The organism is Xanthomonas sp. LF02-5 (assembly GCF_034105325.1).
In the GTDB taxonomy this organism is placed as follows: Bacteria; Pseudomonadota; Gammaproteobacteria; order Xanthomonadales; family Xanthomonadaceae; genus Xanthomonas_A; species Xanthomonas_A sontii.
The window spans coordinates 1-57,671 of the sequence record NZ_JAXGGF010000004.1 but is presented as its reverse complement, the minus strand read 5'-3'; the positions used below and the strand labels follow the sequence as shown (position 1 = coordinate 57,671).

The 57,671-nt window shown below is 64.7% G+C and carries 49 protein-coding genes and 2 tRNA genes (1 of these 51 running past the window's edge); 11 read left to right on the top strand and 40 right to left on the bottom strand.

Translation table 11 applies throughout. From position 1 onward, the window contains the following. The 4 genes from rplT to thrS form a co-directional block, all read right to left on the bottom strand. Positions 1-347, bottom strand: the 5' portion of a protein-coding gene (gene rplT / locus SLW52_RS11690) for a 50S ribosomal protein L20 (protein WP_010342859.1). The gene continues 13 nt to the left of window position 1, outside the view; 347 of the gene's 360 nt are visible here — the first part of the coding sequence; its start codon is at positions 345-347; its stop codon lies off the left edge, out of view. A gap of 10 nt (positions 348-357) precedes the next feature. Beyond that, complete coding sequence (rpmI, locus tag SLW52_RS11685) at positions 358-555, bottom strand: 50S ribosomal protein L35 (RefSeq protein WP_010342861.1); 198 nt, start codon at positions 553-555, stop codon at positions 358-360. A 380-nt stretch (positions 556-935) separates the two neighbouring features. Then, entirely contained in the window at positions 936-1,460 is a 525-nt protein-coding gene (infC, locus tag SLW52_RS11680; RefSeq protein WP_304412340.1) for a translation initiation factor IF-3, read from the bottom strand. Positions 1,461-1,523: 63 nt separating this feature from the next. Then, entirely contained in the window at positions 1,524-3,428 is a 1,905-nt protein-coding gene (gene thrS, locus SLW52_RS11675; RefSeq protein WP_017911219.1) for a threonine--tRNA ligase, read from the bottom strand. A gap of 325 nt (positions 3,429-3,753) precedes the next feature. On the opposite strand from thrS, the gene SLW52_RS11670 reads away from it, so the two are divergent. Then, positions 3,754-4,827 carry a LacI family DNA-binding transcriptional regulator gene (locus tag SLW52_RS11670; RefSeq protein WP_052250749.1) on the top strand — a complete coding sequence of 358 codons (1,074 nt, stop codon included), beginning with the start codon at positions 3,754-3,756 and terminating at the stop codon, positions 4,825-4,827. Positions 4,828-4,887: 60 nt separating this feature from the next. Here SLW52_RS11670 and SLW52_RS11665 read toward each other — a convergent pair whose 3' ends face one another. Genes SLW52_RS11665 through SLW52_RS11655 form a run of 3 tightly spaced genes read right to left on the bottom strand, consistent with a single transcriptional unit; the run spans position 4,888 to position 10,240 of the window. Beyond that, positions 4,888-6,561 carry an alpha-amylase family glycosyl hydrolase gene (locus SLW52_RS11665; RefSeq protein WP_295972903.1) on the bottom strand — a complete coding sequence of 558 codons (1,674 nt, stop codon included), beginning with the start codon at positions 6,559-6,561 and terminating at the stop codon, positions 4,888-4,890. An 8-nt stretch (positions 6,562-6,569) separates the two neighbouring features. Further along, positions 6,570-8,051, bottom strand: a complete 1,482-nt coding sequence (locus SLW52_RS11660; RefSeq protein ID WP_320740504.1) for an MFS transporter — start codon at positions 8,049-8,051, stop codon at positions 6,570-6,572. Further along, positions 8,048-10,240 (bottom strand): Six-hairpin glycosidase-like protein, encoded by a 2,193-nt coding sequence (locus SLW52_RS11655; RefSeq protein WP_320740505.1) that lies wholly within the window; start codon positions 10,238-10,240, stop codon positions 8,048-8,050. The genes SLW52_RS11660 and SLW52_RS11655 overlap by 4 nt, the downstream gene beginning before the upstream one ends. Before the next feature lie 249 nt (positions 10,241-10,489). Here SLW52_RS11655 and SLW52_RS11650 point away from each other — a divergent pair, with 249 nt between their 5' ends. After that, positions 10,490-12,583 carry a glycoside hydrolase family 97 protein gene (locus SLW52_RS11650; RefSeq protein WP_320740506.1) on the top strand — a complete coding sequence of 698 codons (2,094 nt, stop codon included), beginning with the start codon at positions 10,490-10,492 and terminating at the stop codon, positions 12,581-12,583. A 492-nt stretch (positions 12,584-13,075) separates the two neighbouring features. Beyond that, positions 13,076-15,826 carry a TonB-dependent receptor gene (locus tag SLW52_RS11645; RefSeq protein ID WP_267098373.1) on the top strand — a complete coding sequence of 917 codons (2,751 nt, stop codon included), beginning with the start codon at positions 13,076-13,078 and terminating at the stop codon, positions 15,824-15,826. A 995-nt stretch (positions 15,827-16,821) separates the two neighbouring features. On the opposite strand, the gene SLW52_RS11640 is transcribed toward SLW52_RS11645, so the two are convergent. The 15 genes from SLW52_RS11640 to SLW52_RS11570 form a co-directional block, all read right to left on the bottom strand. Next, complete coding sequence (locus SLW52_RS11640) at positions 16,822-18,432, bottom strand: alpha-amylase family glycosyl hydrolase (RefSeq protein ID WP_320740507.1); 1,611 nt, start codon at positions 18,430-18,432, stop codon at positions 16,822-16,824. Between the two features lie 227 nt (positions 18,433-18,659). After that, on the bottom strand, positions 18,660-18,995 hold the full coding sequence (locus tag SLW52_RS11635; protein ID WP_267086525.1) for a hypothetical protein: 336 nt from the start codon (positions 18,993-18,995) through the stop codon (positions 18,660-18,662). A 120-nt stretch (positions 18,996-19,115) separates the two neighbouring features. Continuing rightward, positions 19,116-19,661, bottom strand: coding sequence for a DUF4189 domain-containing protein (locus SLW52_RS11630; RefSeq protein ID WP_267122886.1), 546 nt, complete (start codon positions 19,659-19,661; stop codon positions 19,116-19,118). A gap of 124 nt (positions 19,662-19,785) precedes the next feature. Further along, positions 19,786-20,274 (bottom strand): DUF4189 domain-containing protein, encoded by a 489-nt coding sequence (locus tag SLW52_RS11625; RefSeq protein ID WP_320740508.1) that lies wholly within the window; start codon positions 20,272-20,274, stop codon positions 19,786-19,788. 3 nt (positions 20,275-20,277) lie between these two features. Continuing rightward, complete coding sequence (locus SLW52_RS11620) at positions 20,278-21,372, bottom strand: type IV secretion system protein (RefSeq protein WP_320740509.1); 1,095 nt, start codon at positions 21,370-21,372, stop codon at positions 20,278-20,280. Positions 21,373-21,453: 81 nt separating this feature from the next. After that, entirely contained in the window at positions 21,454-22,230 is a 777-nt protein-coding gene (locus SLW52_RS11615; RefSeq protein ID WP_267108837.1) for a hypothetical protein, read from the bottom strand. A gap of 66 nt (positions 22,231-22,296) precedes the next feature. Next, on the bottom strand, positions 22,297-24,768 hold the full coding sequence (locus SLW52_RS11610) for a VirB4 family type IV secretion/conjugal transfer ATPase (protein WP_267116549.1): 2,472 nt from the start codon (positions 24,766-24,768) through the stop codon (positions 22,297-22,299). A 172-nt stretch (positions 24,769-24,940) separates the two neighbouring features. Further along, positions 24,941-25,252 carry a VirB3 family type IV secretion system protein gene (locus SLW52_RS11605; protein WP_148829280.1) on the bottom strand — a complete coding sequence of 104 codons (312 nt, stop codon included), beginning with the start codon at positions 25,250-25,252 and terminating at the stop codon, positions 24,941-24,943. Then, positions 25,245-25,643: a TrbC/VirB2 family protein gene (locus SLW52_RS11600; protein WP_148829281.1), complete on the bottom strand. Its 399-nt coding sequence runs from the start codon at positions 25,641-25,643 to the stop codon at positions 25,245-25,247. The genes SLW52_RS11605 and SLW52_RS11600 overlap by 8 nt, the downstream gene beginning before the upstream one ends. Before the next feature lie 69 nt (positions 25,644-25,712). Beyond that, positions 25,713-26,585, bottom strand: coding sequence for a lytic transglycosylase domain-containing protein (locus tag SLW52_RS11595; protein ID WP_319019665.1), 873 nt, complete (start codon positions 26,583-26,585; stop codon positions 25,713-25,715). 146 nt (positions 26,586-26,731) lie between these two features. After that, positions 26,732-27,775, bottom strand: a complete 1,044-nt coding sequence (virB11, locus tag SLW52_RS11590; RefSeq protein WP_148829282.1) for a P-type DNA transfer ATPase VirB11 — start codon at positions 27,773-27,775, stop codon at positions 26,732-26,734. A 19-nt stretch (positions 27,776-27,794) separates the two neighbouring features. Then, positions 27,795-28,973 (bottom strand): TrbI/VirB10 family protein, encoded by a 1,179-nt coding sequence (locus SLW52_RS11585; protein ID WP_320740510.1) that lies wholly within the window; start codon positions 28,971-28,973, stop codon positions 27,795-27,797. After that, positions 28,970-29,731, bottom strand: coding sequence for a TrbG/VirB9 family P-type conjugative transfer protein (locus tag SLW52_RS11580; protein ID WP_017911235.1), 762 nt, complete (start codon positions 29,729-29,731; stop codon positions 28,970-28,972). The genes SLW52_RS11585 and SLW52_RS11580 overlap by 4 nt, the downstream gene beginning before the upstream one ends. Further along, the gene (locus SLW52_RS11575) at positions 29,728-30,723 is read right to left on the bottom strand and encodes a VirB8/TrbF family protein (RefSeq protein WP_320740511.1); all 996 of its coding nucleotides are present in this window, start codon (positions 30,721-30,723) and stop codon (positions 29,728-29,730) included. Before SLW52_RS11575 ends, SLW52_RS11580 begins: the two co-directional genes overlap by 4 nt. A gap of 61 nt (positions 30,724-30,784) precedes the next feature. Further along, the gene (locus SLW52_RS11570; RefSeq protein WP_320740512.1) at positions 30,785-31,207 is read right to left on the bottom strand and encodes a hypothetical protein; all 423 of its coding nucleotides are present in this window, start codon (positions 31,205-31,207) and stop codon (positions 30,785-30,787) included. Between the two features lie 77 nt (positions 31,208-31,284). On the opposite strand from SLW52_RS11570, the gene SLW52_RS11565 reads away from it, so the two are divergent. Further along, positions 31,285-31,422, top strand: a complete 138-nt coding sequence (locus tag SLW52_RS11565) for a hypothetical protein (RefSeq protein WP_320740513.1) — start codon at positions 31,285-31,287, stop codon at positions 31,420-31,422. Positions 31,423-31,613: 191 nt separating this feature from the next. Here SLW52_RS11565 and SLW52_RS11560 read toward each other — a convergent pair whose 3' ends face one another. The 4 genes from SLW52_RS11560 to uvrB all read right to left on the bottom strand — a co-directional run bounded on the left by SLW52_RS11560 (position 31,614) and on the right by uvrB (position 36,155). Further along, complete coding sequence (locus SLW52_RS11560; protein ID WP_026143628.1) at positions 31,614-33,287, bottom strand: type IV secretory system conjugative DNA transfer family protein; 1,674 nt, start codon at positions 33,285-33,287, stop codon at positions 31,614-31,616. Positions 33,288-33,541: 254 nt separating this feature from the next. Beyond that, on the bottom strand, positions 33,542-33,799 hold the full coding sequence (locus tag SLW52_RS11555; protein ID WP_152235963.1) for a hypothetical protein: 258 nt from the start codon (positions 33,797-33,799) through the stop codon (positions 33,542-33,544). Between the two features lie 152 nt (positions 33,800-33,951). After that, positions 33,952-34,026: transfer RNA gene (locus SLW52_RS11550), tRNA-Val, on the bottom strand. Positions 34,027-34,124: 98 nt separating this feature from the next. Further along, positions 34,125-36,155, bottom strand: a complete 2,031-nt coding sequence (gene uvrB / locus SLW52_RS11545; protein ID WP_017916129.1) for an excinuclease ABC subunit UvrB — start codon at positions 36,153-36,155, stop codon at positions 34,125-34,127. Between the two features lie 33 nt (positions 36,156-36,188). Here uvrB and SLW52_RS11540 point away from each other — a divergent pair, with 33 nt between their 5' ends. After that, positions 36,189-36,839, top strand: a complete 651-nt coding sequence (locus SLW52_RS11540; RefSeq protein WP_320740514.1) for a Tfp pilus assembly protein FimT/FimU — start codon at positions 36,189-36,191, stop codon at positions 36,837-36,839. A gap of 44 nt (positions 36,840-36,883) precedes the next feature. Here SLW52_RS11540 and SLW52_RS11535 read toward each other — a convergent pair. The 7 genes from SLW52_RS11535 to SLW52_RS11505 form a co-directional block, all read right to left on the bottom strand. Beyond that, positions 36,884-36,960, bottom strand: a tRNA-Asn gene (locus tag SLW52_RS11535). An 89-nt stretch (positions 36,961-37,049) separates the two neighbouring features. After that, complete coding sequence (locus tag SLW52_RS11530) at positions 37,050-37,469, bottom strand: type IV pilin protein (RefSeq protein ID WP_150409467.1); 420 nt, start codon at positions 37,467-37,469, stop codon at positions 37,050-37,052. Beyond that, the gene (locus tag SLW52_RS11525; RefSeq protein ID WP_320740515.1) at positions 37,469-41,197 is read right to left on the bottom strand and encodes a pilus assembly protein; all 3,729 of its coding nucleotides are present in this window, start codon (positions 41,195-41,197) and stop codon (positions 37,469-37,471) included. Before SLW52_RS11525 ends, SLW52_RS11530 begins: the two co-directional genes overlap by 1 nt. A gap of 10 nt (positions 41,198-41,207) precedes the next feature. After that, positions 41,208-41,789 carry a PilX N-terminal domain-containing pilus assembly protein gene (locus tag SLW52_RS11520; RefSeq protein WP_017907234.1) on the bottom strand — a complete coding sequence of 194 codons (582 nt, stop codon included), beginning with the start codon at positions 41,787-41,789 and terminating at the stop codon, positions 41,208-41,210. Beyond that, positions 41,786-42,754: a PilW family protein gene (locus SLW52_RS11515; protein ID WP_152235959.1), complete on the bottom strand. Its 969-nt coding sequence runs from the start codon at positions 42,752-42,754 to the stop codon at positions 41,786-41,788. The genes SLW52_RS11520 and SLW52_RS11515 overlap by 4 nt, the downstream gene beginning before the upstream one ends. Further along, positions 42,751-43,227 (bottom strand): type IV pilus modification protein PilV, encoded by a 477-nt coding sequence (gene pilV / locus SLW52_RS11510; RefSeq protein WP_152235958.1) that lies wholly within the window; start codon positions 43,225-43,227, stop codon positions 42,751-42,753. Before pilV ends, SLW52_RS11515 begins: the two co-directional genes overlap by 4 nt. Before the next feature lie 25 nt (positions 43,228-43,252). Further along, on the bottom strand, positions 43,253-43,747 hold the full coding sequence (locus SLW52_RS11505; protein WP_017911245.1) for a GspH/FimT family pseudopilin: 495 nt from the start codon (positions 43,745-43,747) through the stop codon (positions 43,253-43,255). A gap of 227 nt (positions 43,748-43,974) precedes the next feature. Between SLW52_RS11505 and SLW52_RS11500 the strand changes: the two genes are divergently transcribed. Continuing rightward, complete coding sequence (locus tag SLW52_RS11500) at positions 43,975-45,012, top strand: histidine kinase (protein WP_320740516.1); 1,038 nt, start codon at positions 43,975-43,977, stop codon at positions 45,010-45,012. On the opposite strand, the gene ppnN is transcribed toward SLW52_RS11500, so the two are convergent. The 5 genes from ppnN to grxD form a co-directional block, all read right to left on the bottom strand. Beyond that, positions 45,002-46,390 carry a nucleotide 5'-monophosphate nucleosidase PpnN gene (gene ppnN, locus SLW52_RS11495; RefSeq protein ID WP_017907239.1) on the bottom strand — a complete coding sequence of 463 codons (1,389 nt, stop codon included), beginning with the start codon at positions 46,388-46,390 and terminating at the stop codon, positions 45,002-45,004. The genes SLW52_RS11500 and ppnN overlap by 11 nt on opposite strands. 113 nt (positions 46,391-46,503) lie before the next feature. Next, positions 46,504-49,725, bottom strand: a complete 3,222-nt coding sequence (locus SLW52_RS11490; RefSeq protein ID WP_320740517.1) for a TonB-dependent receptor — start codon at positions 49,723-49,725, stop codon at positions 46,504-46,506. 405 nt (positions 49,726-50,130) lie between these two features. Next, entirely contained in the window at positions 50,131-50,730 is a 600-nt protein-coding gene (locus SLW52_RS11485; protein WP_017907241.1) for a MarC family protein, read from the bottom strand. Next, positions 50,727-51,467: an SDR family NAD(P)-dependent oxidoreductase gene (locus tag SLW52_RS11480; protein WP_267084486.1), complete on the bottom strand. Its 741-nt coding sequence runs from the start codon at positions 51,465-51,467 to the stop codon at positions 50,727-50,729. Before SLW52_RS11480 ends, SLW52_RS11485 begins: the two co-directional genes overlap by 4 nt. Beyond that, positions 51,464-51,784 (bottom strand): Grx4 family monothiol glutaredoxin, encoded by a 321-nt coding sequence (gene grxD, locus SLW52_RS11475; protein ID WP_010342114.1) that lies wholly within the window; start codon positions 51,782-51,784, stop codon positions 51,464-51,466. The genes SLW52_RS11480 and grxD overlap by 4 nt, the downstream gene beginning before the upstream one ends. A 125-nt stretch (positions 51,785-51,909) precedes the next feature. Here grxD and SLW52_RS11470 point away from each other — a divergent pair, with 125 nt between their 5' ends. Then, positions 51,910-52,488, top strand: coding sequence for a Fe-Mn family superoxide dismutase (locus tag SLW52_RS11470; RefSeq protein WP_152182728.1), 579 nt, complete (start codon positions 51,910-51,912; stop codon positions 52,486-52,488). Between the two features lie 97 nt (positions 52,489-52,585). Here the strand turns inward: SLW52_RS11470 and SLW52_RS11465 are convergent, their stop codons facing one another. Together SLW52_RS11465 and purE are read right to left on the bottom strand one after the other, a co-directional pair. After that, entirely contained in the window at positions 52,586-53,734 is a 1,149-nt protein-coding gene (locus SLW52_RS11465) for a 5-(carboxyamino)imidazole ribonucleotide synthase (protein ID WP_320740518.1), read from the bottom strand. Then, positions 53,731-54,234, bottom strand: a complete 504-nt coding sequence (purE, locus tag SLW52_RS11460) for a 5-(carboxyamino)imidazole ribonucleotide mutase (protein WP_152182726.1) — start codon at positions 54,232-54,234, stop codon at positions 53,731-53,733. The genes SLW52_RS11465 and purE overlap by 4 nt, the downstream gene beginning before the upstream one ends. A 58-nt stretch (positions 54,235-54,292) precedes the next feature. Between purE and SLW52_RS11455 the strand changes: the two genes are divergently transcribed. From SLW52_RS11455 to SLW52_RS11440, 4 genes are all read left to right on the top strand, one after another. Further along, entirely contained in the window at positions 54,293-54,562 is a 270-nt protein-coding gene (locus SLW52_RS11455; protein ID WP_010342118.1) for a Trm112 family protein, read from the top strand. Further along, complete coding sequence (nadC, locus tag SLW52_RS11450; RefSeq protein ID WP_267092473.1) at positions 54,559-55,437, top strand: carboxylating nicotinate-nucleotide diphosphorylase; 879 nt, start codon at positions 54,559-54,561, stop codon at positions 55,435-55,437. The genes SLW52_RS11455 and nadC overlap by 4 nt, the downstream gene beginning before the upstream one ends. 296 nt (positions 55,438-55,733) lie before the next feature. Then, positions 55,734-56,882: a DUF2272 domain-containing protein gene (locus SLW52_RS11445; RefSeq protein WP_320740519.1), complete on the top strand. Its 1,149-nt coding sequence runs from the start codon at positions 55,734-55,736 to the stop codon at positions 56,880-56,882. 258 nt (positions 56,883-57,140) lie between these two features. Then, positions 57,141-57,485 (top strand): DUF3301 domain-containing protein, encoded by a 345-nt coding sequence (locus SLW52_RS11440; RefSeq protein ID WP_017908204.1) that lies wholly within the window; start codon positions 57,141-57,143, stop codon positions 57,483-57,485. Positions 57,486-57,671 lie beyond the last annotated feature (186 nt).

Genomic DNA, 57,671 nt, shown 5'->3' with positions numbered 1-57,671 from the left:
GCGCCCTTCGCCTTCTCCGCCAGGGCGGCAAAGCCCTGCGCGTCGTGCACGGCGATGTCCGCCAGCACCTTGCGGTCGAGGGTGATGCCGGCCTTGAGCAGGCCGTTCATGAAACGGCTGTAGCTCATGCCGTTGATGCGGGCCGCCGCATTGATGCGGGTGATCCACAGCGAACGGAAATTGCGCTTCTTCTGCTTGCGGCCGATGTAGGCGTACTGCTGCGCCTTGATCACCGCCTGCTTGGCGACGCGGAAGACCTTGCGACGGGCGTTGTAGTAGCCCTTGGCGAGGTTCAGAACTTTCTTGTGACGACGGCGCGCCTGGACGCCACGCTTGACTCGAGCCATGGTTCAGTCCTCAGAGGTAGGGAAGCATACGGTCCAGACGGCCTGCGTCCTCGGCACGGACGTGGTTCGTCTGCCGCAGGTTGCGCTTCCGCTTGGTCGCTTTCTTGGTGAGGATGTGGCTACGGTTGGCGTGGCCGGCCTTGTACTTGCCGGAGGCGGTCTTGCGGAAACGCTTGGCCGCCGCCCGGTTGGTCTTGATCTTGGGCATTGCAATGTCCTTGATGGTGTTTTGTCACTGGTCAGGGCGGTGGCTGCGCCACACTTTCCGTCCGTGCCCTTACCTGCTTGTAAGCCCTTGATCCACTGAGGATCCGGGCGGGTCCTATTGCCGCGCGAGCGGCAAACCCGATGAACTGGGCCGCGCATTATGCCAGGGCTTGGAATGCCTTGCAAATCATGCGGTTCGGGTGGGCGCGCACTGGCGCGCCGGGAATCGAGAATGGGGACTAGGGAATCGAAAACGGCGCGCACGGCACCACCACGCAGCCTGCGCCGGGGCAAAAAACGCGGGATGACCATGCCGGTGGGCGCCGTTGGCGCCCGTGCGGCCGCGCGCCCGCACGGGGCGGGGCGCGATCCTGGCCTGGGTCAGCGCTTCTTCGGCGCGATCATCATCACCATCTGCCGGCCTTCCAGGCGCGGACGCGATTCGATGACGATGTCTTCGCCCAGATCCGCCTCGATCCGCGCGGCCATTTCGCGACCGAGCTCCTGATGGCTCATCTCGCGGCCGCGGAAACGGATATTGACCTTGACCTTGTCGCCTTCCTCGATGAAACGGCGCATGTTGCGCAGCTTGATCTGGTAATCGCCTTCGTCGGTGACCGGACGGAACTTGATTTCCTTGATCTCGACCTGCTTGGTCTTCTTCTTGGCTTCGTTGGCCTTTTTCTGCTGCTCGAACTTGAACTTGCCGAAGTCCATGATCTTGCAGACCGGCGGATCGGCCTGCGGCTGGATCTCGACCAGATCGAGTCCATCCTCTTCGGCCAGCGCCAGCGCTTCGTCGCGGGTCAACACGCCGACCATCTCGCCGTCCGCGCCGATCACGCGCACGCGCGGCACGCGGATCTCTTGGTTCTTGCGGTTCTGTTTGTTGTCAGGGGTACTGATGTTGCAATCTCCCAGGGGAATCGGACTGGCGCGGACGGAAGCTCCGTCCGCACCAGGGTGGTGTCACGCCAACTGCTCGGCGCGCAGCCGTTCGGCGAAGGCGGCGACCGACATGGTGCCCAGATCCTCCCCCGATCGCGTACGGACCGCAATCGCGCCGTTTTCCGTCTCGCGGTCGCCCGCGACCAACAGGTACGGCACCCGCTGCAGCGTGTGTTCGCGAATCTTATAACCGATTTTTTCGTTCCGCAAATCGGCCTCGATGCGGAAGCCTTGATTTGCAAGGAGTTTCCGCACGTTGTCTACATAGTCTGCCTGTGCGTCCGTGATGTTCATGACCACGGCCTGCACCGGCGCCAGCCAGGCCGGGAACATGCCGGCGTGATGCTCGATCAGGATGCCGATGAACCGCTCCATCGACCCGACGATGGCCCGGTGCAGCATGACCGGATGCTTCTTCTGGCTGTGCTCGTCCACGTACTCGGCGCCGAGGCGGCCGGGCATCATGAAATCCACCTGCATGGTGCCGAGCTGCCAGGTGCGGCCGATCGCGTCCTTGAGGTGGTACTCGATCTTCGGGCCGTAGAAGGCGCCCTCGCCCGGCAGCTCCTGCCACTCCACGCCGCAGGCGCCGAGCGCGGCGCGCAGGGCGGCCTCGGCCTTGTCCCAGGTGGCGTCGTCGCCGAGGCGCTTTTCCGGGCGCAAGGCGATCTTGATCTGGATGTCGTCGAAACCGAAGTCGCCGTACACCTTCAGCGCCTGCTGGTGGAAGGCGGTGACCTCGGCCTCGATCTGCTGCTCGGTGCAGAAGATGTGGCCGTCGTCCTGGGTGAAACCGCGCACGCGCAGGATGCCGTGCAGCGCGCCGGACGGCTCGTTGCGATGGCAGGCGCCGAACTCGCCGTAGCGGATCGGCAGGTCGCGGTAGCTGTGCAGGCCCTGGTTGAACACCTGCACGTGGCCGGGGCAGTTCATCGGCTTCACCGCGTAGGTGCGCTTCTCCGACTCGGTGAAGAACATGTTGTCCTGGTAGTTGTCCCAGTGGCCGGACTTCTGCCACAGCGACACGTCCAGGATCTGCGGGCAGCGCACCTCGCCGTAGCCGCTGTCGCGGTAGACCTTGCGCATGTACTGCTCGACCACCTGCCAGATCGACCAGCCCTTGGGGTGCCAGAACACCAGGCCCGGGCCCTCTTCCTGCAGGTGGAACAGGTCCTGCTGCTTGCCGATCTTGCGGTGGTCGCGCTTGTCGGCCTCCTCCATGCGCAGGATGTAGGCCTCGAGCTGCTTCTTGTCAGCCCAGGCGGTGCCGTAGATGCGCTGCAGCTGCTCGTTCTTGGCGTCGCCGCGCCAGTAGGCGCCGGAGATGCGGGTCAGCTTGAAGGCCTTGAGAAAACGCGTGTTCGGCACGTGCGGGCCGCGGCACATGTCCACGTATTCCTGATGGTAGTACAGGCCCATCGCGGTGACGTCGTCGGGCATGTCCTCGATCAGGCGCAGCTTGTAGTCCTCGCCGCGCTGCTTGAACAGCTCGATGACCTCGGCGCGCGGGGTGACCTTCTTGATCACGTCGTAGTCCTGCGCGATCAGCTCCTGCATGCGCTTCTCGATCGCCGCCATGTCCTCGGGGGTGAACGGGCGCTCGCTGTAGATGTCGTAGTAGAAGCCCTCGGCGATGACCGGGCCGATCACCATCTTGACCTCGGGATACAGCTGCTTGACCGCGTGGCCGACCAGGTGCGCGCAGGAGTGGCGGATGATCTCCACGCCCTCGGCGTCCTTGGCGGTGATCAAGCGCAGACTGGCGTCGTGGTCGATGAGGTCGCAGGCATCGACCAGGCGGCCGTCGACCTGGCCGGCGATGGTCGCCTTGGCCAGGCCGGGGCCGATGGACTGGGCCACGTCCATGGGGCTGACGGGGTGTTCGAATTCGCGGCGGCTGCCGTCGGGGAGCGTGATCGTGATCATGGGAGTCGGCGGAAAGGGAAACTGGGGGGATGGCGTCCGCGTCACCTCGGCGGCAGGCCAGTCTGGGCGCGGGACAGAAAGAAGGCGCCACAAGGGCGCCTGCTCGGACAGCCTTGGGCGGGAACTCAAGCGAGGGCGGTGGTAGTGCTCATGTCGCACGCTCGGCCGGCGTTGCCGCGGGCCACCCATGTCCGGATCAGGTTATTGGGAAAATGGTAAACCACTCTTTCTCAAAACGATACCTTTTGGTAACCACGTAAGGCCCTCGAAGACGAGGCGCTGCCGCCATCCTCGCTGCAGCGCAGCAAGAGCTACGACAGCCGCCATGGCATGCTTCGCCGACGTTTTCCCCGCACCCGGACGCGCCGTCATCAAAGGCAAGGCCACATCGCTGGACATCGCCTATCTGGCAGGCGTGTCGCAACCCACGGTCTCGCGCGCGCTGCGCGGCAGTCCGGCGGTCAACGAGCAGACCCGGCGCAAGATCCTGGCGATCGCGCGCGAGCTGAACTACAAGGTCGACAAGCACGCCTCCAGCCTGCGCCTGCGCAATGCCGGCACCCTGGCGCTGCTGTTCTTCGAAGACCCGACCACCGACGACTCGCTGATCAACCCGTTCTTCCACTCGATGCTGGGCTCGATCACCCGCGCCTGCGCCCGCCATGGTTACGACCTGCTGGTGTCGTTCCAGCAGTTGTCGGACAACTGGCGTGCCGACTATGGCGACAGCCAGAAGGCCGACGGGCTGATCCTGCTCGGCTATGGCGACTACCTGCAGGCGCAGCAACGGCTGCAGCACCTGGTCGACCAGGGCACGCACTTCGTGCGCTGGGGTGCGGTGCTGCCCGGGCAGCCGGGGGTGTCGATCGGCAGCGACAACTTCCAGGGCGGCCACGACATCACCGCGCACCTGCTGGCGCAGGGCCGCCGCCGCATCGCCTTCCTCGGCGACGCCTCCAACCATTACCCCGAATTCCTGGAACGCTACCGCGGCCACCTGCAGGCGCTGCGCGCGGCCGGCGCCGAGGCCACGCCGGCGCTACAGGTCGATGCGATCACCACCGAGCAGTCCGGCTACGAGGCGGCGCTGGCCCTGCTCGGCCGAGGCGAGCGCTTCGATGCGCTCTTTGCCGCCAGCGACCTGATCGCCATCGGCGCGCTGAAGGCCTTGCGCGAGCACGGCCTGCGCGTGCCCGAGGACGTGGCCCTGGCCGGCTTCGACGATATCCCGGTGGCGGCCAGCGTCGATCCGGCGCTGTCGACGGTGCAGCAAGACACCAAGCTGGCCGGCGCGGTGCTGGTGGACACCCTGCTGGCGCAGATCGCCGGGCAGCCGGTGAGCAGCCGCACCCTGCCGGTGACGCTGGCGCTGCGCGGCTCGTCGCTGCTGCGCAACTGAGCCCTGCTCGGGCGCCGACGCGCCGACGGCCGGCGCTGACGCCGACCGGCAGCACCGCGTTTACGGCGTCGGCGCGACGCCGTCCTTGGCCGCCATCAGCCAGCGCAGCCGCGCGCGCAGGTCCGGGCGCACGATCGGCGCATCGGACAGGAACACGCGCACGCCATGTGCCGGCACCTCGGCGCGCAGCGCATCGGTCACCTCGGTGGCGCTGCCGTCGAAGCCGTCGTGCCAGGTGCCGGGCTGCAGATAGCGGCGCACTTCCAGCGTGCGCGGCGCGTCGCTCTTGTTCAGCAGCACCAGCGCGGTCTGAGTGCTGCCCGCATGCTGGAACACCCGGTAGAACACCGCCTCGTCGCCGGACAGCTGCAGATTGAGCTGCAGGCCGCGCTGCAGCGCCGGGCTGCGCTGGCGCAGCGTGGCGATGCGTCGCAGCGGCGTGAAGATCGGACTGCTCGGCGCCGCGTTCACCCGCGCCTGGCCGAAGTAGTTGCGGTTGCCGGCATGCTCGGCGCGCCCGCGCATGAAGCCGGTCTCCGAGCCGTAGTAGATCACCGGGATGCCGCGCGCGGTGAACAGCCAGTTGTGCGCGTCGATGAAGCCGGCGTCGCTGGCGTCCAGCCGCGCCATGTCGTGGTTGTCGTAGAAGGTCATCAGCTCGTACGGATTGGCGTACGGGCCGCGTTCCAGATACAGCGCCGGCTGCAGCGTCTCGTAGCCGCGCTGGGCATGGCCGAACGTCGCCGCCAGTGCCTGCTTGAGCGGGAAATCCAGCACGCTGACGCCCGCGTTGCTGGCCCAGGTGTGGCTGGCGATCTTGTGCGCGTTGTAGTCGAAGTCCTCGCCGAACATGAACATGCCGGGGCGCTGCGCGCGGATGCGGCGCACGAACTCGTGCCAGAAGCTGTCGGGCATCCAGCCGATGGTGTCGATGCGGAACGCATCGGCGCCCTGCCCCAGCCACTGCGAATAGGCGCCGACCAGATACTCCATCACCGCCGGGTTGCGCTCGTTGAAATCGGACAACTGCGCCAGGTTGCCGCCGGTGTTGTAGAACGCGTGCAGCGGATTGTGCGCCGGGTCCAGCTTGGACGGCGGCAGGTTCTGGTGATCGGCGATCAGTTTGCCGTCGCGGTCGAAGACCTGGCCGAACATCGGCTGCCGCTTGGGCATGGTCCAGGCCGGCGAGCCGTGATTGCCGACAATGTCCAGCACCACCTTCAGCTGCTGCGCGTGCATGGCCTGGGTGAAGCCGGCGAAATCCAGGCCCGGGCTCGGCAGATGCTCGTCGAGCTTGTAGAAATTGACGCCCCAGTAGCCGTGGTAACCGGTCTTGCCACGGTCGCTCAGCGAGCTGCCCCAGGTGATCGGCTTGCCGCCGGTGAAGGCCTCGTCCGGGTTGTCGACGATCGGCGTGATCCACACCGCGCCGAAGCCCAGGTCGCGGATGTAGCCGGCGTTGTCGACCACGCCCTTGAAGTCGCCGCCGAGGTAGCCGATGTTGTCGCTCTCGCCCGGCGGCGCCGGGATCGGGATGTCGAAGGTGCGATGCGCGCCGCCCTGGTCGCGGTGATCGTTGCCGGGATCGCCGTTGACGAAGCGATCGGTGACCACGAAGTACACCGCCTCGCTGGCGAACGGCTCCAGCGTGCCGTAGTACTCTTCCTGCGCCGGCGCCTGGGCCTGCGCCGACCCAGCGCAGGCGCCCAGCAGGGCCAGCGCCAACAGCGACATCCGATCGATCATGCGTTCGCTCCCGAATCCGACGGCACCCACAGCACGCACAGCGCCGCCACCAGCAGGCTGCCGCCGCCGATCGCCAGCGCGTACAGCGGCCGGCCGCCGAGCCAGTGCGTGAGCACGAAGCCCAGCACGCTGACCGCGACCAACTGCGGGATCACGATGAAAAAATTGAAGATGCCCATGTACACGCCCATCTTCGCCGCCGGCACGCTGTCCGACAGCAGCGCATACGGCAACGACAGGATCGACGCCCAGGCGAAGCCCACCCCGACCATCGACAGCAGCAGCCACTGCGGATCCCGGATCCACAGAAACGACAGCAGGCCGACCGCGCCCAGGCACAGGTTGAGCAGATGGCTCATGCGCAGCCCGCAGGCGCGCACCAGCAGCGGAATGGCGATCGCGGCCAGTGCGGCGAAGCCGTTGTAGGCGGCGAACAGCACACCGACCCAGTTGGCGCCCTCGTTGTAGGCGGCCGAGGTGACGTCCTGGGTACCGTAGTGGGTCTGGGTGACCGCAGCGGTGGTGTTGATCCACATCGCGAACAACGCGAACCAGGAGAAGAACTGCACCCCGGCCAGGCGCCGCATCGCCCGCGGCATGGTCTGCAGATCGCAGACGATCGCCGCCAGCATGTGTCCGCGACGCAGGCGCGGCGCGACGCCCTGCAGCACGCCGTAAGCGATGCACAGGCCGGCCAGCACGTACAGCATGCGGTCGCCGCGGCACCAGGCGATGGCCGCCGCGCCGGCGATGCCCACCGCGCACCACAGCGCAGCGGCGCCATCGACACGGCGCGGTTGCACCGCTGCATCTGCGGTGACGACGGCGCTGCCATGCAGATCTTCGGGCGGATACTCGCGGGTGCGCAGCACGGTCCAGCCGATGGACAGGAACAGCACCGCGCCGCCGACATAGAACGCGTAGCGCACCGTCGCCGGCACCTCTCCGGGCCCCGCGGTATTGCTGACGCCCCAGTGCGCCAGCAGCCACGGCAGCATGCTCGCCACCACTGCGCCGACGCCGATGAAGAAGCTCTGCATGGCGTAGCCGGCGGCGCGCTGGCGCGTCGGCAACTGGTCGCCGACGAAGGCGCGGAACGGCTCCATCGAGATGTTGATCGAGGCGTCCAGCACCCACAGCGTGCCGGCCGCCACCCAGAGCGCCGGCGAGTTCGGCATCACCAGCAGGGCCAACGTGGTGAACAGCGCGCCGACCATGAAGTACGGCCGACGCCGGCCGAAGCGGTTCCAGGTGCGGTCGGACAGGTAGCCGACGATCGGCTGCACGATCAGGCCGGTCAACGGTGCGGCGATCCACAATCCCGGCACCTGCTCCATGTCCGCGCCCAGGGTCTGGAAGATGCGGCTGGCATTGGCGTTCTGCAGCGCGAAGCCGAACTGGATGCCGAGGAAGCCAAAGCACATGTTCCAGATCTGCCAGAACGACAGCGCCGGCTTGGCGCGTGGCACGGTGCTCATGGGCGCTCCTCGATCGGGCCGGCCGGCGCGATCAGCAGCGCGGCGACATCGGCGGCATTGACCACGCCATCGGCGCCGCCCTGGCCACCGGTGTAGCGCGCGAAGTGCTGCAGTGCGCTCATGTTTGCCGCCGGCAGCAGCCGCGCGACGCAAGGTTGCCCGGCCTGCAGCACGAACAGCGCCGCCGTGGAGGTCTGCTCGCCGACGCTGTGCGGCATCACCAGCGGTTGCGATTGCGCTGGCGCGTCGCCGCATTGCACCTGCAGGCGTTTGACCGCGGCGGTGACACCTGTGTTGATCGGCCCATGCGCATTGACGTAGCGCACGCTCAGCCGATACACGCCATCGTGCGGCGCGGTCCAGCTCCAATCGTCGGCGCCCTCCACGCGGGCGACGTTGCCGACGCAGACAGTGGGGCTGTGCAACGACTCCCAACGCGAACCCTTCCGGGTGAGACTCAGGCATTGCACGCGCTCGGCCAGCGGCAGCAGCGCGCCGTCGGCGCTGCCCTCGCGTGCCTGCCCATCGACGTACAACACCGAGTCCGCAGCCGCCTGCACCCACCAGCCCCCGGTCTCGCGTCGCACCTGCGGTGCCGGCGGTGCCAGCGGTGCGAAGGCGTCTTCTGCCGTCAGCATCTGCAAGGGCGCACTTCCGCTGTGGCGTGCCACCAAGTCGATGGTGATGACGCCGTTCTGGCTATGGGTCTTGCCGGCGACCAGCAGGTCGCCCTGCAGCTGCATCGGCCGGCGCAGCACGATCCGGCGGTCCTTCAGCTGCAACGCGATCTCCTGGCGCTCGCCGAACAGCATGGGCACCAGGCTGGTCGGCAACTTGGGCAGCACGCGGCCATCGTCCTCCACGCCGAACACGCCCTCGACCACCATCGCCAGGTAGCCGGCCACCGACCACAGCTGCCGCGGCGAATTGACCACCGGGCCGCTGAGCGGACCGTCGTCAACATGCACGGCCTGGCTCAGAAACTCGTAGTTCTCCATGTTCGAGCCGGCCAACGCGGCGCCGCGCAGCAGCGAGCGCACTTCCAGGTCGATGCGCGCGCTGTCGTCGGTGTGCCGCGCCGCACGCAACGCGTAGGCGCTGACGAACGGCCAGATCGCCCGGTTGTGGTAGATCGGCACCTCGCGCTGCTGCGGCCACACCACCGGGCTGCCCGCCTCCACCGCCGGATAGCGGGCCAGCGCCTGGCGCGCGCGCGCGGCCGGCAGTACGTCGGCTAGCACTGCCAGCGACAGGCCCAGCAGATCGTAGCGTTCGTAGCGCACCGGATGCTCGGCGGTGCCGATGTAGCCGACGTAGGTACTGCGGTCCTCGCGCCAGAAACGCTGCGCGATCGCCTGGCGCAGCGCATCGGCCCAGTCGGCATAGTGCGCGGCCGCCTGCGTGTCGCCCTGCTCCCGGGCCAGGCGCTCGCCCAGGCGCAGCGCCTGGTAATGCAGCACGTTGGTGGACAGCGCGAAGGAACTGGCGATGAAGCCGACATCCTCGCGGGTCCAGGCCGGATAGGTCTGCTCGCGCCAGTCCAGGAACGAGGTCTCGCCGCGGTACAGGCCGATGCGCGGGTCGAACGCGAACGCGCGATCTTGGGCCAGCGTGGCAGTGAGTGCGGCGCGGGTGTCGGCGGCGAAGGCCGGATCGTCCAGCAGGTGGCGCGCGGCCAGGAACCACACCACCCGGTCGCTGCTCACCGGCCAACTGCCGCCGGAGCCGGTGTCCTGCGCCACGAACAGCCCCGGCAGCGCGTCGGTGCCGCGCATCGGCGATAGCTTGAAGCGCAGCGAGCGGCGCGTGCGCTCGGGATCCAGCCGCGCCAGGGCCAGGTCGGCGGCATAGCTGACATCGCGAGTCCACACGTAGGGCCAGCGCTCGCCGGTCTGGTAGCAATCGCACGGCAACGGCTTGCCGTGATCGAACGCCGGGTCGCGGATCGCCTGCACCTGATCGTCGTGCAGTTCCTGTTGCGCCAGCGCGAACAGCGCGTCGAACAACGGACTGTCGGTCTCGCTGCGCAACGGCTGCGCCGGCACCGTGCGTGTGCCTCGGGCCGCATGCAGCACGAAACCACCGTCGGCGGTGGCCTCGGCCTGCGCGGTCTGGCCACGCCACTGCAATGACGTCTGTCCAGCAGACGCCGACGCCGCAGCACCCAAGGTGGCGGCCAAGCAAATCATCTTCAGCATCGAAGCGGCAGACCGGCTCGCACCGATCGACCTCCCTCCCTCTTTGCCTGCATGGTGGTAGCGCAGGCCGGCACGCCGGCGCTGCGGTCGCCGCCTCCGCATCGCGGGGCGCTGCGGACATGGTAGACGGGCGGCACCGCGGCGCGTGCAGTTGCATACGTATTCATCGTACGGGCCTCCGGCGGCCAGGAACCGCCTCGCTATAGTCGTTGCGCTGCCACGGTCGCCCTGGGAGGGGAGATGCCGCTGTTTGAGGTCCTGTCGCGCCTGCGTCTGCCGTCGTTGCTGGCGAGCGTGTTGTGGTGCGTTGCGCCATGCCTGCACGCCGCGCCGCAGACGGTGGCCAGCGTGGACTCGCCGGGCAAGATCCTGCGCGTCTCCCTGCAGTTGGACGACGGCCGTCCCAGCTATCGCGTGCAGCGCCTGGGCGAGCCGGTGATCGGCGAATCGCGGCTGGGCTTTCAGTTGCGCGACGGCGCGCTGGATCGCGACCTGGCTGTGCTGGACCAGCACAGCCGCAGCGTCGACGAGACCTGGGAACAGCCGTGGGGCGAGCGCCGCTACGTGCGCAACCACTACAACGAACTGCGCGTGGAGCTGGGCGAGCGCGGTGGCCGCCAGCGCCGTTTCGCAGTGGTGTTCCGCGTCTACGACGACGGGCTCGGCTTCCGCTACCGCTTTCCGCAGCAGCCTGGCATGCAGGAGGCCGTCATCGACGAAGAGCTCACCGAGTTCGATATCGTCCCCGATGCGACCGCCTGGTGGATTCCCGCCGGCGCGCCCATCCACTACGAATACCTGTACCGGCGCACCCCGCTGCGCGAAGTGCCGCTGGCGCACACGCCGTTCACCCTGCGCAGCCAGGACGGCCTGCACCTGGCGATTCACGAGGCCGCCCTGGTCGACTACGCCGGCATGTGGCTGCGCCGCGGCGAAGGCCAGCGCCTGCATGCGCAACTGTCGCCGTCGGCGGAAGGCTGGAAGGTGCGCCGCGCCCTGCCCTTCGACACGCCGTGGCGCACGCTGCAGATCAGCGACACCGCCGGCGGCCTGGTCGATTCCAATCTGATCCTCAACCTCAACGAACCCAACGCGCTGGGCGACGTGAGCTGGGTGCACCCGGCCAAGTACATCGGCGTGTGGTGGTCGATGCACCTGAACCAGGACACCTGGGCGCGCGGCCCCAGGCATGCCGCCACCACCGCCAACACCCGCCGCTACATCGACTTCGCCGCGGCGCACGGCTTCCGCGGCGTGCTGGTCGAAGGTTGGAACCCCGGCTGGAACGGTAACTGGGTCGGCCACGGCGACGACTTCGACTTCACCCGTGCCACCGCGGACTTCGACATCGATGCGCTCAGCGCCTACGCGGCGAAGAAGGGCGTGCACCTGATCGGTCACCACGAGACCGGCTGCGCGGTGGAGCACTACGAAGACCAGCTCGATGCGGCGCTGGATCTATATGCACGACTGGGCGTGGACACCTTCAAGACCGGCTACGTCTGCGACGACGGACAGGTAGACCGGCGCAATCCCGCCGGCGGCCCCCTGTTGCGCGAATGGCACGACGGCCAGTTCATGGCCCGCCACCATCTCAAGGTGGTGGAGGAAGCCGCCAGGCGCCACCTGTCGGTCAACGCCCATGAGCCGATCAAGGACACCGGCCTGCGTCGCACCTACCCGAACTGGCTCTCGCGCGAAGGCGCGCGCGGCATGGAGTACAACGCCTGGGGCGAGCCGCCGAACCCGCCGGAGCACGAAGTGAACCTGGTGTTCACGCGGATGCTGGCCGGGCCGATGGACTACACCCCCGGCATCCTCAGCCTGACGGGCCGCGGCGGACGCGCGATTCCGAGTACGCTGGCGCGGCAACTCGCGCTGTACGTGACCCTGTACAGCCCGATCCAGATGGCGGCCGACCTGCCCGAGCACTACCTGCAGCACCGCGACGCCTTCCGCTTCATCGAGGACGTGGCGGTGGACTGGGACGACAGCCACGTGCTCGACGGCGAGATCGGCGATTACGTGACCATCGTGCGCAAGGACCGCCACAGCCGCGACTGGTTCCTCGGCAGCATCACCGACGAGCACGGCCGTGTGCTGCCGATCGCGCTGAGCTTCCTCGAACCGGGCGTGCGCTATCGCGCCGAGATCTACCGCGACGGCGACGCCGCCGATTACCAGCACAATCCGTTCGACTTCGTGCGCGAGCAGCGCATGGTCACCAGCCGCGATCAGTTGCAGGTGAAGCTGGCGCCCGGCGGCGGCCAGGCGATCCGTTTCGTCCCGCTGGACCCGGCGCCGGCCTCCGCTGGCACGGCGGCATCGCACTGACGCACCACCATGCGGCACGCGGCACCGCCGGCAGCACAGCGGCGGAGGCATGCACTCGCCATGCCGGATCACGGCGCTCGCCTCTGCGGCGCCGCGCCATCGTGCGCGGCAGGTCAGCGGCGCGCGGCGCGCCGCTTCCGCCAAACCATGTCGCGCCATCTGCCAGCTCGCCCGTAGTCCGCATGCCGGCGGACTCCCTGGCATCACTCTCAGTGCAGCACCCGAATGTTCATGCCAGGCGACGTCAGTTGCATGAAGCACGCACATCCTCGCCGCGGCACCGGCGTAGCGGCGCGCGCACGACATTGCGATCCTGAAAGCGCTTCCAATGCGATGCAGGCCAGTGAATACGTATGCAGCGGACGTTCGCGACGAAGCCGCGTGTCTACCATACAGCGCAATCGCGACACCGCCCTGCGGCTGCGCGACACGCACATCCGGCCGCCTCGCCGGTTCAGACATTCGCAAGACAACATTGCCTGGGAGGGGAAAATGTTGAACCACAAGCGCAACGCGCTGACGCTGGCGCTGGCCGTCGCGATGACGCCGATGCTGGCTGCGGCACAGTCCGATACCACCGCCACCACGTCCAAGGATCCGGTCACCGAACTGGACAAGGTCCAGGTGACCGGCATCCGCCGCGGCATCGAGAACGCCATCGCGATCAAACAGGACTCGACGTCCATCGTCGAAGCGATCTCGGCCGAGGACATCGGCAAGCTACCGGACGTGAGCATCGCCGAATCGCTCGGGCGCCTGCCCGGCCTGGCCGCGCAGCGCGTCGCCGGCCGCGCCCAGGTGATCAGCGTGCGCGGCCTGTCGCCCGACTTCGCCACTACCCTGCTCAACGGCCGCGAAGTGGTCAGCACCGGCGACAACCGCAGCGTCGAGTTCGACCAGTATCCCTCGGAACTGGTCAACGGCGTGACCGTGTACAAGACGCCCGACGCCGGCCTGGTCGGCCAGGGCCTGTCCGGCACCATCGACATGCAGACCGTGCGTCCGCTGAGCTTTCCGGACCGGGTGATCGCCGTCAGCGGCCGCCTGCAGAAGAGCTCGCTCGGCAAGGCAGCCAACGTCGACGCCTTCGGCAACCGCTTCAGCGCCAGCTACATCGACCAGTTCCTGGACAACACCCTGGGCTTCTCGATCGGCTATGCCCACAGCGACATGCCCATCCAGGAAAACCAGGTCGGCCTGTACGAGCCGTGGACCACGCAGAACACCGACAGCGGCAGCCGTCCCGGCGTGGCGCCTGGCACCTACTTCTCCGACGGCATCAAGGCGCTGCGCCGCACCGGCAACAACAAGCGCGACGGCGTGATGGCGACCGTGCAGTTCCGTCCGTCCAGCAGTTGGACCAGCACCTTCGACGCATTCCATACCGAAGCCGAGCAGATCGACACCGCCAATCAGTTCGAGGTCAATCTCAGCAACTACAACGGCGGCTACACGCCTGGCCTGCTGATCACCAATCCGCAGGTCGACGCCAGCGGCAGCTTCACCGGCGGCACCGCCAGCGGCGTGTACCCGCTGGTGCGCGGCATGTACAACAAGCGCAAGGACAAGATCGACGCATTCGGCTGGAACAACGAGTTCAACCTCGGCAGCGTGCGCCTGATGGCCGATCTGAACTACTCCAAGGCCACCCGCAAGGAGCTGAACCTGGAGAACAACCTGCAGCTGGTGCCGATGCCGCAGCTGGACACGGTCGGTCTCGTGGTCAAGCCGAATGGCTTCTCGCAGATCACCCCCGGCCGCGACTACTCCGACCCGAACAACCTGTTCCTGACCAACACCATCTACGGCTCCGGCTACGGCAAGGTGCCGGAGGTCGAGGACCGGCTGAAGGGCGGCCGCCTGGCGGCGACCCTGCCGGCGCCGCAGGCGCTGACCTGGTTCTCGGACATCGACGTGGGCGTGAACTACGCCGACCGCCGCAAGCAGAAGACCCAGGCCGAAGGCAACATCCTGCTCGGCGCGCAAGGCGACACCAGCATCGCCAGCGATCTGCAGTACGACCCGGTCAACCTCGGCTTCGCCGGCATCGGCACCATCCCGGCCTGGAACGTGCCGGCGGCGGTCTCGCGCTACATGACCTTCAATCCGGTCACCAACCTGGACTACCTGATTCCGAAGTCGTGGACCGTGCAGGAGAAGATCACCACGGCCTGGCTCCGCGCCAACATCAACACCGACATCGGCGAGGTCGGCGTGCGCGGCAACATCGGCGTGCAATTGCAGCACGCCGACCAGAGCTCGCAGTCCAGCTACTTCGACCAGTCCCGTCCGGCCGGCCAGAACGTGCTGCCGATCGACGCCGGCAAGACCTACAACGACTGGCTGCCGAGCCTCAACCTGGCCTTCCTGTTCCCGCACCAGCAGACCCTGCGCTTCGCCGCGGCCAAGCAGGTGGCGCGGCCGCGCGTGGACCAGATGCGCGCCGGCCTGGACTTCGGCGTGGACACCTCCACCGGCAAGCCCGGCGGCAGCGGCGGCAATCCCCTGCTCGACCCGTGGCGCGCCAACGCGCTGGACCTGTCGTACGAGAAGTACTTCGGCGAGAAGGCCTACGTGGCCGCCGCGGTGTTCTACAAGGACCTGAAGAGCTACATCTACACGCAATCGCGCGACGATTACGACTTCTCCGCCCTGCTCGCCAGCTACGTGCGCCCGCCCAACATGACCGTGCCGGTACAGACCACCGGTACCTTCTCCTCGCCGCAGAACGGCAAGGGCGGCACTCTGCGCGGGCTCGAGCTGACCGCCTCGCTGCCGTTGGACATGTTCACCGACAGCCTGCGCGGCTTCGGCATCCAGGCCAGTGCCACGTTCAACGACAGCGACATCAAGATCGTCGATCCCGAAAGCGCCTCCAGCGTGGGCTCGGCGCCGATCGACCTGCCCGGCCTGTCCAAGCGCGTGTACAACTTCACCGCCTACTACGAGCGCAACGGCTTCGAGGCCCGCGTCAGCCAGCGGCGGCGGTCGGACTTCATCGGCGAGATCGGCAACTTCAACGGCAACCGCACGCTGCGCTACGTGGTCGGCGAGAACGTCACCGACGCGCAGGTCAGCTACACCTTCGCCGATGGCAGCACCCTGGCCGGGCTGAGCCTGCTGCTGCAGGCGAGCAACCTGACCAACTCGCCCTACCGCACCTACGCCGGCACCAAGGATCGCCCGCTGGAGTACGTCGAATGGGGACGCACCTACATGCTGGGCGTGAACTACAAGTTCTGAGTCCCGCGTAGAGGCTGCAGACGACGCCCGCCGGCGCACCCGGCGGGCGTTTTCGTTGGGGCGGTTGCCGCGGACGGTTGCGTCAAATGCCGCGGTGGCCGACGAGAAAACGATGAGATCAGGATCGAGCAGCGGTGGCGATCTGGTTTGCCGATCGGGATCAAGACGAGCGGCCTGGAGGGCGCACACCAGCCCCTTCGCCTGCAAGAAGATCTACAGAAAGCGATCGCGCGTGAACTGATGGAGATCTCGCCGCGTCCGCGAAGATCCCGACAAAAAAGCCGCAAGCGCGCGGAATGGCCGCGTCGCCGAAAAAAATCTGCACTTCAGGAGTGCATGGCCCAAGCCCTTTGCGTGCCAGAAAGCGCCATGCCCGGACATTCAACGCTGAACTGCGAACTGGCCGGCCTGACCGCACAACGGAGGATGCATCCGCACCGACGCGATGCTGCGGCAGCTGATCGACGCCAGCACCGCCATCGCCAACGACGGGTCTCAGCCAGGAGGCCGCGAGATCGAGACCAGGTGGCGTCGCTGGAAACGCGGGGTTTCAGATCACAAAGGCTGGCGTGCAGACAAGGTGACATTGCCGCGATGGACACCAGCGCAGCGATGACGGCGGATTCGTGGCCGCGTCGCCTAGCCGGCAGCAAGAGCGACAGCGACGCAGCAGTCTGTTGTGTGGGCCAGCAAGGCAAGTCTCCGAGCTGTCCTTGGTTCCAGGACGGCGTGATTGTCGGCGACGACGCGTGCCCTGATTACCGGGCACGCCAAACCGCGAAGACGGCGTGGCGTGGTCACCGCAACATGCTTACTACGGACACTGAACTTCCAGAGCGATCCTTGTCGTCCAACAAGCGCCCACGTCCGTGGTACGCATGAGGCCTTATCCGACGCGATGCACGCCGGACTGTCTTTCCAAAACAACAGCTCGGCAGTGCCGTAGCCACACAGCAGGATGCGACGCTGCCGTCGCAGGAATCATTTGGTCCCGCTCATGCGCCCTGCAGGCACACCATCGCATAGCCGGGCAAACGCAAGCGCTCTCCGGCCGCGCCCGCGACCACGCCCGGCACCTGCAGCGCCTGCCAACCGCCCTCAGGCAGCGCCACGTCGGCGGCCTCGGCGGACAGATTGAACGCCAGCAGCAAGCGCTGCGTGGTGTGGCGACGCTCGAACATCAGCACGGGCTCAGCCGTCTCGTGGAAGACAATGTCGCCCTCACGCAGGGCCGGATGGCGCTTGCGCCAGGCCAGGAACTGGCGAATCGCATGCAGGACCGACTGCGGGTCGGCCTCCTGCGCCGCCACCGATTGTGCGCGATGCGCTGCCGCGATCGGCAGCCAAGGCGTCCCGGTGCTGAAACCGGCTTGCTCGCTGGCATCCCATGGCAGCGGCGTCCGGCATCCATCGCGGCCCTTGAAGTTCGGCCAGAACGCGATGCCATAGGGATCCTGCAGCGCCTCGAACGGCACCTCTGCCTCGCCCAGGCCCAGCTCTTCGCCTTGGTAGACGCAGACCGAGCCGCGCAGCGAACACAGCATCGCGATCAGCAGCCGCGCGAAGGCCGGCGTCTCGGCACCCCGCCCCCAACGCGTCACCGCGCGTTGCACGTCATGATTGGAAATCGCCCAGCACGGCCAGCCTTCGGTCATCGCCGCTTCCAGACGCGAGACCGTCTCGCGGATGTAGGCCGCGCTGAAATCGTCGGTCAGCAATTCGAAGCTGTAGCCCATGTGCAGGTGCCCGGCGCGGGTGTATTCGGCCGTGGTCGCCAGCGAATCCTCCGACGAGATCTCGCCCAGGCTCACCGTCCCCGGATAGCGGTCGAGCAGGCTGCGCAGCTTCTGCAGGAACGGCAGGTTCTCCGCCTGCGTGTTGTTGTAGTAGTGGTACTGGAAGGCGTACGGATTGTCCGGACTGAAGCCGCGGCCGACGCGCTTTTCCGGCGGTTTGGGCGGGTTGTCGCGCAGTTGCGGATCGTGGAAGCAGAAATTGATCGCGTCCAGGCGAAAGCCGTCGACACCGCGCGCCAGCCAGAACTCCACGTTGTCCAAGGTCGCCTGCTGCACCTGCGGATTGTGGAAGTTCAGATCCGGCTGCGAGGCAAGGAAATTGTGCAGATAGTACTGCCCGCGGCGCGGCTCCCACTGCCACGCCACGCCACCGAAGATCGACAGCCAGTTGTTGGGTGGCGCCCCGTCTTCGCGCGCATCGGCCCACACGTACCAATCCGCCTTCGGATTGTCGCGGCTCTGACGGCTTTCCTTGAACCAGTCGTGCTCCACCGAGGTGTGACTGAGCACCTGGTCGATCATCACCTTCAGGCCCAGCGCATGCGCCTTGGCCAGCAGGGCATCGAAGTCGGCCATGGTACCGAACAGCGGATCGACCTCACGATAGTCGGCGATGTCGTAGCCGAAATCGGCCATCGGCGACTTGAAGAACGGCGAGATCCAGATCGCATCCACGCCCAACGCCGCGATGTAGTCCAGCTTGCGCACGATGCCCGGCAAATCACCGATACCGTCGCCATTGGCGTCGAGGAAGCTACGCGGATAGATCTGATAGATGACGGCACCGCGCCACCATGGAGCCTGAGACATGCAACGCCCCCCTTCGGGCAGAAATCGCGCGTGCGACGGGCACGCGAAACGCTGCGCTAGAGTAGCGTTGATGCAGGAATCTCAGCGGTGCTTGCATACGTATTCAGCACTGCGCCGCCATCGGCCTCAATCGCCAGTTTTGGCACCCGGACCGTTTCGACATCCCTGATCGCCGACGGCCAATTCGGTTCAGCCGAGCAAAAACAGCTCAGCACGCATGCCCTCGCTCAGTGTTCCGTTGGCGACATATTTGCAGGCTTCTTCCCCGTCCAGCCACCGGACTTCAACGCCAGCGGACAGACGCGCTGATACTGCCCGAGCGAATCGTAGTCTTGCGGCGTCCAAGGCTTTCCGTACGGATTGATGGGCTGACAATAAGGCATCGTCATGTAGGCTCCCGTGGTATAGGGAGGCAGCGGCACCCAACACTTGCCCGGGTCCTTCTGGCCCTCAGTACAAAACACGAACGGATCGTCGTTCCGATAGCGAAGATGTTCCTGGGGCGATTGAGCCATCGCACTCCAGGCTACCAAGCAAAGCAAAAATAGCGACATTTTCTTCATCGACTTAATCTCCCCTTCGGCCTCCAACGTACGCAAACCTGCCAACGATCGGATAGCAACCGCCTACCAAAAACTAATAAATATTTAAATGACCCCCACCGAAATCATGCCAAATAAATTTCAGTACTTTCTAAAGACAGGGTCCGTGCACTCGTTTACCTTAATTTTGCATTGATGCCCGCCAGTCTCTTTTTCACAATCAGCGACAGCCAATTTCACAGCTTCATCAATACTCTTTCCTGTACGAAAAAAGCCACCAGCGCTACCCACTGGGTAAGCGAGAGCAACGCACTGATTGTAGTAGACGAAGTTAACTTTGCATTGACTCGCTCCAGTCGCCCTACAATTCTGGAGAGCGGCATTTTCAGCATCTGCCTTGGATAACTGAGCTGAACTCACTCCACCTTCCCCGTTTGGGGCGCTGGCAATTCCACCCCATGTTTTGATCCATTCGCCTGTAGCACGAGCCGATGAAGAGCTTTCTTCGTCGGGGAGACACTGGGCGCTTCCCGCTTGCGCGCCAACCGGACAACGTGTTTGGGCATACAGAGTTGCTGGAAGAGAAGCTCCAACAAAAAAAGCAACAAGGCTGCGCATCGAAATACCACACATTTCGACCCTATGAGGCCTGGAAACATCAATTTCAAAATCGACGATTTTTCTCATGCCCCCGCCCACCCTGTCGCGATCCGAATAGCCCGCACCACCTAGTCGCCATCTGTTGGTTACCCTACTAAGCTGGAAGCGTCTAACGCACAGCCAAAAGCTTTCTTGCCATCACAACCAGGCATTAAAATTTCCTGAAGAATGGCTCAGTGCAGTCGGAAAATTTCACTTCACACTGCCGCCCTCCTCTCTGCTGGCAATCAGCAGATGCAGCACTTTTTGCTATAGACTCGTTCTTCGCCTTGGAAATTGATAGTCCTATCTTATCGGGCGAACCGACAACCGCCACGCATTGATTAAAATAAGTCGAATCAATATGACAGTCGGGAGCACCGGTAGCTTGACATCTACCTAAAGCATCACTAACGGCATCATCCTTGGAGAATTTCCCTTTGGATGTCCATGCTCCATGTGCCGTATTTGAACTGACTAGTGCACCCCAAGTTTTGATCCATTCACCAGTAGGGCGTGGAGGCGCTTCACCCGCATCATCTGGAAGACATTGTGCACTCCCAGCCTGCACACCCACTGGGCACCGGGTTTGGCCGTACGCCCCCAAAGAAACAAAACAAAGCAAAAAACACAATACAAATAAAAATATCTTTTTATTCATAATTTAGCCATTATTCCCGTAAGCACCACGACTCCCAGGGGCTGCAACCTGACTCTGCCCCTCTGCGCCGCGATTCAAATTCGAATAATTATTTTGGACCTGAGTATTGGCGTGATCGGTTGTAGTTTGCGTGGCGCTAGAAGGCGCTTGCGGGGTATAAGGCCGGCCACTGGCGGGATCTCGCCCGATCTGCCCGAACGCCGAATAGGCACTGAACTGGCCCAAGGTACCTTGGAAGAACGAAGCCGCCATCGGTGGTGCAGTGATGATCAACGTGCTCAGTACCAAGCCGATCCCACCCTGCTGCAAGGACATACTGGTCACGCCCTCGCTTGAGCCATTCGACGCTGCCCAAGCCGCGATGAACCCCGATGCTACAGCCGTGGTCACCTTTGTCGAAAGCGCAACGGTGAACGTCAGCACAGACAAAGAGAACACAGTTCCGATCCCGTACAAGAGCCACCTCTGAAACAAGGACTTCGTGGCATCGAATAGCAGACACAGGATGAACAACGGCCCAAAACCGACGAACAGCGCCATCGCCAACTTGTTCAACAAGAGCAACGACCCACCGACGATCGCCGGGCCCGCCATGCCGATGCCAGTGAACATGCGCGCCCGATCCTTCTCGCTCTGGCGCTCCGAATTGCCGGCCGTATTGATCTGGTCGATGACCGTCATGCCCACCTGCATGAGCGCCAGGTTCTTGTCGATTTCCTTGTAGGGACTCTGCGAACTGCCTGAGACCGTCTTCACGATGGCGCTGCTCAATCCATCGGTGAGACGCCAATAGAGGCTATTCGTGTCGCCCTCTCCTGAAGGGTTGCTCGCGGACACAAAGCTCATGGCAGCGCCGACGATCAGCGCCGAACGCAGCGAGGTCACCACCAGATCCATCGCGAACTCGCGCGACTGGCCGGTGGCCACACGGTAGCCCTTGTAGAGCACCCACAGTGTCAGCGCGCTCATCGCCGTCACGGAGACCCACCAGGACATGCGCAGCAGCAGCGACCATTGGAAGTAGTCGATTTCGTCGCGCAGGAAGTCGTTGATGCGGGTGAATACTAAATAATTCCCCAAATCCGTTAAGAAATTCATAAACACTCCATCGCGCGGGCGCCCGCATCGCAAAACATCATTGCCACAAACCGACCCTTTAGAAACTGAAAGAGATTCAGGTTAATCGTCGATACTCAACCTATGAATCTTGCCGTCCGACTTGATCGCCTGCAGCGCGCCTAGCACTACCGCACCGCCAACCGCCTTGCTCGCGATATCGCCAAGACCGCTCCACCCCGGAAACAAGCCACCACCACCGGTATCCGTAGCCGATGGCGCCGTCTGGCCGGTCATGGCCGCCTTGGCTCCGGCCGACTGCACTTCGGTCAGGAACGCGAGCCGCTTCTCGTAGGCGAACATGGCCGACTCGGTCTGCTGGCGATCGATATCCATCAACGTCTTGAGCGCAATCAGCTTGTTGGTGTTGTCTTCCAGCAAGCCAACCTGCTCGGGCTTGATGTTCTGACGTTCTTTTTCGATATCCCGCAAGCGCTGCAAGCGCTTCTCGGTGATGTCGTACATAGCCACCATGTAGTTGTACTGCGAATTGCGCGTGCGCTGAATGAGCTCACACGTCTTTTGCTGCTCGCTTGAAACGGGCGTGCTGGATGTCGTGCTGGCACAGGTCGAAACGCCGTAATTGTCGTCGACCTTCTGCAGCTTCTCCTTTGGCTTGTCGACCTCTTCGCCGCTGGGCTTCTCCCCGGTGCTCTTGCCGATGAGACCGGACTTGTAGATCTCATCGAGCTTGTCGTGGAGTTTTTCGGTGTTTTTCCCGTTCTCGTCGATTTGCTTGTTGTCGACCACTTCCCATTGCGCAAACGCGGTTGCCGGCAGCAAGAAGGCAAGCAAGGCAACCCCGCCAGCAATGCGAATACGAGTGAAAGCTTTCGTCATCTTGTTCATAAATACCTCAACACAGATCTTGTAGAAAAACCGCCATGCGTGATTTGGGCGAACCGGTCAGGTGATCGCTGCCGCCCCGCGATTATCCGAAGACACCGATCTCGCCGGACCCGATTTTCCGGAACCCTTGCGCCTTGCATAGAACTCGTTCAACCACTGTTCGGGCGTCAGATCGTCCGGCGCGACGCCGTGTTCCTTGGCCTTGCGCTCCAGCACCTGGTGCATGATTTCGATATTGTCGGTCGACGCCGAGATGACCGACAGCGCATCGTCCATGCCGCGCAGATTGAGCTGGCACACCGACGATCCATGGCCCTGCTTGACCAGGAAGCAGCGCGAGCGCTCGTCCAGGCTGACCACGACCTGGTACTCGGCCTCGGTGAGCTTGAGGCCGTCCATGTAGTCTTCCTTGCTGGCATTGGGATTGGGCAGCAGGATCATCGTCGCGGTCTGTTCGACCAGCGCCGCGGAAATGTCGCTAGCGAGCGCATCCTCCGGGCTCTGGGTGGCGAAGATACCCAGGCCGTTCTGTTTACGGATGGTCTTCTGCTTGTTCTTGGCGAATTCCTTCAGGCCGCCCTTGCCGTCGAGGATCTTCCAGAACTCGTCCATCACGTAGATGAGCGGCCGGCCGTCGATCAGGGCTTCCAGCCGATGCAGCAGATAGTTGATGACCGGAACCCGCACTTCCGGATTGTCGATGACGTCGGTGTAGTCGAAGCCGATGATGCTGGCCTTCTCAAGGTCGATCGTATCGACCGGATTGTCGAACACCCAGCCGTGCGAGTTGCCGGCGGTCCACTTGCGCATGCGCGCGTACAGGCCGTCGTCGCCCATGTTGGGCAGGCTCTTGCGGAAGTTGGTCATGCTGCGCAGATGCATGGGCGTGTCGAGCATGCCCTCTACGCCGCGGAAGATGTCCTCCTCCTCGCGCGAGGTGTACTCGATCTTGCCGGCCAGGACCTTGATCAGGTCGGCCAGGAACTGCACGTTCGCCTCGGTGCGCTCGCACTGGAACGGGTTGAAGCCGGTGGGCTTGCCGTTCTCCAGCGCCAGGTAATTGCCGCCGCAGGCGCGCACGAAGATCTCGGCGCCGCGATCCTTGTCGAAGAAGAAGATGGTCGGGATCGGATCGAACTTCTGCACCTGGCTGAGCAGGAAGTTGATCAACGCGGTCTTACCGGTACCCGACTTGCCGATCACCATGGTATTGGCGATCGCCTTCTCGCCGAGCGAGTTCTCCGCCGGATGCGTGGCGTGGAAATTGAAGTAATACGGCTGGCCGTTGGTGGTCTGCAAGGTGGTGACGCATTCGCCCCACGGGTTGTTGTCGCGCTTGCCCTGGGCGAAGTTGTGCAGCGGCGAAAGGCCAAGGAAGTTCAACGAACTGACATTGGCCAGACGCGTGCGATAGCGCCAGTTGCCGGGCAGCTGAGCGTAGAAGGAAGAAGCGACCGCCAGATCCTCCTTGGTCGAGACGAAGCCGGCGTTGGACAGCTCGGCGCGCGTGGTCGCCACCTGCTGCGCGAGCTTTTCCTGCGTCTCGGCGTAAACGGCGATGGTGAAGTGATACTCGCCCAACACGAAATTGCCCGACGACAGCTGATCCATCGCCAGGTCGAGCTCATGGATCTGGCTGACCGCCTTGTCGCCCGAGGACACCATCATGCCCTTGGTGCGATCAAGCACCTTCAGCGCGTCGTGCCGACCCATCGGGCTGAAGGAGTGGGTCACGACATACTCGAAGTCGAGATACTTCAGGCCATTGAGGATGCCGGGATAGGTGCCGTCGGTGTATTCCTTGATGTTCAGAATGGCACCGAAATGATTGACGCCCTCCGGGGTCTTGATCACGAAGTCGCCAGTCTTGTTGGCGAACATATGCTTGCTGACCGGCAGGTAGGCGGGCACCGGCGCCTGCAGCACCGGCACCGGCTCGTCGATGCGATTGATCAAATAGCCGAAGAACTCCAGCGCCTCGGAGAACACCACGCCATTGCTGGCTTCGTACATGCTCAGCCGGTAGGGCGAGTAATCCTTGAGCACGGCTTCGACGTTGCCTGCAAGTTCAAGGACCTTGGCGATCGCCTGGTCCTGTTCTGACTGCAACTGGGAAATGTTCGACGACTTATCCATGAGACGCTTACCGGTCACTACCGGGCGATACATCATGGTCATGTACAGCTCGTTCTGCATGATCTTCTGCGAGGACAATGTCCCGTAGTACTGATCAGACAAGGCCTGGTTGAACGCCTGTTTGAACTTGCTGCCGTTCTTGATGCGACGGCGGCGGCGCACATCGTGCACCCAGAACGCCACATTGGCGAAATCCGGAGCGCGCAGCGTCTGCAGCATGCGGTTGAACGTGTTGTGCCGGTGTTCGATCTCCCACTCTTCGCGGCCCACGAACGGCAGCCCGCCCAGGTGCCAGACCAGCATGAAATCTCCTCCCGTCGTCTTCAGCACGGACGGCGCCACATGAGTGGAGATGGAGATGAACTCGCTGATGGAAGTATCCGGGATGAACATAATGAAGTGACTCAGAATCCGTTTCGTCTTGCCAAGGCCCGGCGCACATGCACCGGGAACCGCCGATCTCGCTCACACCAGCATTGCCGGCGAGTCGACACGAAAAACCGAACAACCCCATGCACGACACAGGCGTCGTGCATGGGGTCGAGACCCGATGCCGGCTTCCAAGCTAGCGCTTGGCGCCCGGCACCTCTTTCCTGTACTCATTCGGCGAGAACACCCACATGCCGGAATAGCGCTGCAGGTTGCGCACGCGCATCCGCATCATCCAGCGCAACCCGAGCATGCGGAAGATCATCTCGTCCCGCTTGGTCATCTGCTGCATGATGAAGACGATGACCGGAATGAGCAGCAGCAGCCACATATCGAAATAGATACCCATCAGGAAGCCGCCACCCGCGCCGATGAAGAACGGGATGTACGGCACCCCGAAAAACATCGCCGGCCGGGTGCAGCCCCGGAAAAGTACGTTCTTATGCATAGTGCAGAACGTGCTGGATCATGTCGATCGCCGCAGTGGCCGTGCACTGCTTCTGGCCGGTGTCGCCGATCAGCATCTTGGCCAACTGGCCGGCCGCGCCGATCAGCACGCCACCCAGCAGCACCGGCGCCACTTCGGCAACGCGCTTGTGTGCGAACGCGATCTGGTAACCGGCGAACACGACCGCGATCGTCACCACCACGATGGATGCCATGTTCAGGATGTTGTTGGTCTTGCCGAGGAAGCCACACACCTTGGTGTCGACATCTGCATACTCCTGCGCCATCGCAAAGTTGGACGCGAGCAATGCGACGACAAACACTGCCGCCTTCAACGCCGCCGTACCAACAACCTTGGCGTTCGACTTCACTTGATCGTTATTGAACTTCATGAGTAACTCCTTGACTGGAAAACAGGGGGTGATCAAAAGCCATTTGCATGGCCGTGCTACTGCATCTGGCTAGAATACGAAGGCCCCGTCGCCCGATGTCGGCGGCGGCGTACTTGCGCCAGGAACGGCCGCTCCCGCCACCGCCTGAGGCGCGTGCGCGGGAGGTTGCGGAGCTGGAGTCGCTCCGCCACCTGCAGGAACCGCCACTCCTTTGCCGGCGCCTGTCGGTCGTATGATGTAGAGATCGGAATCTGCAGCCGCCGCCTGCGCCGATGCGGCAACCATAGCACCCGCTATTGGCTGCACCGGCGCCGGAATGGCAGCCTGGGAACGTACTGATGATTGAGCTTGCGTCGCAAGATCGCTGGCGAGTCGATTGGCCGCCGCGTCGATGCGCCGCGACACGATCGAGTCGACTTCGCGCACCGCCGCGGCCCTCACCGAGTCGTTGACCACACGACGCACGCTTCCGGCCGGGATCACCGGGATCGCACCAGCGGTGGACGCGGCGAGCGCCCTGCCCTGGTTGATCGACGCGTAGACCTTCTGCACGTAACCGTGGCGGTACCCGGTCTCGAAGTTTCCGGAGTAGTAACAGCTGAACGACTTGCCCCAGTTACCGCCGGAGCGGCTATAGCACTCGGCCAGGATCTTCGAGGCGGCCTGCAGATTGGGACAGGTCTTGAATGCTTTTTCGTAGGTATCCAGGCCGTACTTGATCAGGTTGTAGCGATTGACCTGCCCCAGGCCCAGGGAGAAGTTGTAACCCTTCTCTTCCAGCATCCGCGCCGTGGCCACCGCTTCGGACAGGTTCTGCGGCTGGCGCACCAGGCGACCACCGACCACACCGATCGCAAACGGATTGTGCGACGACTCGACGCGCACAACGTGCTGCATGACTTCAGCCGGAACCGCCATTTCGGGACAGCTGAGTAGTTCCATGCCTGGCAACATGCCGTGGTTACTCCCTATGCATCGGCGTCGTGGCAAATCGCCCAGAACGCCGCAGATGTCGCAAATCAATCGTGTTGGAAGAAAAATTCAAAGTCAATCGGCGCTGTTTCGCCCTATCACCTTAATGAACATATTCATCCCCCACCCGACTGCATGCGTTCCGGATCGAAATCGATACCGGTGATATAGCGCCGGCCCGCGTGCGATTTGATGTGGACAACGATGTCGATGGTCATCATCAACAACCGCTTGATGACGGCGAACTCCAGGCCCGACCCTTCGGCCGACGCCTTGACCATGAGCGCCAACTGATCCCAGGTCTGCCCGATGCTGCCAGCATGGCAGCTGGTGATGGAACCGGGATGACCGGAGGCGCAGTTGCGGATGAAGTAGAACGACTCGTCGCCGCGCAACTCCGCAAGGATGATGCGGTCGGGCTTCATGCGCAGGCACGCTTCCATGCAGCTCTTCGCGGTGACGTTGCTCGAGCTTTGTCCGCCTTTCGAGTAGAGCAAATGCACGGAATTGGGCTGGCTGATGAAGAGCTCGCGCGCGTCCTCGATCGTCACCAGCCGCTCTTCGTGCGGGATGTGATTCACCAGCGACTTCATGAAGGTGGTCTTGCCGCTACCGGTGGCCCCGGCAACCACCACATTCTTCTTGAACAGCACCGCTTTCTTGAAGAACTCGGCGTAATCGCGCTGCCGCCGGAGCTCGAGAAGCTCACGATCCTGCTCGCTCAGACCCGACTGCACCTCCAGGATCTCCTGGAAGAAGCCGTCTTCCTTGTACTGCTCCAGGGTCTTGGTGTGCTTTGACGGCAGGCGGATGGTGATCGACACCTTGCCGGCGTCGCAGGCCGGCGGGATCACGAACTGCGCGCGCTGCCCGGTGGGAAAGGTCAACGACACCACCGGATCGGCATCGGTGATGCGCTGGCCGGTATTGCTCTCGTTGACCACCGCTGTACAGAACTGCCGCGCGCGGTCGAACGTCAGCGACGGGATGTCCATCCGCTGCCAGCCACGCAGGGTCTCCAGGTACAGCTCGCCGGGACGGTTGATGCAGATTTCCGTCACTTCCGGCGAGTTGAGGTAATCCAGGATGCCCAGCACCGAATACTGGTAATCCAGGAAATCCGTGGAGATCTGCGCGGTCGGAGAGTCGTCGAACGTCACGTCGCTGTCTCGATCTCGGTCAACGCGGCAGCACAGCCGTGAAGTCGACGTCCTTGGCGACGTAGACGTTCACGATGGTGCCCTGGTTGATGGTCACGGTGGCGGGACGGCGGCGATCCAGGGCCTGGTCGGCCAGACGCTGGATGGACTGCGCCGTGTTGCTCTCGTACGGCTGCTGGGTGACCACACCGGAATTGATGCCGGTGGTCGTGGTCTTCGGGCCATGCTCGGCCGCCGCCCACTTGAAGGCATCGCTGAGCAAGCTGATCATCAGCGCGGACGAGATGCGGCTCGCCCAATGCGCACTGTATTGGCCCGGATGGCCGGCGCTGCCGAGGTTGTCGACGCCGGGTCCGACCAGGGTCACATCGATGCCGGTGGGGGTGGTGATGCGGTCCCACACCACCTGCATGCGCGGGCCGTTCGGTTCAGCGGAGCCGTACTGGCCGAGGATCTTCGATCCCTTCGGCAGCAAGAGGCGACGGCCGTTGATGGAGTACACCGGCTCGGTGATGATGCAGGAGGTGAAACCCGGGAAATCGGTGATGATGCGGGTCTCCAGCACGCAACGGATATAGGTGCCGCGCACCAGCAGACCGTCCGGGTTGGCGATCGGCTTGGCGGACGTCACCTGGTCCTGCTGCTGCAAGCCTCCCTGCTCCTGACCCTGCGGCATGCCGATACCCTGCCCGCCCATGCCTGCTTCCTGCTGCATGCCGGCCATGCGCCGCTCCAGGAGGGACGGCCCGCGGTCCTGCCGAGACGACGACTGCACCATGGGGTCATTGTCAGTGGGCATCGGTGGCAGCGGCGGAAGGCTCGGCTGCTCAGCCAGCTGTACCGGCTCAGCCGGCTGCACCGGCGGCGGCGGTGCCGTCTGCGGCAGCGCAGGCGCCACTACCGCTTCCTGGCGCGGCTTCGGCGCCGGCTCAGGCGTGCTGCTGCCGCTCACCAGCCAGAAGATCGCCAGGATCAACAGCGCGGCGATGCCGCCCAGGAACACCAGCGCCTTGCGATTGAGCTTCTTCAGATCGCTGGAGCGGAGCACCGGCTCATTGGCGTCCAGATCCGGGTCAGCGGTCTGCTGCTGGCGAGCGAAATAGGGATTCTCGCGCGGCGCATCGTCCGCATGCGGGGAACGCGGCTGACCGTGGTCGTTGCCGTAGTTTTCGTCAGACGGGGGTAGATTCGAGTTCACTTTTGCTTGTTCCTACGCAAGCCGACAACATTCTTGCCGTGGCGGATGACCAGGAAGGGATAGGTCCCATGGACAATCAGGGTGTTGCCCTCGACTGTCGTATTGACCAGGAAATCCTCATCGCTCTCCTTCTCGCGACCGAACACGGCCGGGAAGTTGCCAGTGGGGAAACGCGTCAGATCCATTTTGATGTAGGTGAACTTGCCATCGTCGTAGACGCTGCTCGGCACGATCCACATTTGCTTGGAGCGCGTGGAATAGTCGTAGTCGAAGTAGTAATGACGATCCTTGGTCAAGCGCGTGTCGAGTTGCGACTCGTCCTTCACCTCGTCGCTGGCTGCGGCAAAGCTGGTGTCCTTCGGATAGGTGAAGGTCACCTTGTACTGCACGCCGGCCTGCTTGGCCTGCTCCAGCCGCTGCCAATCCGTCGCTACCACCTTCAATTCGAGGATGTAGGAGTGGGTGGCGGTGCGGATCATCATGTTGGTATCGACGTCGACGTTCTTCGGCTTCAGGTAGAAGACGTTCTCGCGACGGCTGAGTTCCCAGCCACTGGTGAAACCGGTGCTGTAATCGAGGATCTTCTCGTTCGGGCTCAGTTCGATCTGGGTGGTGATGCCCAGGCCGGTACGCACCTGATAGATCTTGTCAGGCTCGTACTCGTACTGCTGGACCACCTGGGCCGACGCGATCGGCGCGAACAGGCCCAGAGCCAGCAACGCAAGATGCGCCGAACCGGTTTTCGTCAGGAAACTCATCGAACGTTCGCTCCATTACCGTTGTGCTGAGGTGCAACGTTGGGTGCAGGGGGCGCCGTAGCCGGCTGCCCCCCTGGATAGACAGGCGGGCTCGCCGGGTTGGGCATCGGCGCCTGCTGCGGGAACGGCATGGAGCCGTTCGCGTCCGGCGCCATCGGCTGCCCTGGTACCTGCTGCTGCCCCGGTACCTGCTGCTGCACCGTCATCGGCTGCTGAGCCGCACCAGTTGCAGGTGCCTGCACGGCGGCCGACGGAGGAACCGGCATGGCCGAATAATCGTTGTCGACCCGGTAATCGGTTACCTGGAAGCCGAGCGGATTCTGCACGCGCAGGTTTTCTTCCATCGCAAGATTGTTGTTGTAGCGGAAGCCAAGAATGGCGAACTTGTTGTCCAGAAACGTGGACTGGCCGTTCTTCTTGTCGTAAACACTGCGCTGGAAGCGAACATTGGCACCAGTGTAGGGTTTTCCGCCCCCACCCAGCAGGTTGATGCTCAAGATCTTCACCCGAATGGCTCGAGCCTTACCGTAAGTGTTATATGGCGAGGTCGGATTACCTACATTCAAATTGTAGTACTCGGCGCCCACCGCCGTGGACTTTGGCGCCATCGAGAACACCGTATCCCAGTCGTTGAGTCCCATCATCTCGAAATCATAGGACTCTCTGGCGGTGATGAACCTTGCCACATTGCTTCTGGCCAACGCCTCGCTCGTCGTGACGCTGTGCATATCGCCGATGTCACGCAGCACCGACACCGTCGAATTGCCGGTATACGCATCCGCCATCACCAGATACGGCACCTTCTGCTTCAACGGCAGCATGTAGTAGTACCCGCCGCCGAGCAGCAGGCACATGATGATCGCGCCGAACGCGACCCACCACGCACGGCGCTCGCTGCGGCGAGCCAGATCAGCAATGCTGATTTCGTAGTTGACCGCCTTCGCTACCGCTTTGTTGACGTTTTCGCTTTCGACCGGCTTTTTACCGAACATCAGACTTCACCAGGTTTCGTAATGTGGCTGTCGGCGCGCAACGTGCGCACCGGCGGTGACGTCACTTCGCGCTGCCGCTGGTCGCCGGCGTACCGCTCAGCGACGACGACGGCTGCACCAGGATGCGATTGCCCGCCGCGGTCACGCTCAACCCTTCCTGCGCATAGACCACGCTCAGCTCGGCGACCGCCTGCTGGATGCTGGTGGTGTTGATCTTGGCGACCGGGGCATACAGCGTGTAATCGGACTGGATGCCGTAGGACAGTTGCATGTTCGAATCCTTGGCCCAGCGCTCGAGCATCGTCTTGAGCGTGCCGTCCATCGGGATCGCCTGATACACGTACGACGAGTACAGCGGGATCTCCATGGTCGACTCGGAGAAACGGTTGACCGGCTTCCACTTGCCACGGAAATCGGGTGCCGGCCTGGTTGCACAGGCACTCAACAGCGCGACGGCACTTAACGTAGCGATCAGCCGAAACATATGCGTTCTTTTCACGCGAGCCTCTGAATTGCGGAAACGTATAGAGAGCGGGCGGCGCGCAGGCGGCCCACTGCTGGATGGCGAAGTTCGACGCGACGGCACGACATGCGCGTCGCGGCAAGGAAGGCGCCGAGAACGGCGCGGGCACGGATCTGCTGCAGACAACCGGACGTATCCGAGGCCGCGCGATCAGCGCCGAAGAAAACGGAATTTGACAGCAAACCTTCCATGTCACCCCTTACGTGCGCCGTTCGGCCCACGCCCCTGTTCCTGTTTCTGTTTCTGTTACCAACGCACCGCCATACTCGCGAGAATGTGCCGCAGGGGCATGCCCACGTCAAGCATTTGGCAAAAAAACGTTCAAATGATAAATACGCCCAAAAAATAGGTGTTTTTCGTCACACTTTCATATCGAGAGTGTCGGAATATCGACTTTGGGACGCAGCCGCGCGGTGAAGTAGCGATCCTTGTAGTACTTGATCTTGTCGCACTTCACCGGATGCGGAATGCCCTCGTACAAGAACACCTCTTGATCGTTGCCCATCGCCTTCAACTCTTGCGGCAGCATCAGCGCCCGCTTCTCCTCCGACACGCTTCGGGTCACATCCTTGCCGCGGGTGACGTTCTTCTTGCGGAAGGTGGTGTAGCCGAGCATCTCGGAGTAGTCGTTGGCATCCTGCTGCTCGCGCGGAGCGTAGAGAATCTGCAGTGCATGATTCGTGATGATGGTCCGCGAGATGTCCTTGCCATAGGTGGCATCGAGCTGCGCCATGCTCTGGATGATCGGCAGAAGGCGGACATTGTAGCCAGCCATATATGACACTGCCGAGGCGATGATGTCGACCTTGCCGATCGCGGTGAACTCGTCCATCAGCAGCAGGCACTGATACTTCAGCGCCGGATTGCTCTTGGGCAGTTCCTTGGTGTTGAGGTTGATGATCTGGCTGAAGAACAGGTTGATGATCAGGCGGCTCTCGGCCAGCTTGTTGGGCTGGATGCCGATGTAGATGGTCATCTTCTTCTTGCGCAGGTCGGTCAGCAGGAAGTCGTTGTCGCTGGTGGCCGCATCCAGCACCGGGTTGATCCAGGCGTTGAGCGGCTCCTTGAGCGTGCCCATGATCGAGGCGAAGGTCTCGTCCGCCTGCGACAGCAGGTTGGAGAACGCCGACTTGGCATTGCCGCTGAGGAAGCGCCGCTCCGACAGCGACTTAAGGTACTTCTTCAGGTCGGTGCCGTCGCCGGACGACAGGCGGTAGATCGCGCCCAGCGTCGGCGTGCCGAGACCGCCGGGGAAGCCGATGTTGCGCTCGTCGTCCCAGTTCTCGAACAGGTAGAGCGAGAACGCCATGAACGCATTGCGTGCCTGACTGACCCAGAACTTCTGGTCGTCGGAGCCATCCGGATACAACATGGCGGCGATGCTCATCAGGTCCGAGACGCGGAACGCCGGATCGTCGGAGACATAGCTGAGCGGATTCCAGCGATGGGTGCGACGATCCTCGGCGAACGGATTGAACAGGAACACCTCCTGGCCCTGGCTGGCGCGCCAGCCGCTGGTCAGATCGAAGTTCTCCTGCTTGATGTCCAGGACGACCACCGATTCCTGGTACTCCAGCAGGTTCGGAATGACCACGCCGACGCCCTTGCCCGACCGGGTCGGGGCCGCCAGGATCACGAACTGCTGGCCACTGAGGCGCACCAGCTTGCCGCGGAACTTGCCGACCACGATGCCGTCGCCGCTGGTCTTGAACAGCCCATGCTTGGACAGGTCGGCCGCGCCGGCGAAGCGCGCGTCGCCATGCAGGCTGCGCTTGGGCGGCCTGAACATCAGCACCAGGATCAGCAGGGCCACCAGACCGGGCAAGCCGAAGCCGAGGTAGCCGGCCCATTTGATCTTGCCGACGTACGGAGCCACCTCCGGCAAGCCGATGGCATGAACGTACTGGTAGTAGGTGCCTAGCCCGAACATCCGCGTGTCCAGCTTCAGCAGCAGCAGGACCAGGTAGCCGGACAGGAAATAGCCGCAGACGGCCGTGAGCACGACGACGAGCGCCGCCGCAACGAGTTTACGATTCGACAAGCCCTATCCTCCCTGATCCATCCTGGCCGACATTCTAGAGCGAGTTCCGCGCTTTGAGAGGAGTTGCGTCGGTGGTGTGCGCGTCGGGGGGACCTGCAAGCACGGCATCGACCGGAAACGGCGCTTGGCCAGGGAGGTCGGCCCGTCACAAGCGCCAGGCCCCAGATGGCGCCTGCGCAATGCCCGGGACTCCGGCACGTCCTGCCCGGCGAGTACTGCTGGTGGGCTTGCGACCGCCCAGACGTGCAGACGCGCTAGCGACGCTGCCGCGTGCTCGGCTTGTTCCGCGAGGGCTTCTTTTCCGCGCTGACCGCGTCCCGATCGCGCTCGATCAGGGTGTCCAGGAAGACACGCGCCTCGTCCCACGACATGTCGTGCGGATCCACCCGCGCACCGCCGTCGGTGGTGACCGTATAGCCCACCACGTTGGCCGGGCTGTAGTCCGGCTCCCGGGTCAACGCCACGAGCTGGTAGCGTCCTTTGACTTGCACCGTATGATGGTATTCCACCATGCGCCTGGCCTCCTCGCCTGATCGTCCGCTCGGATGCTAAAGCAAGCCCGGCCGCGCGGCCAGCGTCCGAGCGCACCCGGTGGCGTGAGCGCAGACACAAAAAAGCCGGCGTCTGCCGGCTTTGTCGTTTCCACGTTCGCTTTTTCGCGTCGTGGTGGGCGGTACAGGGTTCGAACCTGTGACCCCTACCATGTCAAGGTAGTGCTCTACCGCTGAGCTAACCGCCCTTCTCTGCCGCGGCGCACCGCTGCAGGGGCGCGAATCTTAGCCCACCTGGCGGACAAGAACAATACCCACCTTCCGATCAGGCACCGCTGCGGCCCGCCTAGCCGACCAGACTGGCATCGCGCAGCTTCTTGATCTGGTCGCGCACCCGCGCCGCATCCTCGAACTCCAGGTCGCGCGCGTGCTGGTACATCTCCTGCTCCAGCGCCTTGAGCCGTGCGGCGATCTCCGCTGGCGCCAGCGCCCGGTAGTCGGCCGGCTCTTCCGCGACCCGGCGCGCCTTGCCCTTGCCTTTGCCCTTGCCCGACTTGGCCTCGGTCGCGTCCTCGCGCGCGCCCTCCAGGATGTCCACGATCGGGCGCGCCACCGACTTCGGGACGATCCCGTGTTCCAGGTTGTACTCCACCTGCTTCTCGCGGCGGCGCCCGGTTTCGTCGATCGCGGCCTGCATCGAACGCGTCATCTTGTCCGCGTAGAGGATGGCCTTGCCGCGCAGGTTGCGCGCGGCACGGCCGATGGTCTGGATCAACGAGCCGGTGGAGCGCAGGAAGCCTTCCTTGTCGGCATCGAGGATCGCGACCAAAGAGACCTCCGGCATGTCCAGGCCCTCGCGCAGCAGGTTGATGCCGACCAGCACGTCGAACTTGCCCAGGCGCAGGTCGCGGATGATCTCCACGCGCTCCACCGTGTCGATGTCCGAGTGCAGGTAGCGCACCTTCACCCCGTGCTCGCCGAGGTACTCGGTGAGGTTCTCGGCCATGCGCTTGGTCAGCGTGGTGACCAGGACGCGGTCGCCATCGGCTACGCGCAGGTTGATCTCCGACAGCAGATCATCGACCTGGGTCGCCACCGGCCGGATCTCCACTTCCGGATCGATCAGCCCGGTCGGGCGCACCACCAGTTCGGTGATCTCGCCGGCCGACTCGCGCAACTCGTAGGGCCCCGGCGTGGCCGAGACGTAGATACTGCGCGGCGAGCGCGCCTCCCATTCCTCGAAGCGCAGCGGCCGGTTGTCCAGTGCCGATGGCAGGCGGAAGCCGAACTCCACCAGGGTCTCCTTGCGCGAGCGGTCGCCTTTGTACATCGCGCCGATCTGCGGCACGGTGACGTGCGACTCGTCCACCACCAACAAGGCGTCCGGCGGCAGGTAGTCGAACAGGGTCGGCGGCGGTTCGCCCGGCGCCTTGCCGGTCAGATGCCGCGAGTAGTTCTCGATGCCGTTGCAGAAGCCGACCTCGGCCATCATTTCCAGGTCGAACTGGGTACGCTGCGCCAGCCGCTGCGCCTCGACCAGCTTGTTCTGCGCATACAGCTGTTCGAGCCGATCCTTCAGCTCCAGCTTGATCGTGTCCACCGCGCTGAGCGTGCGCTCGCGGGTGGTGGCGTAGTGGGTCTTGGGGTAGATCGTGTAGCGCTGCAGCTTGCGCAGTGTCTCGCCTGTCAGCGGATCGAACAGGGTCAGCTGCTCCACGTCGCCGTCGAACAGTTCGATGCGCAAGGCCTCGCTGTCGGATTCGGCCGGGAACACATCGATGACCTCGCCGCGTACGCGGAAACTGCCGCGGTGCAATTCGTACTCGTTGCGGGTGTACTGCAGGTCGGTCAGGTGGCGGATCAACTGGCGCTGCTCCACGTGCTCGCCGATCGACAGGATCAGCCGCAGCGACAGGTAGTCCTCCGGCGCACCCAAGCCGTAGATCGCCGAGACCGTCGCCACCACCAGCGCATCGCGCCGCGACAGCAGGGTCTTGGTCGCGGCCAGGCGCATCTGCTCGATGTGCTCGTTGATCGAACTGTCCTTCTCGATGAAGGTGTCCGAGGACGGCACGTAGGCCTCGGGCTGGTAGTAGTCGTAGTAGCTGACAAAGTACTCGACCGCGTTGTTGGGGAAGAACGCCTTGAATTCGCCGTACAACTGCGCCGCCAGCGTCTTGTTCGGCGCCATCACCAGGGTCGGCTTCTGGATCGCCTGGACCACGTTGGCGATGGTGTAGGTCTTGCCCGACCCGGTCACGCCGAGCAGGGTCTGCTTGGCCAGGCCGGCCTCGAAGCCGGCCACCAGCTTCTCGATCGCCTGCGGCTGGTCGCCGGCCGGCGAATACGGCGATACGAGTTGGAAACGGTCGGACATGCACAAGCCTCAAGGTGAAGAGCGAGGCCGACAGTGTCGGCCGACCCCGCGCCGGGGAGATTTCCTACATGGGAACGCACAACCCCCTCATTCAAGCCCTGCCGCCCGGCCGCGAGACTGGCGACCTCGCACCGGGAGACGACGGACATGCGGAACGCTGCAGCCAAAGGCTACACATTGCTCGAGGCCATGATCGTGATGGCGGTGATCTGTCTGCTCGCCGGCATCGGCCTGCCGGCGTTCCGGGAACTGCTGGCGAACCAGCGATTGACGGCGGCCACGCACCAGCTGAGCGCGCACTTCGCCCTGGCACGCAGCAGCGCGATCAGCTTCGGCGTCCCGGTCAGCGCCTGCCCGTCCAACGGGGAAGGCGGCTGCCGCAGCGACAGCGACTGGAGCCACGGCTGGCTGGTGTTCCGCGATCCGGAACGGCAAGGCCAGCCGATCGCGCCAGACAGGATCCTCAGTGAAGGCAGCGCACCGGGCGCCGGCGAGCTGGTCATGCGCTCCAACCAAGGCCGCCCCTCGGTCCGCTTCCTGCCCGATGGGCGCAGCGCCGGCAGCAACCTGACCGTCAACATCTGCGAGCGGGGCCGGTTACGCGCAGCGGTGGTGGTGAACAACACCGGACGCATCCGCACGCGAAAAGCGACCGAACCGATGCCCTGCCGGACGCCGGACTGACGCACAAAAGCAAAGGCCGCGATCGCTCGCGGCCTTTGCGGATTTGGCGCCCGAAGTTGGACTCGAACCAACGACCCCCTGATTAACAGTCAAGTGCTCTAACCGGCTGAGCTATTCGGGCGGGGAGGCGCATTGTATAGAGGCCTCATGCCGACCGCAAGGGGTGAACCCGTGCTTTCCTGACTGCAACTGCGCCCTACCGGCCCAGCTTCACCAGCAGGTGCCCTCGCCCGCGCCGGTAGACGTCGTACGCGTCCCCTTCTGATCGATGCTGAGCGCGCCGCACTGGGTGTCGTTGGCCAACTGCGGACCGGTCGGCGTCGCCGTCAACTTGAACGTGTTGGCATTCGGCGTACCTGTGAAATCGACGTTGTAGAACTGCACGGCATCGCTTCCGCACTGAGGCTTGGGAACACCCTCATACGTCAGCTTGGTGGTGTAGTAGCGCTCGATGAGCTGCGCCCCTTGCTGCAAGCACACGGACGCCGCCGAGCGACGGGCCTTGACCACGTGCGACTGATAGCTGGCGAACGCGATCGCCGCCAGAACACCCACGATCGCGACCACGATCATCAGTTCGATCAGGGTGAAGCCGTGCTGCCGGCGGGACGGAAAGGAAGAAAGTCGCATCAATTGTTCCTCAGAAGTTCGCGCCAGGACACGCGCTTCATGCTGAGCGCGCTGCTGTTGGTACCGAGCGTGGTCGTACTCGCGTTATCCAACGCGATCTGCATCTGGTTGCCGATGAAGATCGGACTGTTGGGGCTGCTGTTCAGGCCGATGCCGGACACGGGTGTGCCATTGAGTGTATCGCCGGTGCTGGATCCGCCGCTGCCGTCCAGGTCGAAGAAGGATTGCGACAGCCGGCCGCCGGTGAACGGGTTGATCGCCATCACGAAGCCCTTGCCGCTGGGGCTGCACACATCGCCCGAATCCGGAATACGCGTGGTCCCGATCAGCGCCGTGCCCTGGAAGAAGTTGGACACCACCATGCGCTCGCCCTGCGGCGTGCCGGGAGGCGACAGCAGGTCCATGTACCAGCCATCCTGCCCGGCGTTGGGCTTGTCCTCGATCACGCGCACGGCAAAGCCGTTGACGGTGCCTTCCTGCAGGATGTTGACCTTGTTCAGGGTGGAACGATTGGAGGGGATGGTGCTGCCGCGGTCGATCAGGCCATACCAACTCTGCACGTCCTTGTTGCCCAGATCGCCGCTGGACAGGTACTTGCCGGTCCCGAAGAACACCCAGGTCAGGCCCGTCGCCGGATCCTTCGCCGCCGTGGGTGCAGCGGTGATCGGTTGCGCCTTGGACGCATAGTTGGCGGAGAACAGCTGGCGCACCGTCCCGGTCGCGCCGGACATGTCGAACCGCCAGACATTCCCGTTGAGATCGCCAGCGTACAGACGATCGACGATGAAATCGTTGTTGGACGACCAGGCCAGGACACCGGACAGGCCATTGTTGCCGCTCGACCCCGTCTGGATACGGCTGGACGCACCGGTGATGGCATTCACCAGGATGAGATCGGCCGAATCGCCGCTGCTGTTAGGACCATTGCCGAGCATCGCGTACCACTGGCCGTTGGCGAGCTGCCCGATGATCGGCTTGCCGAGATTGTTGCCCAGTCCGACGAGATCGGTGGCCGTGGAGGTTTTGTCCCACAGCAGAGTGATGTTGTTGGGATCGGTGACATCCAGCGCGAACATGCCCTTTCCGCCCCGCCCCATGGTGCCGATCAGCACCGAGCGCCAGCTGCCCCCGGAGTAGACGTCCGACACGGTGAGTTCGCCATCCACGTAATAGCGGTGCTCGTAGTTCGGATCGGTGTAGTTGAGCAGTCCGGTCATCGCTGCTCTCGGCACGAAGGCGAACTTCTCAGCACCACTGCTGGCATCGAACCCATGCAGCATGCCGTCATTGGCACCGACATAGATCATCGGCGCGCGCGTGGACTTGGCCGCAGCGAAGGAGGCATAAGCGCTGGCGCCGTTGAACGTCGCCGTCGTGTACAGCCGTGGGTTGGGTGCTCCCACATAGACCGGCTGCGAGTTGACGATGTCGCCAAGGATGCCGCTACGGGTACGCAGGACGCCACCGTTGGCCTTCTCCTGCGAGCGATCGCCACGCAGATAGTCGATCTGGTTTTGCGTGGCCGAGGACAACGGCGTATTGCCCAGTTTGCCGTAGACGAAGTCGTCCAGATTTCCGGCCGAGTTAGCGAACTTGATCGTCCGGGCATTCCAGGTCGGGAACTGTGCGGTCGCGCTCCACGCCTGCGTCAGCGCGCCGGTGGTCTGGTTGACGTCGTACGCCACCACATCGCCACGCCAGGTACCGCTGTAGAACACCGACTGGTAGGTGCGCGCTCCGGCTTCCAGCTTGGTGGTGTTGCTGGCGAGAGATGCTGCAGACCCCCTCATCTCATCCAGGATGCGCTCAAAAGCCTTGCGCAAACTTGCGACCATCTTTGTAGCCTCATTCGCTACGTAGAAATTGTCTGCGCGCTGAAAACTTGTGCTTGCACCTACATACTCATTGCTTGTCCACCAAGAACCCAATGCCAGGGGTGTTTCATTCGTATCAGAATCATATCCAGCGGGCACGGCGAAGCCACCATATTTACCGGCAAGCCAATACTGGTTTGTTAGCTTAGTCTTATACCCCCCACCTTCGACCACATCGACCCAATGCGTCGAAATTGTTTGACTGCCCTTCAAATCAGGACGCAAATCCTTGGTGTGCGCATGATAAGCAAGCGCCGCGATATAACCAGAGTTCCCCAAGCCGACATTATTAAATCCTTTTTCTACGGAGCGACTTAATGCAACATCGTCCGACTCACCTTCCATTTTCAGAATACGAGTCAACAACTTCACCACATCCACGGTGCTGTCAGCCTGAATTTCCGGTGGCATCGCAGGTTCGTTGTCTCGACTAGTTTTACCATAACCCTGATTGCCGGGAAGATTTTTATCATTATGCGTATTCGTATCACCAATACCCAAGATCACATTTGTTTGACACCAGTACGAAATTGGGTCGAGCCCCTTTTCGTTCCACTTTGTGATGACGGGAAATGCATCAGCCTGCTGATATCGCACATTAGCGTCACTACTCGTGAATGCTGAATACGCAGGCACGTCCCCCTGCTTCTTGAAATACCTCAAGGCTGCGTAATAGAGTTCACTTACGTCGTCATTACTTTTAATATTCTTGCCAGTATTCATTTGGCCAAACTTATTCAGGTAATTGATCACCCCGCTATTCTGAATTGACCTATTACCACCCACCAGCAAACTTGTCGCATCAGCGTCTGCTTTGTCAGGATTTACTGCGAGCACCCCCGTCGAAGGATCCCACTCAGAGTTCGGATTAGCAGCAACCCCTTGCTCCGGCGCATAAGTCTTTGGTCCGACGAATTTTTGCCGGGACCGCAATATGCCGGTATCGACGTCATTCCCGTCGATATTAAGATATCCAAAAATGCTATACTTTATTCGCCGAGAATACTGTTGGATAAGTCCCTCAGGCTTGTACCCCTGGGAATATGCAACACAATTATCTTCAAGGCCAGCGGCGTTATCACAAACCTTAACCCTTATACTGACGGCGAAAATAGCATTATTATCCCTCAGAGTGCATAAGCCAAGTATATTCTTCTCCAAGCAGCCGCCATCCAGCGTATGCACGGCAGGATTGTAGTCATATACTGGAGTGGACACATTCTTGAGATCAAGATTGTTGCTTATCCACATCTGACTCCCTAATCCATCAACCCGAATCCTGAGGACGCCCCATTTGGAAGCTATCCCACCCTTGATAGCATTCGCATTAGATACAGTGCGACGAGGAAAATCGCCTTGGTCAGGTCTATCACCAATTGCTTTCTCAAGAATAGTTGTCGTTGGCGTATCCACGACCCGATAGCCACCCGTCATAGCTGAACGGAATGGATCGATAGTTTGGGTGGCAGCCCAATTCAGGAAATTACCCGACCAATAACCATCCACATTGCACTGATAATTAGCATCAGGCTTTGCGACCGAATTATTTACAGGATAAAAGTAGCGATTAGCCTCAATTTTGTCATAATTATACTTATAACATTTCCCTGAGTCGAAGTACCCCACATACTTTGGACCGATAGCGAAATCCCCCAGATTCGCCACACTGATCGCGGTTGGATATTCCACTGACGCAACGATAGCGAGGTTACCAGGCACGTCACTACCCACATACAGCGGCGACTGCGAGACATCCACATCCGCACCGGCGCCGCCGACGGTACCGATGAATAGACCGGCCACCACGGCAAGGAGCCAGTCCCGGTACGTCGTCTTCTTCGCTCGACTGGTCATAGTGGGATCCTTACTTGACGGTGACGTTGGTCTGCAGCACGACGATGGCCCGGCCATTGGACGCGGCCGGGTTGCCGCTGCGCGCGATGACGCGGTAGTAGTGCTCCAGCGAGGTGCCGCCGGTGCCGCCGTATTGGTTCTGATTGATGCTCGACCCCAGGCCCAGCTGATCCTCGCTGGTGCGCTGGCCCAGATACTGGATGTAGTACTGGGCCGGCACGGCCTGGCCCGTCGGCGTCACCGTGCCGTCCACCCAGCACTCCTGGGTGCCCAGCGCACAGCCGCTGGAGGCATTGCCGGTATACGTGTTGCTGGGAACGGCAGGGCATACGGTGCCGGGGACCTTCACGCAGTTGAAGCCGACGGTGTTGCCCTTGCCAGCCTCTGTCTGAATCAGCTTCTCCGCATCGCGCAATGCGCCTTCGGCGGCCTGGAACCCCAGGCTGCGGTCGTACATGTTGGAGGACATGCGCTCCTGCAGCAGCGTGCCGCGCAAGACGGCGAGCCCCAGCAGGGTCATCACCAGCAACAGCAACAGGACGACGATGAGCGAAATGCCGGACTGCCGGCGGGGCGATGGCGACGTGTTCACGGGTTCCGGTTCCTGATGCTCACGATCGTGCTGAATGTCCGCGTCACCGGCTGCTTGTTGGCGCCGGCCGACGTATCGGCGCTGACGGTCATGTCGATCTTCACCGCGATCACGTTGGCCCAGTTGCCCACGCCGCTGGCATCGGCATAGGCGGTGCCGCCGGTGGACAGATACTTGAACTGCAGGCCGGTGACGCCATCGGCGATTTCGTTCTTCTGGCTCGTGCCGCCCGGCAAGGCCACTTCCTGATACAAGGAGGTGCCGCCCGTTCCTCCGCTGCTGGCCGCGACATACCAGCGCACCGCCCGCACTTCGGTCAGGATGGAGTTGATCTCGTAGGTGTAATTGTTCGAGCCGGCGACGCACACGCCCGGCAGGCGTCCGAGCCGTGTGCAGGTATTGAGGCCGCCGCTCGCGTAACTGGCCGTGGTGCCGGAAACGCTGTTCACCTGCAGCACGGCCAGTTGCTGGCGATCGCACAGCAGCATGATCGCGTTGCTGTGCAGGTCCGGTGCTGCCGCGTTGAGCGTCAGCGTCTGGTTCGCCGGGTTGTGCGCGGTCACGGTGGCGCCGCCGGTACCCGCGGAGAGGATCTGGATCGCGTCGGTCCCTGCCGTGACGGTGAGACCGGACGGGTTGCTGTTTTTGTAGCCCGTCAGCGGCAGCGCCCAATTCATCCACCAGCTCGCCGTGGGATTGTTCAGCACGTTCGCGACCGGCAATCCGGAATCGCAAGGATTGCCGCCGGCCTCGCGGATATCCTGCGCCATCATCTCGAAACCGGTCCGGGCCGACTCCTGGAGCCGGCTGAGGCCCTCGGTCGCCGCATAGGTCTGGCGGTTGGAGAGAAAGATGCCGATCGCCGCACCGACCACCAGCAGGCCGAGCAGCATCGAGATCATCAGCTCGATCAGGTTGAAGCCGGATTGGCGCCGTGGCAGCGCCCGCGCGATCAGTGTGTTCACAGTTGGGCCGTCGTGCTCAGGGTCTGGGTCGCGCTGCCGCTGGTGTTGCCGCCAGCACTGGAGTTCACGCCGCGGCTGTCGTCCCATTGCACGGTGATCGTGCAATTGCCGTCGTTGCAGGCGATGGAGCCGCACGTGGTGGCCGGGTCGCCCCCGATCGCCGCCTTCAACCCGCTGAGCCAGACCGCCTTGTCGTTCGCCACCAGGTCGCCCGCCGCCGGCGCCGTGCAGAGCATGCTGCCGGTGTTGTAGGCCCCCAGCATCGCCGCGCTGCGGTTGGCCCGCATCGCATCGAGGATGGTGTAGGTCTGCATGACGATCTGGCTGCGCTGCAGCGCGCTCTGGTTGTTGCGTAGCGCCGTGGTCTGCATCGCCGCCACGCCCAGCATCCCCACCCCCAGGATCAGCACCGAGATCATCACCTCGATGAGGGTGACGCCCGCCATGTGTCTGCCGTTCTCGAACCGCTTCATGGTGTCTCCGCTTGCCGGAACCGGCTCAGCCGGTGGTGGTGCAGCTGCCGCCGTCGGATGTCGATGTGACCTGGGCGCGGCTGCCGCCCATCAGTTTGACGCTCCGGACATTGTTGGATGGGTTGGTAACCGCCATGCAGACGACGATGCCTCCTGTCACCGGCGTACCGCTGCTGTTGCGCGCGATGCCGTCCGCTCCGAAGGTCAGCTTGTCGCCCATCGCATCCAGGGTCGTACTGGTGACGACCAGGCCAGTGCGCAGGGTCGTGCTGCGCAGCACGGTGCCGTCGCGGGCCACGGTCAGGTAGCGGGTCCAGTTGCCGCCGCTGGCGCAGGTCGCACCGTCGTCGCTGCGGCACAGGCTGACGCCACCGTTCAGGCGCACCGCCTCCGAGCGCGTCAACTGCACCGCGGCGATCAGTTCGTTGGCGGCGCCGGTCAAGCGGTTGCTGCGAATCAGACCGGTGAAACTGGGCACCGCCAGCGCCATGATGATCGCCAGCACCGCCACGGTGACCATCAATTCCACCAGCGTGAAACCACGCTGCGTCCGTTCGGCAAGGCCACGCGCGCAAGGAACAGCCATATCCTTCCCCAGATTCTCCCGCCGGCCACGCTAGCGGCCGGACCGCGACCGCGCCAGCCGTTGCCGACGGATGGCGGATATGGGGGAGTGGACGGACCGTGCGCGACAGGGCGCCAGCCGGCATGATGCATCTCGGCCCTGCCCCACCGCCTTTCGCCCCGATGCCCGCCTCCGCCTACTCCAAGGACCAGCTCCAGGTCCTCAAGCAACCCTCGACCCTGATCTGGATCGTGATGGCCGGCGAGTGCATCGCGGCCATCCTGGCCCTGACCCCGGTCCCGGGCACGGGCATGGCAGGGAGCCGCTGGGTCTACTTCGGGCTGGCGTCGCTGGGCATCCAGTGGGTCGCGCTGCTGACCCTGGCGAGCCTGCTGCTGTTGCGCCGGGCGCTGGCCGGATGCGGCTTCCTGTCCATCACCGTGGCCACACTGGGCCTGATGCAGGCACTGACCTGGCTGATCAGCGGCGTGATTCTCTATGCCTTCGGCGACTACTGGCAGCTCTCCGACCGCGCATGGCTGACGCTGTCGCTGCAGTTGTCCGGCATCGCCCTGCTGATCGGCCTGCTCGGCATGGCCGCGCTGCACAACCACGTGCGCATCAAGCAACTGGTGGAACGCGCCAAGCAGGCCGAGATCGACGCACTGACCGCGCGCGTGCAGCCTCATTTCCTGTTCAACACGCTCAATACCGCGGTGATGCTGGTGCACCGGCAACCGCAACAGGTGGAACAACTGCTGATGGATCTGTCGGATCTGTTCCGCGCCGCGCTGGCCGCGCCGGACCTGGTCGACCTGCAGGACGAGATCGACCTGGCCAGGCGTTACCTGGACATCGAGGCGATTCGCTTCGGGCCACGCCTGCGCGTCCATTGGGAGGTGCCGAAGGCGCCGGCACCGGTGCGGATTCCGCGGCTGTCGCTGCAACCGCTACTGGAGAACGCCGTGCACCACGGCATCGAATGCAGTGCCGAGGGCGGCGAGATCGGCATCGCCATCGGCGAACGCGACGGCGCCCTGGAGATCAGCGTGCGCAATCCGGTGCCGATAGGCGGCCTGTCGCCGCATATCGGCCGCGGTCACCGCGTCGGCCTGTCGGCGCTGCGCACGCGCCTGGACAGCCTGGAAGGCGCCTCGCTGCACACCGCCAGCGATGGCGCCTGGTTCGTCGCGACGATCCGGATCGGACTCAGGCCATGACCCGGTAGCAGGGCCGATACTCGCCGGAGATCTTCATGCGGCGCTGTTCGACGAAGGCGCGCAGCAACTCGTCCAGGGCCTGCATCATGTCCGCATCGCCGTGGATCTCGAACGGGCCATGCTGCTCGATACGGCGCATGCCGTCTTCCTTGACGTTGCCGGCGACGATGCCGGAGAAGGCGCGGCGCAGGTCCGCGGCCAGCGCATGCGGCGGACGGCCATGGTGCAGATCCAGCGCGGCCATCGCCTCATGGGTCGGCTCGAACGGACGCTGATACTCCAGCGGGATGTCCACCGACCAGTTGAAGTAGAACGCGTCCTTCTGCTCCTTGCGGTGCGTGCGCACGTGCTGGATGCCGGCGGCCATCTTGCGCGCCACCGCCACCGGATCGCCGACCACGATCTCGTAGCGCGAGGTGGCCACTTCGCCCAGGGTCAGGCGCAGGAAGCGGTCGATCTGCTCGAAATACGGCGCGGCGATGGTCGGGCCGGTGAGGATCAGCGGGAACGGCAGGTCGCGGTTCTCCTCGCGCAGCAGGATGCCGAGCAGATACAGGATCTCCTCGGCGGTGCCGACACCGCCGGGGAACACGATGATGCCGTGGCCGATGCGGACGAAGGCCTCCAGGCGCTTCTCGATGTCCGGCATGATCACCAGGTGGTTGACGATCGGGTTCGGCGACTCGGCGGCGATGATGCCCGGCTCGGTCACGCCGATGTAGCGGTTGTCGTGCTTGCGCTGCTTGGCATGGGCGATGGTGGCGCCCTTCATCGGCCCCTTCATCGCGCCCGGGCCGCAACCGGTGCAGATGTCCAGCCCGCGCAGGCCAAGCTCGTAGCCGACCTGCTTGGTGTACAGGTACTCGTCGCGCGAGATCGAATGGCCGCCCCAGCACACCACCAGCTTGGGATCGGTCGGCTGCAGGATGCGCGCATTACGCAACTGGCCGAACACCGCATTGGTGATGCCTTCGCTGGACTGCAGGTCGGTGCTGGATTCGGGGCCCAGCTCGATGGCCATGTAGGCCAGGTCGCGGACCACGGCGAACAGCAGCTCGGCCACGCCATTGATGATCTCGCCGTCGACGAAGGCCATCGCCGGCGCGTTGAGCAGGTCGATGCGCACGCCACGGTCGCGCTGCACCACCTGGATGTCGAAATCGGGATACAGATCGCGCGCCGCGCGCGGATCGTCCGAGGCGCTGCCGCTGGTCAGCACCGCCAGCGCGCAGCGCCGCAGCAGTTCGTGCAGGCCGCCGCTGGAGGCGTCGCGCAGGCGCGCCACTTCCACGCGCGAGAGGATGTCCAGGCCGCCGCGCGGGTAGATCCGCGCATCCACTACCGGCAGCGCGCGCGCCGCCGTATTGCTGGTCGTCATATCGAATGTCTTGTCGGTGTCGTCAGCCGGCGACTTTAACGTCAGCCCCCATAAAAAGAAAACGGCCGGGTCGCCCCGGCCGTTTCCAACGCTTCAGCTAGCGTGCGCCGCGATCAGAACTGATAGCGGAAGCCCAACTGCAGCGACCACTGCGACACGCCGGTGTTGAAACCGTCGGCGTCGGCGTTGGCGGCCGTCGGCTGGTCGGTGTACAGGGTGTTGTACACGTACTTGCCCTGGTAGATGCCCTGCAGGTTGGCGACACGGGCGTCGGCGTAGAAGCCGTAGTCGTAGATCCGGCCCCACTTCTTGTTCAGCAGGTTGCCCACGTTCTGGATGTCCAGCCAGACCTCGGACTTGTGGCCCTTGAAGAAGCCGGGCAGCTGCTGGGTGATACGCACGTCGAAGGTGTTGATCCAGCCGGAACGGAAGCCGTTGGCCGGGGCGTAGCTGCCGGCGTACTTGGCCAGCTGCGGGTTCTTGGCCAGCCAGTCGAAGAACTGCTGCTGCAGCGCCGGGTTGGCGGTGAACGCACCGGTGTTGCTCAGCGTACCGAACAGCACATCGCCCGGGCCCTTCGGCACGTAGAACAGGTCGTTGGTCGAACGGCCGTCGCCGTTGGCGTCGCCGTTGAACACGTAGCTGTACGGACGGCCGCTGCGGCCTTCGTAGACCAGGCCCACGCGGGTCTCGTAGTCGCCGAAGAACATGTGCTTCCAGTCCAGCGAGCCGGAGATCCGGTCCTTGATCTCGTAGCGCGAGGTGTTCTCGGTTTCCGAGTTGGCGTTGAAGGCGTACTGGTAGCCCCAGCCCGAGCTGGCGGTGGAGCTGGTCAGCGAACCGACTTCGGTGGCGTGGGTGTAGGTGTAGCCCAGGGTCCAGGACCAGTCGCCGCCTTCGCTGAACGGCTTGGACAGCGACACGGTGAACTGCTGGGTCTTGCCCTTGTCGGTGTTGTCGATCAGGTAGACGTCGCTATACGCCGGATTGCGGTTGTAGCGGTTGTTGCCAGTGGCCCACGGACGACCGGTCTGCGCCGGGTTCCAGTACAGCGCGCGGCCATCCGGACCGTAGTAGGCCGGGCTCGGATCCTGGCCAGGGCTGTTGACGCGACCGATGTTCAGGCTCTTGTAGTACAGGCCGTTGTTGACCTTGGTCACCAGCAGCTCGGCCGAGGCCACGATGCCGTACCACGGCAGTTCGTGATCCAGGGCCAGGTTGGCCTTGTACAGCGACGGCAGCTTGAAGTCGTTGCCGACGAAGCTCACGCCCTGGGTCGCCGAACCGGGACGATTCGGGACCGGCTGGGTATCCTTGTTGGCGCTGAACGGCACCGTCGGATCGTACGTGGTCAGGCTATAAGCGTTGTAGTTGAAGCCGGTGTTGGAGTAGCTGTTGCCGATCCACACCTGCGGCGCATCGCCCTGGAACAGGCCCACGCCACCGCGCAGCTGGGTCGGACGGTCGGTGTCGAAGGTGTAGTTGAAGCCGACGCGCGGCTGGATCAGGAAATCGCCGTTGAAGATCTTGCTGTTGTCGTAGCCGAAGTAGGCCTGCGCCGCGGCGTTGTAGGTCGGATCCGGGCTCACCTTCGCGCGATCGCCACGCAGGCCCAGGGTCAGGGTCAGGTTGTTGTTGACGTACCAGGTGTCCTGCACGAACAGGCCGAGGTTGCTGTTCTTGTAGTCGGCCGCGATCGAACCCGGGCTACGCTCCTGGTTGAGCTGGTACGAGCTCCAGCGGCCGCTGGCGAAGTTGTCCAGGCCGAAGAAGGTGTACACGCCCCAGGTGTTGCGGCCGTACAGGTTGTAGATGTCGTTGGTGCTGTAGTCGACGCCGAACTTCAGGTTGTGGTTGTCCAGGGTCAGGGTGCCCGCACCGTAGTAGTTCCAGGTCTTGGTGGTGAGGATGTTGCCCTGCGAGTTGGTCTCGGTGCCCAGGAACAGCACGTCGCCGGTCGGGTTGGCGACCGAACCGTCGAAGTACACGGCGATGCTCGGCGCGTTGGTCGGCACCACGCGGATCGCGGAGTAGTCGCGGTAGGACACCTTGAACTCGGTGGAGAAGTTCTCGGACCAGTCGCTGAACAGCTGGCCGACGTAGCTCTCGACAGACTTCTCGTGCTGGTACCAGTACGAGCTCAGCGAGGCCTGGCTGGAGTTGCCGGCACCATTGATGCGCAGCTTGCTCTGGTCGAGCTTGCTGTAGCGGAAGCTGGCGCGGTGGTTGTCGCTGATGTTCCAGTCCAGCTTGAGCGCGTATTCCTTCAGGTCGGTGTTGCCGTCGCTGTCCAGGGTGCCGGCGTCGAAGCCGTAGTTCTTGGCGATCTGCTGGGCGCGGGTCACGTCGGCCATGCCGTACTTGGCGTTGGCCTTGCCCAGCGCGGTGCTGCCCAGGTCGAGGCCCGGCGCGTCCTGCTGGAACTTCTCGTAGTTGGCGAAGAAGAACAGCTTGTCCTTGACGATCGGGCCGCCGAAGGTCGCGCCGTAGGTCTTCTCCTTGGTGAAGCCGTTGAACTTGCTGCCGTCCGGGTTGTCGCCGAACCAGTCGCCATCGCGATAGCTGCCGTACACCGAACCGTGGAACTCGTTGGTACCGGACTTGGTCACCGCGTTGACGGTGGCGCCGGCGGCGCTGGCGATGCTGACGTCGTAGTTGGACAGGTTGACGTCGATGGCTTCGATCGCTTCCATCGACACCGGCTGACGCCGGGTGGTCATGTTGTTGCCTTCCAGGCCGAAGGTGTCGCTGGCCGAGACGCCGTCGATGTTGATCGAGTTGTAGCGCGGGTTCAGGCCGCCGGCGCTGATCGTGCCCGAGGCGCGATCGACGAAGGCCACGCGCGGATCCAGGCGCATGTAGTCCTGGATGTTGCCGTTGATCGACGGCAGCGCTTCGATCTGCTCGCGGCCGACGTTGGTGCCCGAGCCCATCTTGGTGGCGCTGAACACTTCCGAGCCGGTGGCGATGGCGACCGCGTTGACCGTCTCCAGCGTGGTCGGCGCAGCCATGTCGCCGGTCAGGTCGGCGTTGATGGTGGCGTTCTGGTTGACGCTCAGGTACACGCCGTCTTCGGTCTTGGTGCCGTCACCCGACTTGGTGATGGTGATGCTGTACGGACCGCCGACGCGCAGGCCGCGCGCGTTGTAGCGACCGGCGGCATCGGTGGTGGCGCGGCTGACCGTGCCCGACTCGACGTGGGTGATGGTCACCTCGGCGCCGGCGACCGGCTGGCCGCCGTGGGTCACCACACCGCCGACACCGGCGGAGGTGCTCTGGGCGAACACCGGCGCCGCGGCCAGCGCCGCAACGAGGCCCAGAGTGAGCTTGGACATCCGCAGACGGGGTTGAATCATTGCAATAGCCTCGATGGAGTTTGACGAAATGCGCATGGCAGGCCGTGCGGGGTACGGACGCACGGCCGCGGAATGAGGGGGCTGGTCACCCTTGCCGATTCCCCGCAAGGGTTAACATGAGTTTAACACCATAGGGCCAATTTGTTGCCAAACCGTGACAACGCGGCACAAGCGGACATCAGAAGACGTCGATCCCAGTCCTGGCGGGCTTCGGCGACAACGCCGGGACAGGCACGCAAGGCCGCCCGGGACCGCCGCCGGCCACGCCCCCTACCCGTGCCGCCTGAAGGGGCCGCAGCAAGCAGCCTGGCGTGCTCGAAGCGAGGCCCGCCCGGGGCCAGCGCGCCGTCCCCACGGCGCCCCCGACTCGGCCGCGATGCAACCTCAGCCGGCGACCGGCAGCTTCAGATAAGCGCTGAGCCCGTCCAGGAACATCTGCACCGAGATCGCCACCAGCAGCATGCCCATCAGCCGCTCGACCGCGGTCAGCACGCGCATGCCGAGCAGCTTGTACAGCAGCGTGCCGGAGAACAGCAGGGCCGAGGTCGCCAGCCAGGCCAGGATCAGCGCCAGGCTCCACTCGCCCAGCCGGGTCGGCTCGTTGCTGCCCATCAGCATCACCGCAGCCATGCCGGAAGGGCCGGCGACCAGCGGGATGGCCAGCGGCACGATGAAGGGCTCGCCGTCGGGAATTTCGCCCATCAGCCCTTCCGGGCGCGGGAAGATCATGCGGATGCCGATCAGGAACAGCACGATGCCACCGGCGATCGCCACCGACTCCTGGCGCAGGTGCATCACTTCCAGGGCGTACTTGCCGCCCCACAGGAAGCCCATCAGCACGCCCAGCGCGATCAGCAGTTCGCGCGCCAGCACGACGCGCTGGCGCCGCGCCGGCAGCGGCTTGAGCACGCTGAGGAACACCGGGATGTTGCCCAGCGGGTCGAGGATCAGGAACAGCAGCAGCGCTGCCGACAGGATGGTCATGCCAGGGGATTCCAGATTGCGCCGCGGTGCGCGGCGCCGGCGGGCGACAGCAGGTCGACGCAGGCGTCTGCGTAGCGCGCCGGATCGACCGCGTCGCGGTCTTCTTGATGGGTGTAGGCGCGGGCGCGCAAGGCGGTGCGCATCGGCCCCGGCTGCAGGCCGGACACGCGCACGCGCGAGGCGGCCAGCTCGCCGTGCAGGCTCGCCAGCAGGCCGCGGCGGCCGTGCTGGGCCGCGCCGTAGCCGCCCCAGTAGGCCTGGCCGACCCGCGCCGGATCGTCCACCGCGAACACGATCGCGGCATCCTCGGCCTGTCGCAGCAACGGCAGGCAGGCCTGGGTCAGCCAGGCCGCGGCGGTCAGGTTGACGTGGATCGCGCGCGCGAACTGGGCCGGATCGGCATGCTCGAACGGGGTCAGCCCGGCAAAGTCGGCGGCGCAGTGCAGCAGCCCGTCCAGGCGGCCGAGCTCGCCCTGCAGGCGCTCGGCCAGGGTCGCGTAGTCCGGCGGAGTGGCGCCGAGCAGGTCCAGCGGGTACAGCAGCGGCGCGGCGCCGACCGCGGCGATCGCGTCGTAGACGCGGTTCAAGCGTGCCGGCTTGTGCCCGAGCAGGACCACGGCGGCCCCCGCCTGGGCGCAGGCCAGCGCCGCAGCGCTGCCGAGCCCGCCGGCGGCGCCGCTGACCAGGACCACCCGCTGCGCCAGCGCGCCGGCCTGCGGCGACGCAGGCGCACTCACGACTGGTAGGCCTCGGTCACGATGCGCTGCAACTCGCCGGACTCGAACAGCTCCATGGTGATGTCGCAGCCGCCGATCAGCTCGCCATGGATGAACAGCTGCGGGAACGTCGGCCAGTTCGAATAGCGCGGCAGATTGGCCCGGATCTCGGGCTCGTCGAGCACGTTGACGGTGTGCAGGCGGTCGGCGCCGGCGGCCAGCAACGCCTGCAACGCGCGGCTGGAAAAGCCGCACATCGGGTACTGCGGCGTGCCCTTCATGAACAACACGATGGGATGGCGTTCGACGTCGGCCTGGATGCGCTCCATCACCTGCATGCGGGTTCTCTCCTGCTGGGGCGAAAGAACGACCTTGGCGGTCGGCTAGACTCTCGCGTAGCCACATAGTGTAAGCCCTGCGCGCGGCAGTACCGCGACGCGCGCCCGAAACCGCCAGAGGATCCATGCCCATCGAACTCGCTCCCCTGCCCTACGCCGCCGCGGCGCTGGCCCCGCACCTGTCCGCCGCCGCGGTGGAACAGCACCACGGCCAGCACCAGCGCGCCTTGGTGGAACGGCTCAATGCGCGGCTCGCCGGTAGCGACCTGGCCGAGCTGGCGCTGCCGGACCTGCTGCGGCGCGCGCAGGGCCGGCTGTTCCAGGAGGCGGCCGAGGTCTGGAATCACGAGTTCTACTGGCGCGGCCTGCGCCCGCGCGGCGGCGGCGAACCGGGCGGCGCGCTCGGCGAGCGCCTGACCAGGAGTTTCGGCGACGTGGCGCGGTTCAAGGCCGAGTTCGAGCGCATGGCCCTGGCGCTGTTCGGTTCGGGCTGGGTGTGGCTGGTGCAGCGTCCCGACGGCAACCTGGCCGTGGTCAGCACCGCCAACGCCGGCACCCCGCTGACCGGCGACGACACGCCGCTGCTCGGCTGCGACGTCTGGGAACACGCCTACTACATCGACCATCCCGGCGACCGCGCGCGCTATCTGCAGGCGTTCTGGAAACTGGTCAATTGGGAGTTCGCGGCGTCCAATCTGCGGTGAGCGGGGATTGGGGAGTCGGGATTGGAGATTCGCAGGAGCGGCGGCCGTGGCTGCCGGTTCCTGGCCCAGGCGTGGCCTGGGCGCTCCTGCTGCTGGTTCAGCGCTCGCCGCGCAACGCGGCGATCACCGGGGCGACCTGGGCCTCGCGCTGCAGTTGCGCGCCCACGGTCTGCAGGGCCAGCGCCAGCGCCTCCGGCGTGTCCTCGCGCAGGGTGGCGTGGCCGACCTTGCGGCCTTCGCGCGGCTGCTTGCCGTAGTCGTGCCAATGCCCGCCGGGCTGCGCCAGGACCGGTGCGGCGTCGGGCATCGCGCCGATCCAGTTGAGCATGCAGGCATGGCCACGCATGCGCGTGGAGCCCAGCGGCAGCCCCAGCACCGCGCGCAGGTGGTTCTCGAACTGCGAGGTCTCCGCGCCTTCGATGGTCCAGTGGCCGGAGTTGTGCACGCGCGGGGCCATCTCGTTGGCCAGCAGTTCGCCGTCGCGGCAGAACAGTTCCAGCGCGAACACGCCGACGTACTGCAGGCGTTCGGCCAGGGCACGCGCATGCGCCACCGCCGCCTGCTCAAGCGCGGCATCGGCCTGCGCCGGCGCCAGGCTGGCCGACAGCACGCCGTGCACATGCCAGTTCTCGGTCAGCGGCCAGGTGCGGAACTCGCCGTCGCGGCCGCGCACCGCCACCACGCTGACCTCGCGCTGGAACGGCACGAACGCCTCGGCGATCAGGCCGACGCTGGCCGCCTGCGCGCCCAGCGCCGCCCAGGCCGCATCGGCGTCGGCGGCGGAGGCGATGCGGAACTGGCCCTTGCCGTCGTAGCCGAGCCGGCGGGTCTTGAGGATGCACGGCGTGCCGACCTGCGCCAGCGCCGCGTCCAGATCGGCGCGGGTGTCGATCGCGGCGAACGCCGGCACGGGAATGCCGAGTTCACGGAACACGGTCTTCTCGGCCAGGCGATCCTGCGCCACGGCCAGCGCATCCGGGCTCGGGAACACCGGCACCTGCCCGGCCAGCCAACCGGCGCTGGCCGCAGGCACGTTCTCGAAATCGAAGGTCGCCACGTCGACCGCGTCGGCGAACGCGGCCAGCGCGGTCTCGTCGGCATAGTCGCCGACCCGCAGCGGCGCGATCTGCCCGGCGCAGGCATCGGCCGCCGGATCCAGCAGCGCGAATCGCAGGCCCAGCGGCACGCCGGCCACCGCCATCATGCGTGCCAACTGCCCCGCTCCCAGGATGCCGACGGTGGTCATTGGCGCGGATCGTCCTTGGCCATCACGTCGTCGGTCTGGCGCTGACGGAACTCGCCCAGCGCGGCACCGATCTCAGCGTGGTCGTGGGCCAGCATCGCCGCGGCAAACAGCGCGGCGTTGGCCGCGCCGGCATTGCCGATCGCGAAGGTGGCCACCGGGATGCCGGCCGGCATCTGCACGATCGACAGCAGCGAGTCCATGCCGTTGAGCGCCTTGGACTGCACCGGCACGCCCAGCACCGGAACCGCGGTCTTGGCCGCGAGCATGCCCGGCAGGTGCGCGGCGCCGCCGGCACCGGCCACGATCGCGCGCAGGCCGCGCCCAGACGCTTGCTCGGCATAGGAGAACAACACGTCGGGGGTGCGGTGCGCCGACACCACCTTCACTTCATAGGGCACACCCAGCGCATCGAGTTTCTGCGCCGCATGCTGCATGGTCTCCCAGTCGGAGCGGGAACCCATCACGATGCCGACGAGCGGCGCGGTTTGCTTGGAGGTCATGGCCGTCCCCTGCCTTAAAGACGTATTCTAGCCGTCTTCCACGCAAGACGAAGACCGGATGGACCGCAAACTGCTCGACCTGCTGTGCTCGCCCGACACCCGCCAACCGCTGGCGCTGCTGGAGGCGCGCGGCCTGGAGGCATTGAACCGCGCCATCGCCGCCGGCGGCGTGCAGCGCGCCGATGGCAGTGCGCAGGCGCAACCGCTGCGCGAAGCCCTGATCACCCGCGACCGCAAGCAGGTGTTCCGCGTCGACGACGGCATCCCGGTGCTGCTGGCCGAAGAGGCCATCGGCACCGCCCAGCTCGCCGACTTCCCGGCCAAATGAGCCGCGACATGGCGCCGCCGCAGGCGCCCGCCGCGGAGCTGATCGCCGCCGATGTCGCGCGTGCGCTGGCCGAGGATCTCGGCAGCGGCGACGTCACCGCCGCGCTGCTGCCCGACCGCGCCGACAGCGCCTACCTGCTGTGCAAGCAGGACGCCGTGATCGCCGGCCGCCCCTGGTTCGACGCCTGCCACCAGGCGCTGGATCCGCAGGTCCGGATCGACTGGCAGGTGGCCGAAGGCCAACGCGTGGCCGCCGGCACGGTGCTGGCGTTGCTGCACGGGCGCAGTCGCGCCCTGGTCAGCGCCGAGCGCGCGTCGCTGAACTTCCTGCAGACCCTGTCGGCCACCGCCACCGCCACCGCCGCCTACGTGGCCGCGGTCGCCGGCACCGGCGCGCGCATCCTGGACACGCGCAAGACCCTGCCTGGCCTGCGCCTGGCGCAGAAGTACGCGGTGCGCTGCGGCGGCGGCAGCAACCACCGCATCGGCCTGTACGACACGGTGATGCTCAAGGAAAACCACATCCACGCCGCCGGCTCGCTGCCTGCGGCGGTGGCCGCCGCGCGCGCGCAGTGGCCGGCGCTGCCGCTGGTGGTCGAGGTGGAAACTCTGGAGCAACTGCGCGAAGCGCTGCAGGCCGGCTGCGATCGCATCCTGATCGACGACTTCACTGCGGAACAGCGCCGCGACGCGGTGGCGATCGCCACGGCCGCACCGTTCAATCGCGCGATTCCGCTGGAAGTCTCCGGCGGCGTCGACCTGGAGGCGGTGCGCGCGATCGCGCAGGACGGCGTCGACTGCATCTCCATCGGCGCACTCACCAAGCATGTGCAGGCCGTGGATCTGTCGCTGAAACTCGGAACGCCGCCGCAGTAGGCGGCCAGAGCCGCGACGAGGCGACCGCGCGCCCATTCCACACCCGCGGCGAATGCGGATACATCCCATGCGTGCATGTCCGCACGCATGGCCCAGTCGCGACGTTGATCGTTTCCACCCCGCTGGGTGATTCCCACCACCCCCAAGGGCAAATCGCGAAGTGCCTGATCCGCCGGCAAACGCGCTAGCCAGCACGGCGCGATCTGCCTGGATCGCGCGGCACGCCCTACACTTCACGGCCTCGCCAACGCCGCTCTGCGACGCTGCGCGCTTCCCCGTCCCCACCGAGTCCGCCGATGTTCCGCCCCTGGTTCGCGCTGCTGTGTGTCGCCGCCCTGTTTCCCGCCGGCCGCGCCGCGGCCGCGGAAGTCTGCGATCTGCCGCCGCGCTTCGGCCTGACCCCGGCGGCGGTGGCGATCGTGCGCACCGCCTGCAACGAGCACCGGCTGTGGTGGCGCCCGTTCATCGATCGCGACGGCCGCCTGGCCGGCCTGCGCGTCACCGAGGCCGAGCGCGCCGACCTTGCCGACGACGGCATCGAAGCCTGGCAGCGCGTCGCCACCTACTGGCGCGACAGCGGCACGCTGGGCGCAATGGGCCGCTTCGACGGTGCCGAGAGCTGCCAGCAGTTGGACGGGTCGCGCTACCGCGAGAACGACTGCCGCGCCTTCATCGTCGACAACCCGTGGTCGGCAGCCTTCGTGTCCTACGTGATGGTGCGCGCCGGCGTGGCCGGCTTCCACACCTCGATCCGGCATATCGACTACATCCGCGCCGCCTACCAGGCCGGCGCCGACGGCCTGCCCTATCGCTTCGCCGACCCGCAGCAGGAAAAGCCTGCCCCCGGCGATCTGCTGTGCTTCCTGCGCGGACGCCGGCAGCCGGTCGGCACCGCCGGCCTGCGCGAGGCGCTGGCGCGCGGCCGCCCGCTGCCGTGGGAATCGCATTGCGACATCGTGGTCGCAGCCAATGTCGGCGGCGACCAGACCCTGTACCTGATCGGCGGCAACGTGTTCAACGCAGTGACCATGCGCAAGCTCAAGCTGGACCGCAGCGGGCGCCTGCAACTGGATGCGCCGCTGGCGCAGGACCAGAACGACGAAGGCGCCGCGCTCGAATGCACGCCCGGCCACGAGGAACTGTGCGACTTCAATCGCCAGGACTGGTCCGCCCTGCTGAAGCTGCAACCGCAGGCGCAGGTGCTGCTGCCGCCCGCCCCGATCGATCCCGCCGCCGCGCCGGTGACGACGCCAGCCGCGCCCGCGGCCAGTGCGGTCCCCGGCACGCCCGCCGCCCCGCCCGCACCGCCCGCACCACCCACCGGCCCGAACACGCCGGCGGCGGCATCCCCCATACCCAACGCGACACCAGCAGCGCCGCACCCCACCGCGCCCACCGGCAACCAGGCACCCAAGACGGAACCGCAGTCACAGCCACAGCGCTAAAGCGTATTCGTCCAATCGCAACACCAGGGCGCCTCTCAACACCGGGAGTCCGGTGGACGCACACCGCGCGTCATCAATGCATGCAGATGCCTCGCTCAGGACCACGGCGGGGACCGGAGGCGTCCGTCAGCCGCTGCACCGCCCCAAGACATCTACGAGCAGCGCGCGAGGCGCAGCTCTTGCCATTCCCCATTCCCGAATCCCAATCCCAGCCCAAGCAAGATTGCCCGCCTACCAGCGCCTCGCTACAGTGGCGCCATGCCCAGCCTGATCCTGTTGATGATCGCCGGCGCCGCGGTGTTCGCGTTCTGGAACGCCTCGCGTGCGGCCGCCGAACGCGCCGAAATCCTCGGCCGCAACGCCTGCAAGGCCGCCGACGTGCAGTGGCTGGACCAGAGCGTGCACGGCACCGGCCTGCGCCTGCGGCGCCTGCCCAATGGCTGGCTCGGCTTCGAGCGCAGCTTCCGCTTCGACTATTCCTACGATGGCACCGACCGCCACAGCGGGCGCCTGGTGCTGCTCGGCGATCAGTTGATCGCGTTCACCGGGCCGTCGGTCGCCAGCGTGAGCAGCCTGCAGGAAGCCCGCGCGCAGCGCGACTGAGCCGTGCACCACGGCCGTGCACCACGGCCGCGCACCGATACCGATACCGATACCGATGGCGTGCGGCGTGTCGTGTCGGGCGACAGCGAAGCTGAGTGCGCGGGCGATGCGCATGCCACATGGAATGGACGGCGAATGCAGGAGCGGCTTCAGCCGCGATGGGCGTTACCGGTAAGCCCGTCGCGG

Bases quoted from the DNA above. Each gene is read 5' to 3' on its own strand.
- rpmI (WP_010342861.1), bottom strand. From the start codon at position 555: ATGCCCAAGATCAAGACCAACCGGGCGGCGGCCAAGCGTTTCCGCAAG.
- thrS (WP_017911219.1), bottom strand. From the start codon at position 3,428: ATGATCACGATCACGCTCCCCGACGGCAGCCGCCGCGAATTCGAACAC.
- SLW52_RS11670 (WP_052250749.1), top strand. From the start codon at position 3,754: ATGGCATGCTTCGCCGACGTTTTCCCCGCACCCGGACGCGCCGTCATC.
- SLW52_RS11665 (WP_295972903.1), bottom strand. From the start codon at position 6,561: ATGTCGCTGTTGGCGCTGGCCCTGCTGGGCGCCTGCGCTGGGTCGGCG.
- SLW52_RS11660 (WP_320740504.1), bottom strand. From the start codon at position 8,051: ATGAGCACCGTGCCACGCGCCAAGCCGGCGCTGTCGTTCTGGCAGATC.
- SLW52_RS11655 (WP_320740505.1), bottom strand. From the start codon at position 10,240: ATGATTTGCTTGGCCGCCACCTTGGGTGCTGCGGCGTCGGCGTCTGCT.
- SLW52_RS11650 (WP_320740506.1), top strand. From the start codon at position 10,490: ATGCCGCTGTTTGAGGTCCTGTCGCGCCTGCGTCTGCCGTCGTTGCTG.
- SLW52_RS11645 (WP_267098373.1), top strand. From the start codon at position 13,076: ATGTTGAACCACAAGCGCAACGCGCTGACGCTGGCGCTGGCCGTCGCG.
- SLW52_RS11640 (WP_320740507.1), bottom strand. From the start codon at position 18,432: ATGTCTCAGGCTCCATGGTGGCGCGGTGCCGTCATCTATCAGATCTAT.
- SLW52_RS11635 (WP_267086525.1), bottom strand. From the start codon at position 18,995: ATGAAGAAAATGTCGCTATTTTTGCTTTGCTTGGTAGCCTGGAGTGCG.
- SLW52_RS11630 (WP_267122886.1), bottom strand. From the start codon at position 19,661: ATGAGAAAAATCGTCGATTTTGAAATTGATGTTTCCAGGCCTCATAGG.
- SLW52_RS11625 (WP_320740508.1), bottom strand. From the start codon at position 20,274: ATGAATAAAAAGATATTTTTATTTGTATTGTGTTTTTTGCTTTGTTTT.
- SLW52_RS11620 (WP_320740509.1), bottom strand. From the start codon at position 21,372: ATGAATTTCTTAACGGATTTGGGGAATTATTTAGTATTCACCCGCATC.
- SLW52_RS11615 (WP_267108837.1), bottom strand. From the start codon at position 22,230: ATGACGAAAGCTTTCACTCGTATTCGCATTGCTGGCGGGGTTGCCTTG.
- SLW52_RS11610 (WP_267116549.1), bottom strand. From the start codon at position 24,768: ATGTTCATCCCGGATACTTCCATCAGCGAGTTCATCTCCATCTCCACT.
- SLW52_RS11605 (WP_148829280.1), bottom strand. From the start codon at position 25,252: ATGCATAAGAACGTACTTTTCCGGGGCTGCACCCGGCCGGCGATGTTT.
- SLW52_RS11600 (WP_148829281.1), bottom strand. From the start codon at position 25,643: ATGAAGTTCAATAACGATCAAGTGAAGTCGAACGCCAAGGTTGTTGGT.
- SLW52_RS11595 (WP_319019665.1), bottom strand. From the start codon at position 26,585: ATGGAACTACTCAGCTGTCCCGAAATGGCGGTTCCGGCTGAAGTCATG.
- SLW52_RS11580 (WP_017911235.1), bottom strand. From the start codon at position 29,731: ATGAGTTTCCTGACGAAAACCGGTTCGGCGCATCTTGCGTTGCTGGCT.
- SLW52_RS11575 (WP_320740511.1), bottom strand. From the start codon at position 30,723: ATGTTCGGTAAAAAGCCGGTCGAAAGCGAAAACGTCAACAAAGCGGTA.
- SLW52_RS11570 (WP_320740512.1), bottom strand. From the start codon at position 31,207: ATGTTTCGGCTGATCGCTACGTTAAGTGCCGTCGCGCTGTTGAGTGCC.
- SLW52_RS11565 (WP_320740513.1), top strand. From the start codon at position 31,285: ATGGCGAAGTTCGACGCGACGGCACGACATGCGCGTCGCGGCAAGGAA.
- SLW52_RS11555 (WP_152235963.1), bottom strand. From the start codon at position 33,799: ATGGTGGAATACCATCATACGGTGCAAGTCAAAGGACGCTACCAGCTC.
- uvrB (WP_017916129.1), bottom strand. From the start codon at position 36,155: ATGTCCGACCGTTTCCAACTCGTATCGCCGTATTCGCCGGCCGGCGAC.
- SLW52_RS11530 (WP_150409467.1), bottom strand. From the start codon at position 37,469: ATGCGACTTTCTTCCTTTCCGTCCCGCCGGCAGCACGGCTTCACCCTG.
- SLW52_RS11525 (WP_320740515.1), bottom strand. From the start codon at position 41,197: ATGACCAGTCGAGCGAAGAAGACGACGTACCGGGACTGGCTCCTTGCC.
- pilV (WP_152235958.1), bottom strand. From the start codon at position 43,227: ATGAAGCGGTTCGAGAACGGCAGACACATGGCGGGCGTCACCCTCATC.
- SLW52_RS11505 (WP_017911245.1), bottom strand. From the start codon at position 43,747: ATGGTCACCGTGGCGGTGCTGGCGATCATCATGGCGCTGGCGGTGCCC.
- SLW52_RS11500 (WP_320740516.1), top strand. From the start codon at position 43,975: ATGCCCGCCTCCGCCTACTCCAAGGACCAGCTCCAGGTCCTCAAGCAA.
- ppnN (WP_017907239.1), bottom strand. From the start codon at position 46,390: ATGACGACCAGCAATACGGCGGCGCGCGCGCTGCCGGTAGTGGATGCG.
- SLW52_RS11490 (WP_320740517.1), bottom strand. From the start codon at position 49,725: ATGTCCAAGCTCACTCTGGGCCTCGTTGCGGCGCTGGCCGCGGCGCCG.
- SLW52_RS11485 (WP_017907241.1), bottom strand. From the start codon at position 50,730: ATGACCATCCTGTCGGCAGCGCTGCTGCTGTTCCTGATCCTCGACCCG.
- grxD (WP_010342114.1), bottom strand. From the start codon at position 51,784: ATGCAGGTGATGGAGCGCATCCAGGCCGACGTCGAACGCCATCCCATC.
- SLW52_RS11470 (WP_152182728.1), top strand. From the start codon at position 51,910: ATGCCCATCGAACTCGCTCCCCTGCCCTACGCCGCCGCGGCGCTGGCC.
- SLW52_RS11465 (WP_320740518.1), bottom strand. From the start codon at position 53,734: ATGACCACCGTCGGCATCCTGGGAGCGGGGCAGTTGGCACGCATGATG.
- purE (WP_152182726.1), bottom strand. From the start codon at position 54,234: ATGACCTCCAAGCAAACCGCGCCGCTCGTCGGCATCGTGATGGGTTCC.
- SLW52_RS11455 (WP_010342118.1), top strand. From the start codon at position 54,293: ATGGACCGCAAACTGCTCGACCTGCTGTGCTCGCCCGACACCCGCCAA.
- nadC (WP_267092473.1), top strand. From the start codon at position 54,559: ATGAGCCGCGACATGGCGCCGCCGCAGGCGCCCGCCGCGGAGCTGATC.
- SLW52_RS11445 (WP_320740519.1), top strand. From the start codon at position 55,734: ATGTTCCGCCCCTGGTTCGCGCTGCTGTGTGTCGCCGCCCTGTTTCCC.
- SLW52_RS11440 (WP_017908204.1), top strand. From the start codon at position 57,141: ATGCCCAGCCTGATCCTGTTGATGATCGCCGGCGCCGCGGTGTTCGCG.